This is a genomic window from Polynucleobacter sp. UK-Gri1-W3 (assembly GCF_018881595.1).
In the GTDB taxonomy this organism is placed as follows: domain Bacteria; phylum Pseudomonadota; class Gammaproteobacteria; order Burkholderiales; family Burkholderiaceae; genus Polynucleobacter.
The window spans coordinates 1-57,671 of record NZ_JACVQA010000010.1 but is presented as its reverse complement, the minus strand read 5'-3'; the positions used below and the strand labels follow the sequence as shown (position 1 = coordinate 57,671).

The 57,671-nt window shown below is 46.0% G+C and carries 55 protein-coding genes, 1 tRNA gene, 1 other RNA gene, 1 pseudogene and 1 riboswitch (1 of these 59 running past the window's edge); of the genes and pseudogenes, 24 read left to right on the top strand and 34 right to left on the bottom strand.

Translation table 11 applies throughout. The features are described from left to right. Positions 1-889, bottom strand: the 5' portion of a protein-coding gene (locus ICN36_RS11155) for a class 1 fructose-bisphosphatase (RefSeq protein ID WP_255531314.1). It extends 110 nt beyond the left edge of the window; 889 of the gene's 999 nt are visible here — the first part of the coding sequence; the start codon lies at positions 887-889; its stop codon lies beyond the left edge, outside the window. Between the two features lie 168 nt (positions 890-1,057). On the opposite strand from ICN36_RS11155, the gene ICN36_RS11150 reads away from it, so the two are divergent. Both ICN36_RS11150 and ICN36_RS11145 read left to right on the top strand, forming a co-directional pair. Continuing rightward, a complete protein-coding gene (locus tag ICN36_RS11150; protein ID WP_216153117.1) occupies positions 1,058-1,267 on the top strand; it encodes a type II toxin-antitoxin system VapB family antitoxin in 210 nt (69 codons plus the stop codon). Then, the gene (locus ICN36_RS11145; RefSeq protein WP_216228433.1) at positions 1,264-1,647 is read left to right on the top strand and encodes a type II toxin-antitoxin system VapC family toxin; all 384 of its coding nucleotides are present in this window, start codon (positions 1,264-1,266) and stop codon (positions 1,645-1,647) included. Before ICN36_RS11150 ends, ICN36_RS11145 begins: the two co-directional genes overlap by 4 nt. A gap of 4 nt (positions 1,648-1,651) precedes the next feature. Here the strand turns inward: ICN36_RS11145 and pepN are convergent, their stop codons facing one another. From pepN to ICN36_RS11120, 5 genes are all read right to left on the bottom strand, one after another. Further along, positions 1,652-4,261 carry an aminopeptidase N gene (pepN, locus tag ICN36_RS11140; RefSeq protein ID WP_216228432.1) on the bottom strand — a complete coding sequence of 870 codons (2,610 nt, stop codon included), beginning with the start codon at positions 4,259-4,261 and terminating at the stop codon, positions 1,652-1,654. A gap of 45 nt (positions 4,262-4,306) precedes the next feature. Continuing rightward, positions 4,307-4,882 carry a TMEM165/GDT1 family protein gene (locus ICN36_RS11135; RefSeq protein ID WP_216228431.1) on the bottom strand — a complete coding sequence of 192 codons (576 nt, stop codon included), beginning with the start codon at positions 4,880-4,882 and terminating at the stop codon, positions 4,307-4,309. Positions 4,883-4,995: 113 nt separating this feature from the next. After that, complete coding sequence (gene ald, locus ICN36_RS11130; protein WP_216228430.1) at positions 4,996-6,114, bottom strand: alanine dehydrogenase; 1,119 nt, start codon at positions 6,112-6,114, stop codon at positions 4,996-4,998. 12 nt (positions 6,115-6,126) lie between these two features. Beyond that, a complete protein-coding gene (locus tag ICN36_RS11125) occupies positions 6,127-7,509 on the bottom strand; it encodes an amino acid permease (protein ID WP_216228429.1) in 1,383 nt (460 codons plus the stop codon). A gap of 244 nt (positions 7,510-7,753) precedes the next feature. Beyond that, positions 7,754-8,503, bottom strand: a complete 750-nt coding sequence (locus tag ICN36_RS11120) for a ThiF family adenylyltransferase (RefSeq protein ID WP_216228428.1) — start codon at positions 8,501-8,503, stop codon at positions 7,754-7,756. A 22-nt stretch (positions 8,504-8,525) separates the two neighbouring features. Here ICN36_RS11120 and pdxH point away from each other — a divergent pair, with 22 nt between their 5' ends. Continuing rightward, the gene (pdxH, locus tag ICN36_RS11115; protein ID WP_216228427.1) at positions 8,526-9,161 is read left to right on the top strand and encodes a pyridoxamine 5'-phosphate oxidase; all 636 of its coding nucleotides are present in this window, start codon (positions 8,526-8,528) and stop codon (positions 9,159-9,161) included. A gap of 15 nt (positions 9,162-9,176) precedes the next feature. On the opposite strand, the gene msrA is transcribed toward pdxH, so the two are convergent. Continuing rightward, positions 9,177-9,749: a peptide-methionine (S)-S-oxide reductase MsrA gene (msrA, locus tag ICN36_RS11110; RefSeq protein ID WP_216228426.1), complete on the bottom strand. Its 573-nt coding sequence runs from the start codon at positions 9,747-9,749 to the stop codon at positions 9,177-9,179. 49 nt (positions 9,750-9,798) lie between these two features. On the opposite strand from msrA, the gene ICN36_RS11105 reads away from it, so the two are divergent. Further along, positions 9,799-11,196, top strand: coding sequence for a coniferyl aldehyde dehydrogenase (locus ICN36_RS11105; RefSeq protein ID WP_216228425.1), 1,398 nt, complete (start codon positions 9,799-9,801; stop codon positions 11,194-11,196). A 7-nt stretch (positions 11,197-11,203) separates the two neighbouring features. Here ICN36_RS11105 and leuE read toward each other — a convergent pair whose 3' ends face one another. Beyond that, positions 11,204-11,881 (bottom strand): leucine efflux protein LeuE, encoded by a 678-nt coding sequence (gene leuE / locus ICN36_RS11100; protein WP_216228424.1) that lies wholly within the window; start codon positions 11,879-11,881, stop codon positions 11,204-11,206. A gap of 251 nt (positions 11,882-12,132) precedes the next feature. On the opposite strand from leuE, the gene ICN36_RS11095 reads away from it, so the two are divergent. Next, positions 12,133-13,674: a DEAD/DEAH box helicase gene (locus ICN36_RS11095; RefSeq protein ID WP_216228423.1), complete on the top strand. Its 1,542-nt coding sequence runs from the start codon at positions 12,133-12,135 to the stop codon at positions 13,672-13,674. A 2-nt stretch (positions 13,675-13,676) separates the two neighbouring features. After that, a complete protein-coding gene (locus tag ICN36_RS11090; RefSeq protein ID WP_216228422.1) occupies positions 13,677-14,255 on the top strand; it encodes a chorismate lyase in 579 nt (192 codons plus the stop codon). 3 nt (positions 14,256-14,258) lie between these two features. Here ICN36_RS11090 and ICN36_RS11085 read toward each other — a convergent pair whose 3' ends face one another. Together ICN36_RS11085 and hemC are read right to left on the bottom strand one after the other, a co-directional pair. Next, the gene (locus tag ICN36_RS11085; RefSeq protein WP_216228421.1) at positions 14,259-15,083 is read right to left on the bottom strand and encodes a uroporphyrinogen-III synthase; all 825 of its coding nucleotides are present in this window, start codon (positions 15,081-15,083) and stop codon (positions 14,259-14,261) included. A 35-nt stretch (positions 15,084-15,118) separates the two neighbouring features. Beyond that, positions 15,119-16,084, bottom strand: a complete 966-nt coding sequence (gene hemC / locus ICN36_RS11080) for a hydroxymethylbilane synthase (protein ID WP_216228420.1) — start codon at positions 16,082-16,084, stop codon at positions 15,119-15,121. A 43-nt stretch (positions 16,085-16,127) separates the two neighbouring features. Between hemC and argH the strand changes: the two genes are divergently transcribed. The 4 genes from argH to ICN36_RS11060 are packed head-to-tail and all read left to right on the top strand — an operon-like array spanning position 16,128 to position 20,908. Next, the gene (gene argH / locus ICN36_RS11075) at positions 16,128-17,546 is read left to right on the top strand and encodes an argininosuccinate lyase (protein WP_216228419.1); all 1,419 of its coding nucleotides are present in this window, start codon (positions 16,128-16,130) and stop codon (positions 17,544-17,546) included. 5 nt (positions 17,547-17,551) lie between these two features. Further along, entirely contained in the window at positions 17,552-18,103 is a 552-nt protein-coding gene (locus ICN36_RS11070) for a TRAP transporter small permease subunit (RefSeq protein ID WP_216228418.1), read from the top strand. Continuing rightward, positions 18,100-19,629, top strand: coding sequence for a TRAP transporter large permease subunit (locus tag ICN36_RS11065; RefSeq protein WP_216228417.1), 1,530 nt, complete (start codon positions 18,100-18,102; stop codon positions 19,627-19,629). Before ICN36_RS11070 ends, ICN36_RS11065 begins: the two co-directional genes overlap by 4 nt. 40 nt (positions 19,630-19,669) lie before the next feature. Continuing rightward, a complete protein-coding gene (locus tag ICN36_RS11060; RefSeq protein ID WP_216228416.1) occupies positions 19,670-20,908 on the top strand; it encodes a hypothetical protein in 1,239 nt (412 codons plus the stop codon). Positions 20,909-20,992: 84 nt separating this feature from the next. Here the strand turns inward: ICN36_RS11060 and ICN36_RS11055 are convergent, their stop codons facing one another. The 6 genes from ICN36_RS11055 to ICN36_RS11030 form a co-directional block, all read right to left on the bottom strand. Then, positions 20,993-21,256, bottom strand: coding sequence for a Txe/YoeB family addiction module toxin (locus ICN36_RS11055; protein WP_216228415.1), 264 nt, complete (start codon positions 21,254-21,256; stop codon positions 20,993-20,995). Further along, on the bottom strand, positions 21,246-21,503 hold the full coding sequence (locus tag ICN36_RS11050; protein ID WP_216228414.1) for a type II toxin-antitoxin system Phd/YefM family antitoxin: 258 nt from the start codon (positions 21,501-21,503) through the stop codon (positions 21,246-21,248). The genes ICN36_RS11055 and ICN36_RS11050 overlap by 11 nt, the downstream gene beginning before the upstream one ends. A gap of 110 nt (positions 21,504-21,613) precedes the next feature. Further along, positions 21,614-23,881 (bottom strand): arginine/lysine/ornithine decarboxylase, encoded by a 2,268-nt coding sequence (locus ICN36_RS11045; RefSeq protein ID WP_216228413.1) that lies wholly within the window; start codon positions 23,879-23,881, stop codon positions 21,614-21,616. After that, entirely contained in the window at positions 23,878-24,792 is a 915-nt protein-coding gene (locus ICN36_RS11040; protein WP_216228412.1) for an ion channel, read from the bottom strand. The genes ICN36_RS11045 and ICN36_RS11040 overlap by 4 nt, the downstream gene beginning before the upstream one ends. Before the next feature lie 12 nt (positions 24,793-24,804). Beyond that, positions 24,805-25,371 (bottom strand): dCTP deaminase, encoded by a 567-nt coding sequence (gene dcd, locus ICN36_RS11035; RefSeq protein ID WP_071464932.1) that lies wholly within the window; start codon positions 25,369-25,371, stop codon positions 24,805-24,807. Positions 25,372-25,411: 40 nt separating this feature from the next. Then, positions 25,412-26,254 (bottom strand): formate dehydrogenase accessory sulfurtransferase FdhD, encoded by an 843-nt coding sequence (locus ICN36_RS11030; protein ID WP_216228411.1) that lies wholly within the window; start codon positions 26,252-26,254, stop codon positions 25,412-25,414. Positions 26,255-26,427: 173 nt separating this feature from the next. Between ICN36_RS11030 and metG the strand changes: the two genes are divergently transcribed. From metG to panC, 4 genes are all read left to right on the top strand, one after another. Beyond that, on the top strand, positions 26,428-28,098 hold the full coding sequence (gene metG / locus ICN36_RS11025; protein WP_216228410.1) for a methionine--tRNA ligase: 1,671 nt from the start codon (positions 26,428-26,430) through the stop codon (positions 28,096-28,098). A gap of 103 nt (positions 28,099-28,201) precedes the next feature. Next, positions 28,202-28,390 carry a DUF3460 family protein gene (locus tag ICN36_RS11020; protein WP_072583777.1) on the top strand — a complete coding sequence of 63 codons (189 nt, stop codon included), beginning with the start codon at positions 28,202-28,204 and terminating at the stop codon, positions 28,388-28,390. Beyond that, positions 28,383-29,246, top strand: coding sequence for a ScpA family protein (locus ICN36_RS11015; RefSeq protein ID WP_216228409.1), 864 nt, complete (start codon positions 28,383-28,385; stop codon positions 29,244-29,246). Before ICN36_RS11020 ends, ICN36_RS11015 begins: the two co-directional genes overlap by 8 nt. Then, positions 29,243-30,094 (top strand): pantoate--beta-alanine ligase, encoded by an 852-nt coding sequence (gene panC / locus ICN36_RS11010; protein ID WP_216228408.1) that lies wholly within the window; start codon positions 29,243-29,245, stop codon positions 30,092-30,094. Before ICN36_RS11015 ends, panC begins: the two co-directional genes overlap by 4 nt. On the opposite strand, the gene ICN36_RS11005 is transcribed toward panC, so the two are convergent. From ICN36_RS11005 to ICN36_RS10970, 8 genes are all read right to left on the bottom strand, one after another. Continuing rightward, positions 30,091-30,624: a YeeE/YedE thiosulfate transporter family protein gene (locus ICN36_RS11005; protein ID WP_216228407.1), complete on the bottom strand. Its 534-nt coding sequence runs from the start codon at positions 30,622-30,624 to the stop codon at positions 30,091-30,093. The two genes, panC and ICN36_RS11005, sit on opposite strands and share 4 nt — an antisense overlap. 1 nt (position 30,625) lies before the next feature. Next, positions 30,626-31,126 carry a YeeE/YedE thiosulfate transporter family protein gene (locus ICN36_RS11000; protein ID WP_216228406.1) on the bottom strand — a complete coding sequence of 167 codons (501 nt, stop codon included), beginning with the start codon at positions 31,124-31,126 and terminating at the stop codon, positions 30,626-30,628. An 8-nt stretch (positions 31,127-31,134) separates the two neighbouring features. Then, positions 31,135-32,067, bottom strand: coding sequence for a methionyl-tRNA formyltransferase (locus tag ICN36_RS10995; RefSeq protein WP_216228405.1), 933 nt, complete (start codon positions 32,065-32,067; stop codon positions 31,135-31,137). A 1-nt stretch (position 32,068) separates the two neighbouring features. Further along, positions 32,069-33,316 (bottom strand): formyl-CoA transferase, encoded by a 1,248-nt coding sequence (gene frc, locus ICN36_RS10990; protein ID WP_216228404.1) that lies wholly within the window; start codon positions 33,314-33,316, stop codon positions 32,069-32,071. 138 nt (positions 33,317-33,454) lie between these two features. After that, a complete protein-coding gene (locus tag ICN36_RS10985; protein ID WP_216228403.1) occupies positions 33,455-33,883 on the bottom strand; it encodes a PAS domain S-box protein in 429 nt (142 codons plus the stop codon). An 82-nt stretch (positions 33,884-33,965) separates the two neighbouring features. Beyond that, positions 33,966-35,216: a formyl-CoA transferase gene (frc, locus tag ICN36_RS10980; RefSeq protein ID WP_216228402.1), complete on the bottom strand. Its 1,251-nt coding sequence runs from the start codon at positions 35,214-35,216 to the stop codon at positions 33,966-33,968. Positions 35,217-35,294: 78 nt separating this feature from the next. Then, entirely contained in the window at positions 35,295-37,004 is a 1,710-nt protein-coding gene (gene oxc / locus ICN36_RS10975; protein WP_216228401.1) for an oxalyl-CoA decarboxylase, read from the bottom strand. 204 nt (positions 37,005-37,208) lie between these two features. Then, positions 37,209-37,826, bottom strand: a complete 618-nt coding sequence (locus tag ICN36_RS10970; protein ID WP_216228400.1) for a Crp/Fnr family transcriptional regulator — start codon at positions 37,824-37,826, stop codon at positions 37,209-37,211. 82 nt (positions 37,827-37,908) lie between these two features. Then, positions 37,909-38,124, top strand: a riboswitch (cobalamin riboswitch). A gap of 143 nt (positions 38,125-38,267) precedes the next feature. Here ICN36_RS10970 and ICN36_RS10965 point away from each other — a divergent pair. From ICN36_RS10965 to ICN36_RS10945, 5 genes and pseudogenes are all read left to right on the top strand, one after another. Further along, positions 38,268-40,235: a TonB-dependent receptor domain-containing protein gene (locus ICN36_RS10965; protein ID WP_216228399.1), complete on the top strand. Its 1,968-nt coding sequence runs from the start codon at positions 38,268-38,270 to the stop codon at positions 40,233-40,235. Positions 40,236-40,262: 27 nt separating this feature from the next. Next, entirely contained in the window at positions 40,263-40,550 is a 288-nt protein-coding gene (locus ICN36_RS10960; protein WP_216228398.1) for a hypothetical protein, read from the top strand. After that, positions 40,525-40,746: pseudogene (locus ICN36_RS12160) on the top strand (cell division protein ZapA); the annotation flags it as partial. The gene ICN36_RS10960 and the pseudogene ICN36_RS12160, both read left to right, overlap by 26 nt. A 99-nt stretch (positions 40,747-40,845) precedes the next feature. Further along, positions 40,846-41,064: non-coding RNA, 6S RNA (gene ssrS, locus ICN36_RS10950), on the top strand. Then, a complete protein-coding gene (locus tag ICN36_RS10945) occupies positions 41,065-41,883 on the top strand; it encodes a sulfite exporter TauE/SafE family protein (protein ID WP_216228397.1) in 819 nt (272 codons plus the stop codon). It abuts the RNA gene before it with no gap. Here the strand turns inward: ICN36_RS10945 and ICN36_RS10940 are convergent, their stop codons facing one another. The 9 genes from ICN36_RS10940 to ICN36_RS10900 form a co-directional block, all read right to left on the bottom strand. After that, on the bottom strand, positions 41,884-43,407 hold the full coding sequence (locus ICN36_RS10940; RefSeq protein ID WP_216228396.1) for a malonyl-CoA synthase: 1,524 nt from the start codon (positions 43,405-43,407) through the stop codon (positions 41,884-41,886). 40 nt (positions 43,408-43,447) lie between these two features. Next, a complete protein-coding gene (locus ICN36_RS10935; protein ID WP_216228395.1) occupies positions 43,448-44,806 on the bottom strand; it encodes a TRAP transporter large permease in 1,359 nt (452 codons plus the stop codon). A gap of 2 nt (positions 44,807-44,808) precedes the next feature. Beyond that, a complete protein-coding gene (locus ICN36_RS10930; protein WP_216228394.1) occupies positions 44,809-45,315 on the bottom strand; it encodes a TRAP transporter small permease in 507 nt (168 codons plus the stop codon). Positions 45,316-45,318: 3 nt separating this feature from the next. Then, the gene (gene dctP / locus ICN36_RS10925; RefSeq protein WP_216228393.1) at positions 45,319-46,386 is read right to left on the bottom strand and encodes a TRAP transporter substrate-binding protein DctP; all 1,068 of its coding nucleotides are present in this window, start codon (positions 46,384-46,386) and stop codon (positions 45,319-45,321) included. A gap of 131 nt (positions 46,387-46,517) precedes the next feature. Beyond that, the gene (locus tag ICN36_RS10920) at positions 46,518-47,822 is read right to left on the bottom strand and encodes a malonyl-CoA decarboxylase domain-containing protein (protein ID WP_216228392.1); all 1,305 of its coding nucleotides are present in this window, start codon (positions 47,820-47,822) and stop codon (positions 46,518-46,520) included. 136 nt (positions 47,823-47,958) lie between these two features. Further along, positions 47,959-48,867 carry a LysR substrate-binding domain-containing protein gene (locus ICN36_RS10915; RefSeq protein ID WP_216228391.1) on the bottom strand — a complete coding sequence of 303 codons (909 nt, stop codon included), beginning with the start codon at positions 48,865-48,867 and terminating at the stop codon, positions 47,959-47,961. A 7-nt stretch (positions 48,868-48,874) separates the two neighbouring features. Further along, positions 48,875-49,663 (bottom strand): prolipoprotein diacylglyceryl transferase, encoded by a 789-nt coding sequence (lgt, locus tag ICN36_RS10910; RefSeq protein ID WP_216228390.1) that lies wholly within the window; start codon positions 49,661-49,663, stop codon positions 48,875-48,877. A 5-nt stretch (positions 49,664-49,668) separates the two neighbouring features. Beyond that, positions 49,669-50,133 carry a DNA polymerase III subunit chi gene (locus ICN36_RS10905; RefSeq protein WP_216228389.1) on the bottom strand — a complete coding sequence of 155 codons (465 nt, stop codon included), beginning with the start codon at positions 50,131-50,133 and terminating at the stop codon, positions 49,669-49,671. 27 nt (positions 50,134-50,160) lie between these two features. Next, positions 50,161-51,771: a leucyl aminopeptidase gene (locus ICN36_RS10900; RefSeq protein WP_216228388.1), complete on the bottom strand. Its 1,611-nt coding sequence runs from the start codon at positions 51,769-51,771 to the stop codon at positions 50,161-50,163. A 158-nt stretch (positions 51,772-51,929) separates the two neighbouring features. Here ICN36_RS10900 and lptF point away from each other — a divergent pair, with 158 nt between their 5' ends. The 3 genes from lptF (at position 51,930) to ICN36_RS10885 (ending at position 55,200) form a co-directional block, all read left to right on the top strand. Then, the gene (gene lptF, locus ICN36_RS10895) at positions 51,930-53,045 is read left to right on the top strand and encodes an LPS export ABC transporter permease LptF (RefSeq protein WP_216228387.1); all 1,116 of its coding nucleotides are present in this window, start codon (positions 51,930-51,932) and stop codon (positions 53,043-53,045) included. Further along, positions 53,042-54,196 (top strand): LPS export ABC transporter permease LptG, encoded by a 1,155-nt coding sequence (gene lptG, locus ICN36_RS10890; RefSeq protein WP_216228386.1) that lies wholly within the window; start codon positions 53,042-53,044, stop codon positions 54,194-54,196. Before lptF ends, lptG begins: the two co-directional genes overlap by 4 nt. 62 nt (positions 54,197-54,258) lie before the next feature. Further along, positions 54,259-55,200, top strand: coding sequence for a CysB family HTH-type transcriptional regulator (locus ICN36_RS10885; RefSeq protein WP_216228385.1), 942 nt, complete (start codon positions 54,259-54,261; stop codon positions 55,198-55,200). A 50-nt stretch (positions 55,201-55,250) separates the two neighbouring features. Here the strand turns inward: ICN36_RS10885 and ICN36_RS10880 are convergent. Beyond that, positions 55,251-55,335, bottom strand: a tRNA-Leu gene (locus ICN36_RS10880). 152 nt (positions 55,336-55,487) lie between these two features. Here ICN36_RS10880 and ICN36_RS10875 point away from each other — a divergent pair. After that, complete coding sequence (locus tag ICN36_RS10875; protein WP_216189741.1) at positions 55,488-56,207, top strand: YebC/PmpR family DNA-binding transcriptional regulator; 720 nt, start codon at positions 55,488-55,490, stop codon at positions 56,205-56,207. Between the two features lie 31 nt (positions 56,208-56,238). Beyond that, a complete protein-coding gene (purD, locus tag ICN36_RS10870; RefSeq protein ID WP_216228384.1) occupies positions 56,239-57,516 on the top strand; it encodes a phosphoribosylamine--glycine ligase in 1,278 nt (425 codons plus the stop codon). Positions 57,517-57,671: the final 155 nt, after the last annotated feature.

Here is a 57,671-nt window from a genome sequence, read left to right as displayed (position 1 = left end):
TGGTAGATGCGCCGCCTGCCTGCTCCACTAAGAAGCTCATAGGGTTAGCCTCATACATTAGACGTAACTTGCCCGGCTTATGTGGCTCACGCTGATCCCATGGGTACATAAATACTCCGCCACGAGATAAAACACGGTGCACATCTGCCACCATTGAGGCAATCCAGCGCATATTGAAATCTTTGTCGCGCGTACCGCTTGTACCCGCCAAGCATTCATCCACATAGCGACGCACTGGTTCAGCCCAGTGACGCATATTGGACATATTGATTGCAAACTCTTTAGTTGAGTGGGAAATCTTTACCTCATCCTTGATGAGTAAAAATTCGCCAGTCACTTTATTCAAGGTGAACATCACAACGCCATCACCTAAAGTTAGAGCCATAGTAGTTTGTGGACCATAGACCACATAACCTGCTGCAACTTGATGACGTCCGGATAACAAGAAATCAGAAGTTTGCAAAGGTGTATTTGGATCCTGTTTCTTTAAAACAGAAAAAATTGTTCCAATCGAAACGTTCACATCAATATTGGATGAGCCATCGAGTGGATCAAACAACAGTAGGTAATCACCTGTACTTTGAACGGGAACTGGGAGCTCCATTTCTTCTGAAGCTAAACCAGCGAGTGATTTACAACCCTTTACGCCATCGATCAGCAAATCGTTTGCAATGATGTCGAGCTTTTGCTGAACTTCACCCTGTACGTTGCCAGTGCCTGCGGAACCCAATAAGCCAATCAAGGCGCCCTGCGCTACTTCATGACTGAGAGTTGAACAGGTATTAACTACCGCAGTGAGTAATTCTTGCAAACCAGCAGGAATGACGGTACCCGCCGGCTTAGCGGAAGTCAAATATTGCTTGAAATTGATATGAGTACTTGAGGACAAAGGTATTACTCCAAAGCTATATTGAAATTAAGGTCTATTTTGCCTTGTTCCGAATGTCAAACTGAAAATCTGGTCATTTCTCAAATAAAGGGCTCTTTTGGCAGCCGACCCTCTTATATTGATGTTATTTTAGATGTTATAATGCATCATAATTGATGAGGAGTAATTATGAGAACCACTGTGACGATTGATGATGACCTTTATCAGAGAGGGCTGGATCTTGCTGACCCCGGGATGGATAAAGCCGATCTTTTTAGGGAGGCCATTAATGTATTCATACGAGTTCAAGTAGCTAAGAGATTAGCAGCATTAGGCGGCAAATCCCCTCAGATGAAGGCTATTCCTCGCCGCAAACCAAAGGATGGTCAGCAATCATGACCATGGTTTTAGCTGACACATCAGTTTGGGTGGCTCACTTTAGAAAGTCAAATGCATCTTTCAAAGCTTTATTACTAAATGACCAAATACTATGTCACCCCTTAATCCAAATAGAACTAGCCTGCGGAACACCGCCATCGCCACGCTCTAAAACCTTGGAATACATTAAAAAATTACGGCAAGCGGCTATAGCCACCCCTTATGAAATATTGGAGTTTATTGAAAAACATCAACTCCAAGAATCTGGATGTGGAGCGATTGATGTTTCACTTCTTGCATCGACTCTACTTTCAGAAAATGCTCAGCTTTGGACTTTGGATAAGAGTCTAGAAAAACTTGCAATTCGATTAGGCATTTCGTATAGCAATAAGCTCCACTAACTTCTTAATTACCCAAAGCCTTTCCAATCACCTCTTTCACATCGGCAGAGAGTGTTGGGCATGCAGAAACACGCTCTAGAGCAGCTTTCATGCGATCTTGGTAGGGTTGGGCGAATAGACGCCAGCGGTCTAAAGCTCTTGCGAGGCGGGCAGCTACCTGAGGGTTAATTGGATCTAGCGCCAGCACGCTATCAGCCCAAAATTCATAACCACTGCCATCGGCCTGATGAAAGCTAGCTGGGTTATTGGCGCAGAAAGCATGAATAACGCTACGCACTCGGTTTGGATTATTTAGCTTAAATGCGGGATGCTCACGAAGCTTCTTCACTTCAGTAAGTGTGGAATCAAGACCATCAACTGGAGGTCGGCTTGATTGCAAACCAAACCACTTATCTATCACTAGAGCGTCATTTGCAAATCGATTATAAAAATCAATTAAGCAGTCCTTAGCTTGCTTCGAGCCATGTACAACCAATGCTGATAAAGCTGCATAGCGGTCTGTCATATTGTCAGCAATTTGATATTGATTGGTGGCCATTGGTGCCCATACTGCTGGTGCAGCCTCAAGCAACATACTTAAGGCTAGATTTTTGAGAGCACGCTTACCTGCATCTACCCCATCGGACTTAAATGGTCCAGGCGTTTGCATTTGTTGATACAAAGCCGCCCATTCAAGCTGAAGCTGCTTAGCCAGCTCTCTACGAAAAGCACGTCTCGCAGCAAATATCTTCTGAGGATCAACGCTCGTGCATTGCTCATACAAGTAGGACTCTGCTGGCAGGGTTAAGGCCAGATCTTTAAACGCTGGGTCTAAGTTGGGATCCAACAAAATATTACGATAGGCCTCAATCAATTGGGCATCAGGCAGGCGGTTATTCAGAATCATCTGCATGGCTAACTTTTGTCCGGCCTCCCAGCGATTAAATGCATCATCATCACTTGAGAACAAGGTTAGTAGATCAGCCTCAGACTGCTCAAAATCTAAATTAATTGGTGCTGAAAAGTTTCTATTAATTGAGAGAACCGGACGCTCTTCTATATTGTCAAAGGTCCAGGTTTGAGTCTCTTGAGTCAACTCCAACAAATGCTCTACTTGGTCATTCGCTTTCGTCAGCAAACGCATTTTGAGTGGGATATGGAATGGCTTCTTTTCTGCCTGACCAGGGCTTGGCGCGCAACTTTGAGTCAACGTCAGTTGAAACTGTTTTTTAGCTGCATCGTAATGCTCCTGTACCTTCACCCTTGGGGTACCTGCCTGGCTATACCAATTTTTAAACTGAGTGAGGTCCTTGCCATTGGCATCTGCCATAGCCATCAAGAAATCATCACAGGTAACCGCTTGCCCATCATGGCGCTTGAAATACAGATCCATGCCCTTACGGAAACCATCTTTGCCCAATAAGGTTTGGTACATCCTCACAACTTCAGAGCCCTTCTCATACACGGTAACCGTATAGAAGTTATTAATCTCTTGGTACTCGTCAGGACGGATTGGATGAGCCATCGGACCCGCATCTTCCGGGAACTGCAGTTGACGCAGTAAGCGGACATCTTCAATACGTTTTACCGCCCTTCCCGATTCACTACCCATTTGATCGGCAGAGAACTCTTGGTCCCTAAATACGGTTAAGCCTTCTTTGAGTGATAACTGAAACCAGTCCTGACAAGTCACACGGTTACCGGTCCAGTTATGGAAGTACTCATGTGCAACAACACTTTCAATATTGGCAAAGTCAGCATCGGTAGCAGTTTCAGGTTGAGCAAGGACAAACTTAGTATTGAAAATATTCAAACCCTTGTTCTCCATCGCGCCCATATTGAAATCACTGACTGCCACAATCATGAAGCGCTCTAAATCCAACTCTAGCCCAAAACGCTTCTCATCCCAATGAATAGAAGCTATTAAAGAATCCATTGCATGGCGAGTCTTCTTTAGATCATGGGGCTCAACCCAGATCTGCAGTAGCTTCTTGGCACCACTGCTAGTGGTAATGGTCTCTTCAATGCACTCCAACTTACCTGCCACCAAGGCAAACAAGTACGATGGTTTTGGAAATGGATCTTCCCAAGTAGCGCTATGCCAACCATTTGGAAGCTTTTCTGTACCGAGTAAATTGCCGTTAGAAAGCAACACAGGGCATTCAGATTCACGTGCACGCAATGTCACGCGATAGCGCGCCATTACATCAGGACGATCCAAGAAGTAGGTAATTTTTCTAAAGCCTTCAGCCTCACACTGAGTGAAGAAGTTTCCATTTGAGACATACAGACCCATCAAAGTCGTATTTTTCTCAGGAACGCAAACGCAAATAATTTCCACAACAAACTTATCTTTGCCTTCGTTTGGCAAAGAATGAATCGTAAGTGTTTCCGGAGTGAGCTCAAAATGACGATGGGCTTCGCCATTAATGCGCAAGCTCACAAACTCGAGCTCATAGCCAACCAAAACCAATGGAGCCCCTGGCTCAAAACTTTTGCCTGGCAAAACCTCAATACGACTCTTCACAATTGTTCGCGCTGGATCTAAAGCAATATCGAGCTCGACTTGATCGAAGGTATAAATAGGCGGAAGGTACTCGAGCCGACGGAAGCTCTGTGGGAGATCAGTTTTCATGAGCCTATTTTAAGTCTAGGCTGAAAGACTGGGTAACCTTCTAAATCAAGCCCATATCAAGGTGGCTAGACCTATGGCAATAAAGGTGACAGCCGCCACAGCGTGAACCCACTTAATAGGCATGCGTTTCGTGAACTTCTGGCCAATCCAGACTGCAGGGGCATTTGCCAACATCATCCCCAATGTGGTGCCTATAGTTACGGAGACCACATCCTCATAACGAGCCCCTAAGGCGATAGTTGCAATTTGCGTCTTATCGCCCATCTCGGCCAAAAAGAATAAGCCCACTGTCAGCAAAAATACCTGCAGGGCTTTGTCGGCTACCTTTGATCCAGCGGCATCATCAATATGATCGGGCACTAATAGCCACAAACCAATTCCCAAGAAACTCAATCCCAAAATCCAGCGCATGACGTCAGGCGAAACCAAGGTAGTAAGCCAATGTCCAAAGAAGGCAGCGCATGCATGATTTGCAATGGTGGCAATAAAGATGCCTGCAATGATGGCTAATGCCTGCTTGGGGTAACGAGCAGCTAGCATCAAAGAAAGTAATTGGGTTTTATCTCCCATCTCCGCTAAAGCAACTACTCCGGCAGAGAGGGTTAAGGCTGAAAAATCCATGTTTTGGGGGGTCCAGTAATCTAGTAAAGCCGCAATCTCTTGCGTATAAGGGATAGTTTAAATCCCAATACCCCCCAATACTCACCAGACCCATCCATTTTGTAAATATATTGCTATGCCACCAATAACTCCTCTGCAGAGGCAAAGTTGAGTCCTTGCGCTTTCCCAACTGGTTCAGAGGTCAGCACTCCTTTATGGACACTTAGGCCATTACGCAAGTGATGATCAATCGATAGCGCCTTCATCACCCCACGGTTTGCTAAGGCCTCCACAAATGGATAAGTGGCGTTGGTTAGCGCAAAGGTAGATGTTCTCGCTACTGCTCCTGGCATATTGGCAACACAGTAATGAATTACGCCATCCACCACATAGGTTGGGTCTGCATGGGTAGTGGGCTTCGAAGTTTCAAAACATCCGCCCTGATCAATGGCGACATCTACCACCACCGATCCTTGTTTCATTTTTTTGATCATGTCATGCGATACCAATTTAGGGGCTGCAGCACCGGGGAGAAGTACTGCTCCAATCACAACATCTGCCTCACATATCTCTTGCTCAATCAGTAAGGTATCCGAATAAAAAGTTCTCACACGATTGCCATAGAACATGTCGATTTGACGCAAGCGCTCAACATCACGATCAAAGATGCAAACATCAGCGCCCATTCCTACTGCCATTTGCAGGGCATTGCGACCCACTACACCGGCTCCCAAAATAACAATTTTTGCTGGCGAGACTCCAGGAACTCCAGCCATCAGAACGCCCATACCGCCATTCGTCTTTTCTAAATGTGATGCGGCAGCCTGAATTGACATCCGACCGGCGACTTCACTCATGGGTGCCAATAGCGGCAGGGCACCATTGAGAGCGGTGACAGTTTCATAGGCAATGCAAGTCGCCCCCGATTGCAATAAGGCCTTTGTCTGCGCAGGATCTGGAGCTAAATGCAAATAGGTAAAGAGAATTTGATCCTCGCGCAACATCGCACACTCCTGCGCCTGAGGCTCTTTGACCTTCACAATCATCTCCGCCTTTTGAAACACTTCTGCTGCACTATTAATTAGGCTAGCGCCAGCAAGGCGATATGCTTCATCACTTAAACCAATCTGTTCGCCTGCGCCTCGCTGAATCAGAACAGAGTGTCCTTGCCTACAAAGTCCACTGACATTGCCCGGTGTTAATCCTACTCGAAACTCATTATTTTTTACTTCTTGAGGTATGCCAATAATCATTGCTATCTCCTATTATTTAAAATCACACTTGATTGCTGTTTTGCGATGTAAACCCATGACATAAAACATCACGAGATACACCCCCAATAAACACGGGCCCACTATTAAGGCGATCCGTGCATCCTCATGAAAGCCCATCAGCACCACTACAAAACCAATAAATGCCAGAGCAAACCACGACGAATAGGGCCACCAAGGAGCGCGATACCCCAACTGAGCTACTTGGGATTTAGAAAGCGAGTGACGGAATTTGATCTGTGTAATCAAGATGGCAATCCAAACCATCAAACCGATAAAGGTCACTGCAGCCATGATGTATTGAAAGGCCTTATCAGGTACAAAGTAGTTCAGTACTACACCTGACATACAGACCCCGACCGTAGCCACTACAGCCCGATGGGGAACGCCATACTTAGAAAGTTTTGAAAAGGATTTTGGGGCATATCCGTTTGATGATAGGGAGTACAACAAACGACCACCACTAAAGATGCCTGCATTACAAGAAGAGAGGGCCGCTGTGATCACCACAAAGTTAATCAAGCCCGCTGCCTCCCGCAAACCCAATCGCTCGAACATCACCACGAAGGGACTGCCCTGCTGCCCCACTTGATTCCAAGGGAAGATTGCCAGGATGACTAGGATCGCACCCATATAGAAGATCAAAATACGCCAAGCCAAAGAATCAATGGCCATCGGAATCGTTTTGTAGGGGTTCTCTGCTTCACCTGCAGAAAGGCCGATCATTTCTATACCCACATAAGCAAATAAGACCATTTGCAGTGACAGCAACATCCCGCTAATGCCATTTGGAAAAAATCCACCGTGTTGCCATAAATTACTCAGGCCAATCGGCTGCCAATCATTGGTAAAGCCAAACAAAATGACTGAGCCTCCGAGTGCAATCATCGCGACAATAGCAACTACCTTGATCAGAGCAAACCAAAACTCAAACTCACCAAATACCTTTACCGCAATAAGATTGATTAAACCCATCATCACAATAGAAGAAAGTGCCCAGATCCATTGCGGTGTCTCAGGAAACCAAATTCCCATATAAATACCGACAGCGGTAACTTCTGCAATACCAACTACGATCCAGTAGGTCCAATAACCCCAACCCACCATATAGCCCGCCAGGGGACCCACATAGGTATTGGCATATGCCGCAAAAGAACCCGCCACAGGTTCATGCACCGCCATCTCACCAAGGGTGCGCAAGACGATGAAGGCAACAATGCCTGCCAGCAAATAACCCAGCAGAATGGATGGGCCTGCTATTTGAATTGCGCTTGCCGACCCTAAAAATAATCCAACGCCGATCGTTGAGCCTAAGGCCATCAAACGAATATGCCGTACTTTGAGGTGACGTTTTAAGCCAGAGTGTTCAGTCTGCAAGGGAGACCTCCTTTCGATTTGTCATTGGCAACTTGCCAACGGAGCAAAGTCTAGGGAGGACTGGTGATGAGCACTAGGGGAGAAAAATTACTAAAGTGATTAAATGAATAAATCTATGCAGACAAATATTGAAATGTCTTTGAAATCAACGCAGAGTTTGAAATAAATTATTTCTGATTGCAAAAGAATCAGTAATTTCCTACAGGGAATCCCCTTAAGGATTTACAGTATTTTTAAGAAAAATTTACTGCGTGGAGATGAGATTGAGGACTTCTGCAGCAGCAGCCAGTCCACAGGCAGCAGTGACCATCACAGTGGAACCGTATCCCGAGCAGGCTAAACCCCCACTGGAAGCTCCAGCCCGCGGCTCATGTGAATAGACTGCACGAATGCCAATTTTCTTCTTGAGGTTTCTGGAGAAGCCATGATCCTGTCTAAGTCCTTGGCGGACCTTGGCCAACAAGGCATCTTGTTCGGTACGGGATAGATCATCACAACGTACTGATGTTGGATCTGACTTTCCACCAGCGGCACCACACATGACTAAAGAACGATTATTTTTAACAGCCCATACAGATAAGGCAATCTTAGTTTGCACTGAATCTGTAGCATCTAAAACCAGAGCATTTTCAGGAATGAGTTGATCTAGGTTTTCCGGCTCCAAGAATTCGTCGCAAGAAGTCAACTTGATCTCCGGATTAATCTGCAGAATGCGCTCCCTCATCGCTTCGACTTTTGCTTTTCCATACTGCCCTTCTAAGGCATGCACTTGTCGATTGGTATTACTTTCAGCAATATGATCAAAATCAATGAGCACAAGATGTCCAATTCCAGTGCGAGCTAGAGCTTCAGCCGCCCAAGATCCAACCCCACCTAAACCAGCGACGACAACTGTTGCATTTAGAAAGCGTTCGCGCAGCTCTGGCCCATAGAGTCGCGAGACTCCCCCGAAACGTCGATTTTCCAAGCTTTCTTCTACCTTGTCTTCTGCCATAGCTTTTCTTTATACTGAATGAATGGACTCCATTGCACAACTTCGCAAAAACTATACCTTTGGTCAGCTCTCCGAGACCGAGGTTCCTCATGATCCTCTACAACTTTTTAGGCTTTGGTTTGATCAAGCTGTAAAGGCAGAGTGCCCGGAACCCAACTCTATGAGTCTAGCAACTGCGGATCAGGCCGGAAATCCATCAGCCCGTATTGTCTTACTAAAAGGCGCAGACCAAAACGGCTTCACCTTTTTCACTAATTACGAGAGTCAAAAGGGTCGAGATTTGGCGATTCGCCCACAAGCTGCCTTACTCTTTCATTGGCATGAGTTAGAACGTCAGGTACGCATTCAAGGGCTCGTTGAACGGGTAAGCGCCGCTGAGAGTGATGAGTACTTTCATTCTCGTCCAGCAGCCTCCAGAATCGGTGCTTGGGCCTCCCCCCAGAGCGCTGCCATTCCAAATCGTGAATTTTTGGAAGAGGCTGAAAAGCGCTTTAAAGAAGAATTTGGTGATTCACCTCCCCGCCCTGAGCATTGGGGTGGCTATCGCTTACGCCCTACTGAAATTGAATTCTGGCAAGGCCGCCCCTCTAGACTGCATGACCGCATGCATTACAAACTAGAGGGAACTAGCTGGCAGGTTAATCGCCTAGCCCCTTAACACTTTTGAAATGCCTCAGGAATATTGGGGCGCTATCAACGATTTAAATTTCGCTCTAAATTTAGCAAGCTTAGGCGCAACTACTGCCATGCAATACCCTTGATTGGGGTGCTGCTGGAAATAATTCTGGTGATAGTCTTCCGCTGGATAAATAATTGGCGCAGCATCGATCTGTGTCACGACGGGATTAGAGTAGATTTTAGAATCCTCAAGCTCTTGCACTACTTCATGGGCAATCTGAGCTTGCTTTTCGTTATGAGTAAAAATCACCGAGCGATATTGCGTCCCATGATCATTGCCTTGATAGTTCAAGGTGGTTGGATCATGAATCACGAAAAAGATTTCTAGCAAGTCTCGAAATGAAACCACTTGCGGATCAAACATGACATCCACAATCTCTGCGTGGCCAGACACGCCAGTGCAGACCGCCTCATAGGTTGGATTGGGTCTTGCGCCCCCGGCATAGCCAGAAACTACAGACCGAACCCCAGAAATTTGCTGGTAAACGGCTTCAAGACACCAAAAACAGCCCCCACCCAAGGTGGTGCGCTCTAAAACGGGTTCATTTTTTTCTAAATTTGTATCCATGGCTTTATCCTAATGCCTTATTCAAATGCCTGCCAACTATTAATCCACTATGAACCGCTTCACTATCCAGCTCGATGAAATGAAAGCAGCCTACGCTGCTGAACCAAATCCTACACTCGAAGTGAGGTTAGATCGAATTGCTCGCATTGAAAAAATGATTGAAGCAAATGAAGAAAAAATCTCTAAAGCCCTCATGGCGGACTTTGGTGTGCGCCACCCAGTGGAGACGCGGCTTGCGGAATGCCAGATGATTTATCAGGCATGCAAGCACACGCGTAAGCACCTCAAAGAGTGGATGAAGCCGGAGCAAAGAGATGTGCCGTTTCATATGGGCGCCTCACAAGCTTGGGTTGAAAGCCAGTCTCTTGGAGTAATCGGTATTCTGAGCCCCTGGAACTACCCCGTTCAGTTGACCCTCATTCCAGCCATTGCTGCATTTGCTGCTGGTAATCGTGTTTGGCTAAAACCATCTGAACGAAGCTCGCGCACTTCAGGCTTTATCGCCAGCCTAATACAAGAATATTTTCATCCAAGCGAATTCTGTGTCACTACCGGTGGCCCAGAGGTCGCCGAGCAATTTGCCGCCCTGCCCTTTGATCATCTTTTCTTTACTGGCTCAGGCGCTATCGGTAAAAAAGTGATGCGTGCCGCAGCAGAAAATCTCACGCCAGTCACCTTAGAATTAGGCGGCACTACCCCTGTGATTATTGATCAGAGCGCAAAGCTCAAAGATGCTGCCGCCTCGATTGTTTATGGCAAGTTACTCAATAGTGGGCAAACCTGTATCGCTCCAGACTATGTATTGCTTAATCAAAGCATTCAGGAGGAATTCATCCAGGAATTGCAAGCTGCAGCGCAAATTCAATTTAGCAACCCGGAAGAGCTAACCGGACCAATTGATGAAAGACAGCTAGAGTACTGGCAACACTTAGTGAGTGATGCGCTAGACCGCGGTGCAAAAGTGATTCCTTTACTTAACAACCCTGGTGCTGGCGCAAGGCCATTCGAGCCAATTGCATTGATCAATGTTCCACAAGAGGCTCGCGTTCTTCATGAAGAAATCTTTGGGCCTATTTTGCCAATCGTCACCGTTGCAGATACTTCCGCTGCGATTGCATATGTAAATAACAAACCTAGCCCCCTGGCTCTTTATTGGTTTGGTAAAGATAAGAAGAATATGAAGCGGGTCTTAGATGAAACTCGTTCTGGTGGTGTCACTGTTAACGACACACTCTTACATATCACCATTGAAGACTTGCCTTTTGGGGGTGTTGGTCCTAGCGGTATGGGAAGCTATCACGGCAAAGCTGGCTTTGATACTTTTAGCCATCAAAAATCTATTCTAGAGGTACGCGGCTTCTTTGGCTTAAACCTGTTTAAAGGAACCAAAACAGCGCGCCCTCCTTATGGAAAAATGACTGAGTGGCTGCTACGGTATTTGAAGTAAGGATGTCTTACGCAAGCAGTAGACGAAATGCAAAACCAATAAACAAGATTCCAGCAAACATCCATAAGGCTGATGCAAGACGGGGTTGATGCTGAAAGAATTTTAAGAAAATTTGTCCTACGAAAATCAGACTGGCCAAATAAGCCATGCTCATCATCTGCAGAACAATTGCGAGATAGAAAAAGGTATGTGTAGGACTTTCAAAATCCGGACGAATAAACTGCGAAAAAAAGGCAATAAAGAAAAAAATAGCCTTGGGGTTTGTTAACGATAAGGTTAGTGCAGCAAATAGCGGATGTAATTGCATCAAACGCATTTGAATCTCAGGGGGTTTTGCACCCTGCTTCATCAACCAACGCTGTTGCCCGTTTCGCAGCAGCCCAAAACCCATCCAAGCCAAGTAAACAGCGCCTAAGGTGCGCACAAAACTGAAGACCATCGGCGATGACATCAGGAGCGATGCAGCACCCAAAGCCACAGCAATCATGAGTAATGAATCTCCAACAAATACACCAAGCGCTCCCCATGCGCCGAAGCGCCAACCCTTTTCAAGAGCAATGGTTAGAACATAAAGCGAGTTTGGGCCGGGTAATAAAATAACAAATAAGGTCCCCAGTAGATAACTTGAGAAATCTACGATTCCAGCATTAGCTGGCGATAAAAGACCAAATGAAAGCCATTCCATCCCGTTATCATAATTAAGTCGGGAAAACCCTTGTAATCGAGTGCTTAAAATGCCATAATAGGAGGCTTTTTAAAGCAATTTGATTCATCGCCCCCCAGCTCTATTTCAGCGTACCGTTTAGAAGTCATAAACACCGAAGGTAAAAAACGCGCTGCCGCTTGTCTGATGGTCGATGCCCTTGACCATCGCACCCTATAAAAAACCATGGGTGCAACATACGGAGACATCCCTTAAAGGGGATGTGTAATAGCATGACTTTTTCTAAAGAAACTAAACACGAGTCGAAAGACTCAAATAGCGCTGGAACTGAATTCCAGAATTTTGCCTTAGCGGCATCACTCCTCAAAAACGTTGCTGAACTGGGTTATACCCAAGCTACTGCCGTGCAAGCTCAGGTTATTCCTGCAGCCCTAGCTGGTGGTGACTTATTGGTCAGCAGCCAAACCGGTAGCGGTAAAACCGCAGCCTTTTTATTGCCTTTGATTAATCAACTCATCGAAGACAACCCGAACAACTCACCTGTACCAGGTCGCGCACAACCTAAAGTGTTAGTGCTCTGCCCTACTCGTGAATTGGCTCAGCAGGTTGCCGCCGATGCAGTGAACTTAGTTCGCGGCATGAAAGGTATCCGTATCGCAACTGTTATGGGTGGCATGCCATACGGCAAGCAGATCCAGGCATTGAAAGGTGCATTGTTAGTTGTTGCAACTCCAGGTCGTTTGCTCGACTTGTGCGATAGCAAAGCAATTCGCTTGGACGATGTAAAACAACTCGTTATCGACGAAGCCGATCGCATGCTCGACATGGGATTTGCTGATGATCTCGAGGCAATTGATAAGCGTTGTGCAGGCCGTAACCAAACTTTGATGTTCTCTGCAACTTTTGCGCCAAAGATTATGTCTTTAGCAAACGAGTTGACTACAAATGCCAAGCGCGTTGAACTTGCTCATGCAGGTGAAAAGCACGCCAACATTGAACAGAAGTTACATTGGGCTGACAGCATGTCACACAAGCATAAATTGCTTGAGCATATTTTGGCTGATGCCGATTTGGATCAAGCAGTTGTGTTTGCAAGTACTCAAGTTGAAAGCGAAAAAATCGCCGATACATTACGTGCAAATGGCTACGAAGCTACTGCTCTACACGGTGCAATGCCTCAAGCTGTGCGTATGCGTCGTCTCGAGTCATTACGTAAAGGTCATACCAAGATTTTGGTTGCAACTGACGTAGCGGCTCGTGGTATTGATGTGCCACGTATTAGTCACGTGATTAACTTTGGCTTGCCAATGAAACCAGAAGACTATACACATCGCATCGGTCGTACAGGTCGTGCAGGTCGCAATGGTGTTGCTATCACCTTGGTTGAACATCGTGATCGCGCCAAGATCCGTAATATCGAACGCTTTACACAGCAAGATATCGTTGCTTCAGTCATCGCTGGTCTTGAGCCACAAGCCAAGCCAAGCTTTGGTGGTGGCGGTGGTCGCCCTGGTGGTGGTCGCTCTGGTGGTGGTGGCGGTCGTTCCGGTGGTGGCTTTGGTGGAAATCGCTCTGGCGGTGGCGGCGGTGGTCGTTATGGCTCAGGCGCTCGTTCAGAGTCTCGCTTTGGCGGTGGCGGTAATGCTGGTGGCGATCGTTCAGGCGATTCACGTCCTGCACGTTCTGCTGACTCACGCCCTGCACGTTCGGCTGATTCACGTCCGGCACGCTCTGGAGATTCACGTCCTGCAGGTGGCCCACGTTTTGCAAAACCAAAGGCCGGCGGTCAACGTCGTAGCTTTAGCGGTAGCTAAAAATGATTCACCGAAATCGTCTCCGTTCTGCATGGAATCGAGTCGGTTCCGGTGAAATCCATCGGGCGCCACGCGAGTGGCAACCTTGGCTTAGCGATACCGGGTCTCTCACCCAAAAAATTGAGAAAGCAATTGGGCAAAAGCTAGAAGTTCAGGTTTTGCGTGACTGCCCTCATTCACTCAATAGCGACGAAAGTCGCTATTTTCATTTCAAGATCAGACGTTGCAGAGTACGCGAAGTACTGCTCTGCTCAAATGGCATTCCCTTGGTCATGGCGCGCAGCGTTATTCCAACCTTTAGTTCTAGCGGCAGTAACCATCAAATTTTGCGTTTAGGTACAAAACCTTTGGGCGCTGTCTTATTTAGTAAAACACGTAAACACTTTAAGGCAAAGCCGCCGCGCGATATTGCTCGCCTTGATAAAGCTAGTGAGCTCTGGAAAAGATGTTCTAAACACTCTGCCGCCTTGAGCTCACCCTTGTGGGCACGACGCACCCTCTATCGATTAAAGAGTCATCCTATTTTGGTCAATGAGATCTTCTTACCTACTCTGCTGGGCGCTACCAAGACCCAAGAATAAGCTCTAAAGTGTTAACCAGGCTAAGGTTGATTTAACCAAAGCCTCGTCACCGGGTTCGCTGGTAAAGACTTCACCAAACCCAATCATCTCCGCCGCATCGGCAATATTGTGATGCGGGCATAGGGCGCTTGCTGGATTAAGACTTTGCGTGAATTGATCCTTCATGACTTCGCCAAGATAACGAACCGCTTCGGATGAAGTAAGCAGCCAAAGTGATTTACTCAGATCCATTTCTCTCACAAGTTGCCAAGCAGGATCATCAATATCCAATGGTATGCGACTGTAAGTAGAAATCGCCTCTACAGAAGCCCCAGCCTTGATTAAAGTGTCAGCCAACCAATCACGACCACCCTCACCTTTAAAGATGATTACTTTTTTATTCTGCCAATTCCACTGTAAAGATTGGAGCTCTTTCCACAAACCTTCTGAATCCCAGTTTTCATTGGCCTTAGGAATAATGATGGGCGTCGGACTCTCTTCTAATCCGATGCCATGATTTTTTAATGCCAGATGGCTACTGCCACCCATCACACCAATCGGAATAATCGTCTTAGAAAAGTCTTGCCAATCGCGCTCTAATAAACGCATGACGCTCTCAATCGCATTTGGACTAACAAAGATGGCAAGATCAGCACCGCCTAGAACGGTGGCGATATGGTCAGCTAAATTCGCATCGGACTTTGGGGCAATGGTCAACAAAGGCAAGGATAGTATCTCTGGAAGGCTGCGCTTTCCTACTCCACTTGTCTCGATTGCACGAGTAAGCACCTCAATCAGCTGACGGGCCTGACCACTAGGCCTGGTGACAATAATGGTTTTGGTGCTCATACTTAATCGTCGCTCTGAGTTTTCGTTACTTTTTTCTATTTCGGGAGCTTTGGAATTAAATCTGCTGCACCTTGTGAGAGCAAATCTTGTGCAACCACAAGACCTAACGCCTCTGCGTCTTCAATAGATTTCACTTGGGCACTTCCATTCGCCAAGCAAATTGCTTTTCCATCAACACTTGCCACAAAAGAACGAATGCTCATTTGGCTCTGATCCCATACAGCATGGGCAGCTAAAGGCACTTCACAAGAGCCTCCTAGTTGACGAGACACCATACGCTCAGCAGAAACTGCAAATAAGGTTGGCAAATCATTTAAAGGATCAAGCCACTGCTTAATATTGGGATGTTTGCTTAAGGTCTCAATACCTAAAGCGCCTTGACCTGCAGCCGGCGTGTAAGGATCATAGGGCAAGAATGCGCGAATACGTGATTCTAGGCCTAAACGCTTTAAGCCGGCAGCCGCCAAAATGATTGCTTGGTACTCACCGCGATCCAACTTACCCATGCGGGTATCTAAATTACCGCGCAATGGCTGAATTACTAAATGGGGAAATTTTGCACGCAGAACTGACTCACGTCGCAAGCTCGATGTACCTACAATCGCGCCCTCAGGAAGATCTTCAAGAGTGGTGTAATCATTAGAAACAAAGGCATCGCGTGCATCCTCTCTCGCCATGACACAGGCCAGGTCAAAACCCTCAGGCATGACCATCGGAACATCTTTCAGGGAATGCACCGCTAAATCGGCTCGTCCATCCTCAAGCGCTGTTTCTAGCTCTTTTACAAAAAGACCTTTGCCGCCCACTTTAGAGAGGGCTCTATCCAAAATCTGGTCACCGCGGGTAGTCATTCCCAAAATCTGGACATCGCAGTCAGGATAGAGCTTTTTAAGGCAATCTCGGACATGCTCAGCCTGCCACATGGCTAGGCGACTTTCACGGGAAGCGATTACGAGGCGCTTTGGGGCTGCCGAAGAGGAGGAATTCAGAGTTTGGGACATAACATTTAAAATAATCAAAGACCTACACCAATATACTGTGTTTATGAGCTCATCAAATAATTCCTTAGCCAACAAAGCCCAAGCTTGGTCGGCCCGTTTTGCCGAACCCGTCGACGAACTTGTTCAGCGTTATACCGCTTCCATTGGCTTTGATCAACGCTTTGCGATGGTCGACATTGCCGGTTCCCTAGCGCACGCTGAAATGCTAGCCACTCAAAAGATTATTGGTTCACAAGATTTGGCTGATATTCAAAGAGGTATGGCTCAAATTAAGAGTGAAATCGAGTCTGGTCAATTTAATTGGCAACTTGCTCTCGAGGATGTCCATCTGAACATTGAAGCCCGCCTAACTGAATTAGTTGGTGATGCTGGCAAACGTTTGCATACTGGTCGCTCCCGTAATGACCAAGTAGCGACTGATTTGCGACTGTGGTTGCGCGGCAGTGTTGATGATATTGCGGCCACCCTCAAATCCTTACGCGTAGCGCTTTTAGATTTAGCAGAGAAACATGCATCCACCATCATGCCAGGTCATACGCACCTGCAAGTAGCGCAACCGATTACTTTTGGTCACCACTTGATGGCTTACTATGAAATGTTTAGCCGTGATGCAAGTCGTTTGACAGATTTACGCGCTCGCTTTAATCGCCTGCCTTTAGGCGCAGCAGCATTAGCCGGAACTACCTACCCTATTGACCGTGAGCAAGTCGCTAAGATCCTTGGCTTTGATGGCATCTGCAATAACTCACTCGATGCAGTTTCTGACCGTGACTTTGCCATTGAGTTCTGCGCCTTCTCATCCATTTTGATGATGCACATTTCACGCTTATCCGAAGAGCTCATCCTATGGCTAAGCCCCCGCTTTGGCTTTATTGATCTGCCCGATCGCTTCTGCACTGGTAGTTCGATCATGCCGCAAAAGAAAAATCCTGATGTACCAGAATTAGCACGCGGTAAAACTGGTCGCGTTTATGGTGATTTGATATCTTTGTTAACACTCATGAAGGGTCAGCCCCTCGCGTACAACAAAGATAATCAAGAAGATAAAGAACCTTTGTTTGATGCCGTAGATACTGTGCAAGATACTTTGCGTATTTTTGCAGATATGGTCCCACATATTGAAGTAAAGGCTGAAGTCATGAAGAAGGCGGCTGAAGAGGGTTTTGCAACAGCAACTGACTTAGCCGACTACCTTGTTAAAAAAGGTTTAGCCTTCCGCGATGCACATGAGGCTGTAGCGCATGCCGTTAAAGCCTGCGTTGGCAGAAACTGCATGTTGACTGACTTAAGTCTCTCTGAACTACGTTTTGCATGCGGCTTAGATAATCGCCCTGAACTCATTAGTGATGATGTCTTTGTATTGCTCACTGTTGACGGCTCAGTTCAATCACGCCAGCATGCTGGTGGAACAGCTCCTGCCCAAGTGCTCGCCGCTATCAAGCGGGGTCGTGCAGACCTCTAAAGCAAATGGGGTTTTGGTCCAAACTCTCTGCAGGCATTGATTACGTAAATCAGTTTTTGGGCAAGGCGGCCAGCATCATGATTTTGCTGTCCTGCGTGGTATCTGCTGTAAATGCCCTGCTGCGCTATGGCTTAGATATAAGCAACAACTGGCCACTAGAACTTCAGTGGTATCTCTTTGCTGCAGCCGTCATGCTCGGTGCCTCCTACACACTCAAACGTAATGAGCATGTTCGGGTGGACTTAATTTATTCCCAGCTTTCTGCTCGTGGACGTCTATGGGTCGATCTTTTTGGTTTGATCTTCTTTTTAATGCCGGCCTGCCTCTTATTTGCGTGGCTCTCTTGGACCACACTCTTTTATCCATCATGGCTAGTGATGGAGCACTCTTTAAATTCTGGTGGCCTAGCGCGCTACCCTATTAAGTTTGTGGTTCCATTTGGCTTTTTCATGCTGAGCCTCCAGGGTCTTTCGGAAATCATTAAACGTATTGGCGCCTTAAAAGGGAGCGTGACTTTGCCTACCGAAGACCTCCATTACGAAAAGCCCATGCAATGATTCCATTGGAGTGGATGCCGCCCTTGATGTTTGCTGGACTGATCGTCTTTATGTTGATTGGCTTCCCGGTTGCATTCTCTTTAATGGCAGCGGGCTTATTTTTCTCTGCGATTGCTATTGGCGAAGGATACTTTGGGGTTGCCTTTTTACAAGCAATTCCCCAGCGCATCTTTGGCAGCGTCCTTGCGAATGATCTATTACTGGCCATCCCCTTCTTCACCTTCATGGGGGCCATCCTGGAGCGTTGCGGGCTTGCGGAAGAAATGCTTGATTCCATGGGGCAACTCTTTGGTCGCGTTCGTGGAGGCCTTGGTTACTCCGTCATCATCGTGGGATTTATTTTGGGCGCTATTACCGGCACTGTAGCTGCTCAGGTAATCGCCATGGCGATGATTTCCTTGCCGGTGATGATGCGTTACGGCTACAACATGCGCTATGCCACGGGGGTTTTAGCGGCTTCAGGAACGATTACGCAGCTGGTGCCACCTTCTTTAGTTCTCATTGTGCTTGCAGACCAACTAAAGACTCAAAGCGGCAGTGCTGATGTGGGCAGTATGTATTTGGGCGCATGGGGCCCATCACTTTTACAGATTGCCCTCTTTGCCCTCTATACATTCTTCCTAAGTCGCATCCGGCCTGACTATTTGCCACCAGTGCCAGAGAGTGAACTCACCCTTAAGGGCTGGGCGCTTTGGAAGAAGTGTCTGATGGGAATTATTCCATCAGCGGTACTGATCTTTTTAGTGCTCGGCACCATCATGACTGGCATTGCCACACCTACAGAATCCGGAGCTATGGGTGCGATGGGTGCTTTGTTGCTTGCTTGGCTGCGTCGCTCCAGCACTCCGAATCTCAAAGGACTCATACAAGAGGCCTATCAGAACACTATGCGGATTACTGCCATGGTGGTTTTCATCCTCATTGGATCAACTTGCTTTTCTGTTGTATTCCAAGGGGTAGATGGCGGCTTTTGGGTTGAAGAGCTTTTCTCTAATCTTCCTGGTGGTTGGGTTGGCTTTCTGATCATTGTGAATTTATTTGTTTTCTTCCTGGCATTCTTCTTGGACTTTTTTGAAATCGCTTTCATTGTTGTGCCGATGCTTGCGCCGGTGGCAGTAAAACTTCTATCGCCGGTGCTTCTCGATTCTATGAATGGCAATCCTCAAGCAGCAGCTAGCGCTGCTCTAGTGTGGTTTGGCGTGATGCTGTGCGTCAATATGCAAACTTCGTTTATGCATCCACCATTTGGTTTTGCCCTCTTCTACCTTAGAGGCGTTGCCCCCAAAGAAGTGAAGAGTAGCGACATCTACTGGGGTGCTCTGCCTTGGGTCGGCCTGCAGTTGGTGATGGTTGTACTGGTGATGGCGTTCCCCGCACTGGTGACAACACTCCTAGATAAGCCTGCTGCTGCTGTTCAGAGCCAGGACTTTAACTTCACCGGCGAAGAAAGCAAGCCAGACACTCCCACAACCAAAGTTGACGAGGATGCACCAGTCACCTTTCAACTGGATAAGCCAACCAAGTAGCACTCTCCTTCAATTAAAAGAGGGGATTTTCCCCAAATTAGTGCGCAGAGCACTTTCTGCCATTGCCTTATCGGCAGCCCTTAGTGGTTGCGGCTCAACTGGAGCGCCTGACTTTAGTCAGATGTCGGCCAAATACGCCAATATCTTGGAGCAATACCAGATCAATATGATTTTTCAGAATATTTTGCGATCTTCTGAAAATCGTCCTGTTAGCTTTTTAGATATGCCAACCATCAATGGTTCGGGTTCTATTACGACAACCTCTTACGCCAGTGCATTTTTTACAGGTGGCATTCTGCCCTACAACGCTAGTTACCTCCCAATTAATGGAGGATTAAGTAGCGTCACGCCTGGAGTTTCGCTATCAGTTGGCAATACATTTAACTTCACCCAGTCTTCCTTAGATAACGCAGTATTTTGGAAGGGTTACTTAAATGAACTCCCAATAGAGATGGTGAAATATTTTGAACACAATCACATCCCAAGAGAAGTTCTCCTAAGTCTAGTAGTTGATGAAATAGTAATTACCAAGCCAAACGGTGATGTAGTCACCCTCATCAATAACCCTCTCCGACCAGACCATGCGGAATTCCAAAAACATCTCTACAAGCTTATTTCATATGGGCTTGGGGCCTTCATGGTTGATACATCGCTAAAGATAGGTCCCCCTTTAAGTGTTGCCAATCTCAAATCCACCTTTGGCGATAATTCATTTGAGGTAATGAAAAGCTCTGGCATTGTTCTCCAGCGAGTAGGGAAAAATTCCCCACTCATATTTCAGCCGATACAAGTTTCGAAACAATACAAGCTTTGCATCAACACCAATAAATATGAGAATTTTATTCGCCAAGAATATGGTGATGAAATATTTTGCGAAGTAACACTTGCCCAGGAAACTAAGCAGCCAAGCGCTGATAAAAAATCTCAGCCTAAACTCACTATTCGCATTCGATCTACAAATAATATCTTTGAATATCTAGGTCAAGTAGTAAAAGCTCAACTAGGTGAAAAGTCTTATATGGTTACTTTGCCACCCTCAGAAACCACTTTTAGCAACAAAACAAATGGCTCGAATGAATATGCATTGTTTGTAGTCTACAAAAATCAATCCACCCCGAGACCCTTTTCTAGCATAGAGGGTTTGGATGGCAATCTTTATAGCATCCCGAGCGAAAATAATGGCTACTCACCATTAGCCATTAAATTACTCGCGCAGTTTATGTCCTTGCAGAAAATTCCCGGAAGTATTCCAGCGTCACCTTCAGTGCTGCTGAAGTAAGAGACTATGCAGTAGCAAGAAATAAGGCCCCTAAGGGGCCTTATTTCTTTAGAAGCGCTGCTCCTCTTTATTGAGGAACCCACTTTAATCGTAGTGATAACGGCAGGCAATGATGACTAGCCGATCTTTTTCAATTGCATACACAAGACGATGCACATCATCGATTCTTCTAGACCAAAATCCTGAGAGAGACTCTCTCAGCTCTTCCGGCTTACCAATGCCTTTTTTGGGATTTCTTAAAGTATCTTTAATTAAAACGTTAATGCGTTTTAAGGTTTTTTTATCTTGCCCCTGCCAGTAAAGATAGTCAGACCATGCTGCATTTGTCCACACTAGCCTACTTAGCATCCACTAGAGCCTTTGCTTTAGTCTGCCCCTTGCGATATTGCGCCAATGATTTCTCCAAGTGCTTTACGTTAGCCGGAGATTTTAATAAATGGAATGTTTCCATCATGCTGTTATAGGTATTCAAGGACATGACTACGGCATCCTCGGCGTCCCTGCGTGAGATCACAGCAACATCACAGTCAGCCACTACTTGATCAATGACTTGCTTAAACTGATTTCTAGCATCTGAAAAATTAATGACTCTCATGATGTCCTTAGACTTGTTCAATATATTGTACAAGTATACAGAATGTCCATTCATGGCGCAAGCAAAAAGCCCCGCAAAAGCGGGGCTTTAAGATGGAAATCTGAAATAGGTCAGAGGGTTATATCGCGCTCTTGCCTTACGCAATCGACGTAATACTCACTCTTGCCATCGATGCTGGTTTTAACCAGTCCATGGATATCCGTCTCAAATCCCGGGAATTTCTCATTAAAGTCTCTAGCGAAGTAGAGGTAGTCAATGATGCGTTTATTAAAGCGCTCACCAGGAATCAGCAAGGGAATGCCTGGAGGATATGGAGTAACCAACATAGCTGTTACACGCCCTTCCAACTGGTCTAGCGGCACACGATCTACTTCTTTATGCGCCATCTTGGCCCAAGCTTCAGAAGGCATCATGGCTGGAACCATATCTGAGGTATACATCTCAGTAGTCATACGCGCTACATCACGACTCTTATAGAATTCATGAATTTGCTGGCAAATATCTTTTAAGCCAACACGTTCGTAGCGTGGGTGCTTGGCAACAAACTCAGGCAACACCTTCCACAATGGCGCATTTTTATCGAAGTGATCTTTGAACTGCTGCAATTCTGTTACGAGCGTATTCCAACGGCCTTTGGTAATACCGATCGTGAACATGATGAAGAAGGAATAAAGGCCGCACTTCTCAACAATCACTCCGTGCTCGGCAAGATACTTGGTCACAATACTGGCTGGAATACCCATGGAACCGAAGTTGCCTTCAATATCCAATCCAGGCGTAACCACTGTCGCCTTAATAGGATCAAGCATATTGAAGTCTTTGGCCAATTTGCCAAAGTCATGCCAAGCTGCAGATGGCTCCAAGACCCAATCTGAACGCTCACCAATACCTTCTTCGGCCAAATGATCTGGACCCCAAACCTTAAACCACCAGTCAGCGCCAAACTTATCATCCACTTCGCGCATTGCGCGCCGGAAGTCCATTGCTTCAGCAATAGACTCTTCAACCAAAGTTGTACCGCCAGGAGACTCCATCATGGCTGCAGAAACGTCACATGAGGCAATAATCGCGTACTGTGGACTGGTTGAGGTGTGCATCAAATAGGCTTCATTGAAGCAATCCCGGTCAAGCTTAGTATCTTCGGCATCCTGCACTAGCACTTGTGATGCCTGGGATAAACCAGCGAGCAACTTATGGGTTGACTGGGTGGCAAACATCAAACTCTTCTTAGTGCGCTTACGATCCGAGCCAATAGCGTGCATATCTTTATAGAAAGGGTGGAAGGCAGCATGTGGCAACCAAGCTTCATCAAAATGCAATGAATCCACTTTTCCATCCAGCATCTCTTTAATCATTTCAACGTTGTAGACGATGCCGTCATAAGTACTTTGTGTGAGCGTCATGACACGAGGCACTACGTTCTTATCCTTGATGAACGGATTAGCATCAATTTTCTTCTTGATGTTTTTCCACTCAAACTCTTCCTTTGGAATTGGACCAATAATGCCCAAGTGATTACGAGTAGGCATCAAGAAAATTGGGATCGCGCCCATCATCGTGATCGAATGAATCACAGACTTATGACAGTTACGGTCAACCAAAACTACATCGCCTGGGGCAACAGTGGAATGCCAAACAATCTTGTTAGATGTAGAGGTGCCATTAGTTACAAAGAACAAATGGTCAGCATTAAAGATGCGGGCAGCATTGCGCTCGCTCTGCAACACAGGACCCGTATGGTCTAAGAGCTGACCCAATTCCTCAACAGCATTACAGACGTCAGCACGGAGCATATTCTCACCAAAGAATTGGTGGAACATACGGCCCACTGGACTCTTTAAGAAAGCAACGCCGCCAGAGTGCCCAGGGCAATGCCATGAGTAGGAACCTTCAGAAGCGTAATTGGTTAAGGCGCGGAAGAATGGGGGCGCCAGTGAATCTAAATACACCTTGGCTTCACGAATAATATGACGTGCTACAAATTCCGGGGTGTCTTCATTCATATGAATGAAACCGTGCAACTCGCGCAAGATGTCATTTGGCATATGACGAGAAGTACGAGTCTCGCCATACAAAAAGATTGGAATATATTCGTTACGCTTACGCACTTCAGTGATAAAGGCGCGTAAGTTATTTAGAGCCGGAAGATCACTATCTTCAGAGTCAGCGTCAAACTCTTCATCGTCAATCGAGACGATGAATGAGGATGCACGAGAAGCCTGCTGCGCAAACGAAGTCAAGTCACCATAGCTGGTTAAGCCAATAACTTCCATACCCTCATTCTCGATCGCCTCGGCGAGGTCACGAATTCCCGAACCCGAAATATTTTCGGAGCGGAAGTCTTCATCAATAATGATGATTGGAAAACGAAATTTCATAAAAACTCCCCTGCTAATTTATCCGAGACATTCGGAACCCACTTCTCAAAGTTGGCTAAATCTATTATCCGGCCACCATCTGGCGAAACCGTGACTATATCGACAAAAGTCGCATTTTGCTGCACATCTCTTGGTAAGTAAACATGGCGAGCGTAGACTTGATTTGCCAGGCTCTCGTGATACCCCGTAAAGGTAATTAAAAGGTGCCAATTCCCATTTAATTCCGCTTTACCCAAGAAATCTTTTAGAGGGCTTGCCTCATCCACGCTATGCATCGCTGTCCAGGTCATAGAAAAGACCGGACTCTCGGAACGATGGAGTTGCAACTCAACAGATCGACGATAGCGCTCACCCTCACTTGTCATACTTTCTGCAATCAGCCATAGTCGTAGCTGCGCCTCCACAATATGAGAGCTGCGATCATTGGCCACTCGGAACTTCAATGTTTTGATGCCGTTATGATTACCAACCACAGCTACTTTAGAGAAACGTATACCTGCAGTAGGCCGGGTAAAGCGCGCAAAAGCCAAACCAGTAGTCAAGGCTGAATAGACGATTCCAAAGAACGCCTCAAACGTCACAATCGCATTAGGCCAACTACCAACAGGAGTCATTCGACCATAACCGATAGTTGCCATCGTTTGAACACTAAAGAAAAAGACATCTAACAAAGAGCCTGGTCGTGCATTAGTAATGGAGCCATCCCCACATGCGATATACGCAAAAGCAAATAAAAGGTTTGTCCCAAGATACACAAAGACAACTAGCAACATAAAGCCAGTCCAGGTGGTACCTAGCAGCCAATGGTAGAAATTATTCTCTGGTCGCGCCATTTCTGAGCGCGAGAGTGTGGCGCGGTATTCCTCTAAATTAATCCGTGTTGGACGACGATTAAAAAGAAATTTACGCACTACCGTAATGGCTTAGGTCTTAGGCAGGGTAACGCCCCGCTGACCTTGATACTTACCACCGCGATCTTTATAAGATGTACCGCAAACTTCATCACTCTCAAAGAAGAGTACTTGAGCACAACCTTCACCCGCATAAATTTTGGCAGGCAATGGTGTTGTGTTTGAAAACTCTAAGGTGACATACCCTTCCCACTCAGGCTCGAATGGAGTGACGTTCACAATAATTCCGCAGCGTGCGTAGGTGCTCTTACCAACGCAAACCGTTAATACACTACGCGGAATCTTGAAGTACTCAACCGTTCTTGCTAATGCAAAAGAGTTTGGTGGAATGATGCAAACATCACCCTTGAAATCAACGAACGATTGCTCATCGAAATTCTTCGGGTCAACGATAGTGCTGTTGATGTTGGTAAAGATCTTGAATTCGTCCGCACAACGAATGTCATAGCCATAGCTTGAAGTGCCATAACTTACGATTTTATTTCCGGCGGCGTCTTGGCGAACTTGCCCAGGTTCAAATGGGCTGATCATGCCTTGCTCGCCCATGCGGCGGATCCAGTGGTCTGATTTAATAGTCATGGCCGAATTGTAAAACCTTCGCCCTCACCTGCCCACGAATTTATTGGGGATTTTGACTAAAAACGACCCTCTCTGGGGCGTTGTAGATCTCAAAGTGTTTTCCAGAGCAACGGGAAAGGATGGTCAGATTGGTTTTACGTGCCAGTTCAAGACCCATCAAGGTCACCCCTGAGCGGGTTAAGAGGAAAGGAATGCCCATCTGAGCACCCTTGATCACCATCTCCGAGGTTAGGCGCCCAGTAGTAAAGAAAATAAGATCCTTGCCAGGCTTATCAACCAGCCACATCAAGCCAGAAATCGAGTCGACCGCATTATGACGACCCACGTCCTCAATGAAGTGCAGCAGACGTACTCCATCCTCACCATCCCGTTCATATACTGCGCAGGCATGAACTGAGCCGGACTTCTTGTAGATCGTGTCATGTATCCGGATAGAGTCAACTAAAGCAACTATTGCCTCTTGGGACAAAGTTGGACCTTCGGGCAACTTAATCTCGTCCATTTCTTCAATCAAGCCCCCAAACATCGTTCCTTGACCGCAGCCAGTAGTTACCACCCGCTTGCTCGTCAGGGCGTCAATATCGACTGTACTGCGACGGGTTTTCACCGCAGCTGAATCCGTCTCCCAGTCCACCTGAATGCTCTCAATATCATCAGGTGACTCCACAAGGCGCTGATTGCGCAAATAACCCAAGACCAGCGCTTCCGGGGCGCTCCCCAAGGTCATGAGCGTGACAACTTCACGCTTATCTAGGTAAATTGTTAAAGGGCGCTCGCCAGGAATATGGGTCTTTTTAAGACGTCCCATTTCATCCATAACCTCAACTTCATGCACCAAGGGCACGGAGGCATGGGACATCTGAATGGTCGGTTTTACTGCCATAAAATACTCTCTAAGGTCGGGCTGAACTGAAGTTTATCGGGGTTTATGGGCACTTCACGGTGCTTTACTTTAACCGCAGACTAAAATCATTGCATTAGCCAGCATAATTGAGCGCTGTACCCTATTTAACTGTTTACCCTTCTCATTAACCTTCTTATTTAAGTCCGCATTACATGAGCAGTTCCCAACGCCGCCTTCTTGTTACCTCCGCCCTGCCGTATGCCAATGGTCAGATCCATATCGGCCATTTGGTGGAATATGTACAGACCGATATTTGGGTTCGCTTTCAAAGAATGCGTGGTCATGAAGTGCATTACGTTGGCGCTGATGACGCGCACGGCACCCCCATTATGTTGCGCGCTGAAAAAGAAGGTCTTACGCCAAAAGAGCTCATCGCCAACGTCTGGAAAGAGCATAAGCGTGACTTTGATAACTTTCTGATTTCATTTGATAACTACTACACCACAGATAGCCCTGAGAATGAGAGGCTTGCACAAAGTATTTACCTTAAGCTACGCGATGCTGGTTTAATTGAGAAGCGTGCAATTGAGCAAGCCTACGATCCCGTTAAAGAGATGTTCTTACCGGACCGCTTTATCAAAGGCGAATGCCCTAAGTGCGGCGCTAAGGATCAATACGGTGATAACTGTGAAAAATGTGGTGCGACGTATTCACCTACTGATTTAAAAAACCCCTTCTCAGTAGTGAGCGGTGCAACACCCATCAAAAAGATCTCAGACCACTACTTCTTTAAGTTATCCGATCCCCGTTGCGAAGAATTCTTACGTGACTGGACACAGGTAAAAACACCATTGCAGCCCGAAGCTCGCAACAAGATGAAAGAATGGGTTGGCCAGCCAGGCGAAAGCAAGTTAGGCGATTGGGATATCTCCCGCGATGCCCCGTATTTCGGCTTTGAGATCCCCGATGCACCGGGAAAGTACTTCTATGTATGGCTTGATGCCCCAATTGGTTACTACGCTAGTTTTCTCAATTATTGCCAGACTAAAGGCCTTAATTTTGATGAGTGGGTCAAACCAGATACCACTACTGAGCAGTACCATTTCATTGGTAAAGATATTCTCTACTTCCACACTTTATTCTGGCCAGCCACTTTGAAGTTTGCTGGCTATCGCACACCAACCAACGTATTTGCACATGGTTTTTTGACTGTTGATGGTGAGAAGATGAGTAAGTCACGTGGTACTTTAATTTCTGCAAACAGCGTCATTGAGTGTGGATTTAATCCAGAGTGGTTCCGTTACTATTTTGCAACTAAGCTTAATGACAGCATGGAAGATTTGGATTTAAATCTTCAAGACTTTGTTGCACGCGTAAACAGCGATCTACTCGGCAAGTACATCAATATTGCAAGCCGCAGCGCTGGCTTCTTGGTAAAACGATTTGGTGGCGTTGTTTCTGATGAGGCGATGAACGATCCACTCCTCAAAGAAATTGCAGCAAGTAGTGAAAAAATTGCAGAACTCTATGAGGGACGCGAATTCGCAAAAGCACTGCGCACCGTGATGGAGCTTGCGGATAAAGTAAATGGCTTTGTAGATGAGAACAAACCATGGGAAATTGCTAAAGATCCAGAACGTGAGGCTGACTTACAGCGTGTCTGCAGCGTTACGCTGGAAGCATTCCGGATGCTAAGTCTTTATCTCAAGCCGGTTATTCCTCAGGTAGCTGCTGGCGTAGAGGAATTCTTCTGCCTGCCACCCCTTTCCTGGGCAGACATTAATACCCCTCTTTCCAGCAAAAACCCCATCAAGGCCTTCAAGCACCTAATGACCCGTGTGGAAGCCCCTCAAATTGAGGCTTTGCTGGCTGCAAACTTGTAAAAAGCCCCTTAAAAAGCACCTATAATGGCAGTTGTAGTCCCTAGATAACTTTTCGAATTAATTTTATAAGTTATTGAATTTATTGAGTATTTTAGGAAATGCCATGGCAAGATATCAATCGGAAATCACCCAGTTCTTAACTGAACTCAAAACCGAGCATCCACAGCTCGAAGCTGAACAGCAAGCTGGTCGCGCCCTGCTTTGGGACAAAGAGCCATTGAGCGTTGAAGACCAGCGCCGTGCAAAAGCTGCAAAACTCAAGCAACGCGCTTACGTGTATTCGAATGACTGAGCCAAGCACTCAGCCAATATCCGATTTACTAGATAGCACTCCATCAGTTACTGATGGAATGTCGGCTGCTTTCGCCAAGCTCTATGGCGAACCGCTTTTCAAGCTCCCTACTGATCTATATATTCCACCAGACGCACTAGAAGTTTTTCTAGAAGCGTTTGAAGGTCCTCTAGATTTATTGCTGTACCTCATCCGCAAACAGAACTTCAATGTTCTTGATATTCCAATGGCGCAGGTTACACAGCAGTACCTAAGCTACATTGATCAAATTCGTCACCACAATCTTGAGCTGGCTGCCGAGTATTTACTCATGGCCGCAATGTTGATTGAAATTAAGTCACGCATGCTCCTGCCAATGAAGAAGGCAGATAGCGAAGAGGAAGTAGAAGATCCACGCGCAGAATTAGTACGTCGCCTCTTAGAGTACGAGCGTATGAAGCTTGCAGCGCAAGAACTCGATCAAATTCCACAACAAGGTCGCGACTTTCAGGTCGCGCATGGCTATGTAGACACTACCATTGCGATTGCTTGGCCAGATGTCAATGTAGAAGACTTGCAAATGGCCTGGCGCGATGTTTTGCACCGCGCCAAGCTCACTCAGCATCACACTATCACTCGCGAAGAATTATCGGTGCGCGACTTCATGACACGCATCTTACGCCGCTTACAAAGCACTAAATTTGTAGAGTTCGGAGAACTGTTTGAGGATGCAATTAAGTCTGGCAAAGGCATTCCAGTAGTCATTGTGAACTTTATTGCCATGCTCGAACTCTCACGTGAAGCCTTAGTAGAAATTACTCAAGCAGAGCCGTACGCACCGATTTATGTGCGTCTCGCCTACACACCTGTTGCATGAAAATCATCAGTGACATTCAAGAATTACGTGACCACCTAAGAGGTCAAAATCGCGCTTCATTTGTCCCGACAATGGGCAATCTTCACGAAGGCCACCTTTCGCTCATGCGCCTAGCAAGACAACATGGCGACCCTGTAGTAGCCAGTATTTTTGTTAACCGCTTGCAGTTTGGGCCTAACGAAGATTTTGATAGCTACCCCCGCACTATGCAGGCGGATATTGATAAGCTTGAAAAAGAAGGTGTCTACATCTTGTTTGCACCTACCGAGCGGGATCTATATCCACAGCCACAAGAATATCGAGTCGATCCACCTCAACAGTTGGGCGATATCCTTGAGGGCGAGTTCCGTCCTGGCTTCTTTAAGGGTGTTTGCACAGTTGTACTCAAACTTTTTTCTTGCGTACAGCCTAAGGTTGCAGTGTTTGGCAAGAAGGATTACCAACAGTTGATGATTATTCGTCAGATGGCCAAGCAATTTGCCTTGCCAGTCGAGATCATCCCCGGTGAGACTATTCGTGCAGAAGATGGACTGGCCCTCTCCTCTCGCAATGGCTACCTCTCAGCCGAGGAGCGAGCTGAAGCACCCGAGCTAATGAAGGCACTCAAAGAGGTACGCGAGCGCGTCATACAGCTGAAAGATCGTAATAACCAATCCATCTCCGAGATTGAAAAGGCTGCGGTTGCTTCCTTAGCGAAACGCGGATGGCAACCCGATTACATTGCCATTCGTCAGCAAAGCGATTTAGCACCAGCAAGCAATGAGCAATTGCACGCTGGAGAGCCGCTAGTCATTTTGACTGCAGCCAAACTTGGTAAAACGCGCCTAATTGATAACTTAGAGATTTAATCCTCAATCAGCAGCACTTGATTATTCGAGCTTTGCAGAGCTACTGCAGCAATAAATAAACCTACTGAGAATGCCAACACTAGAACCGTGTTGAAAACTGCATTACCTGTATAAAAATTGATGGCGCCATAATCTGGCCCCAAAAATGGCAATGCGAATGGGTAGATCAAGGTATAACAATAGCCCGCCGCCAATCCACCAGCAAACCCAAATAGAGCATCAATACTACCGTAGCCAATTGCCATCTCCAAAGTGCCGGGACAGTATCCCAGCATACCTACGCCAACACCGAATAGTAGGCCACCAACCAAAATGCCTGTTAAATAAAATGGCTTTACATTGATAACGGCATCTCCCAAGCTATATTCAATGAAAAACGCTAGGCTCGAAACAGATAAAGCAAAAAGAAGAATTTGCACCGCCTCAAAATTTTTCAAAACACCAACCGATAAAATTTGGTCAGAACAAAACAGGTTTGATTTATAGGCCAAGAAAGAAAAGATTAATCCTGCAATAAGAGCTTGCAACATATCAGCCCTTTTTATAGAAATATTTTGTGAAAATGAAATACGACAGCGCTACGCAAATAGCAAAAACAAAGCTGCTTACAGCCATCTCCATATTTTCGGACAAAATATGTCCGCTTGCGCATCCGTCTGCAATGCGGGCGCCCAAAATGAGAACAAAACCACCTAAAAATGAATAGGCCAATCTTTTAATGCTGGATTTACCTTGGCACCTTGCCCATAGTTCTGGGACGCTACGAAGCTTAAATTTCTTTGTCCAGATCGCAATACACAAAGAACCGATGAATCCCCCAAGCACAAACCACATCTCCCAAGAGCCTGGTACATCAATCAATTTAAAGTAGGTTGAGCTCTGTAAATCAAATACCAAACCTGAAATATATGGATAAGAAGTTGATGCGCCAATGGGTCTATTGGAAATATCAATATTCGTAATGGCGACATTTAGCAATCCGATGGCGGCACCTATCCATAGAGCGCGCTTAGTAGAGCTATTTAACTTCATTGTTAAACCTAAAGCGTAAAGAACTGCCCTGCTTCTAGATTCAATTCTTTAGCCAACTCAGCACCAGTAACTTTGCCTGCTGCACCTTTAGCCTTGAGAACTTCAATCTGTCCGCCATGGCAAGTAACGAAGAAAGAATCTAAGGTAATTTGAGTGACTTCACCAGGCTTACCTTTAACAGCACTAAAGGTAGCAGCCACATGCTTGTGGCAATCATAGATCTGCACTTTTTGTTCACCAAATTTTGTCCAAGCGCCTGGCGCAGGATTGCACGCACGAATCAAGTTATAAATTTGGCTAATGTGAGTCGCCCAATGAATCTGTGCAGCATTCACATCAAACCAACCTTCATAGTTTGCCTGGGATTCATCTTGAACAATTTCTTGATGCTTGCCGGCGACCACTAAGTCAGCAGCCTCTAACAGTGCTTTTACTCCGACTGGGAATAAATGATCGAAGTAGATTTTCCCTAGAGTGTCGTTAGGTCCAATGGTCACTTCTTTTTGCAAAATTACTTCACCCTCATCCAAACCATCGGACGGACGGAAGATGGTTAAACCCGTTTTCTCTTCACCTAATGCAATAGCCCAGTTAATAGCGCTGGGGCCGCGATATTTAGGCAATAAAGATGGGTGATATTGAATGGTGCCGTGCTTTGGAATCTTGCAGAGCTCTTGCGGCACGAACTGAATAACATACGCCATCACACAGATGTCAGCATTGCTATCAATCATGGCTTGGGCCGCTTCAGGACCCTTTAAAGAGGCAAACTGCAAAGGGGTTAAGCCCCTTGCTAGCGCTGCCTCTTTTAATACTTCGGGTTTGCTGGATTTGGGATTATCGGGTGGGCAGAAAACAGCGACTACTTCATCGCCGCGATCTAAAAAAGCTTCTAAAGCTGCTTTACCAAAATCTGCACTTCCAATCAAAGCAACCCGCATCTTAGATCACCTTATCGTGACGTAATGCAATTAACTCATCAGTTGAGTAGCCCAACTCACTAAGGATCTCATCAGTATGTTCACCTAATAATGGTGAACGAGTGACATCCGTAGGACTATCAGACATCTTGATTGGATTACCAACAGTGAGGTACTTACCACGAATTGGATGATCTACCTCAACAACAGTGCCTGTAGCACGCAATGCAGGCTCTTCAGCAATTTCTTTCATGGACAAGATTGGACCACATGGGATGTCATATTTATTTAGAACATCCATGACTTCAAACTTCGTCATAGTCATAGTCCACTTTTCGATCTCGCCAAAAATTTCCATGAGGTGGGGTAAGCGCGCCATTGGTGATGCAAATCGCACATCCGTAATCCAATCTTCACGACCAATCACTTTACAAATCGCTTCCCATACTGGAGCTTGAACGATGACATACATGTAAGCATTTGGATCAGTTTCCCAACCCTTGCACTTGACGATCCATCCAGGCTGACCACCGCCAGAAGCATTACCAGCACGGGGTACAGCGTCACCAAACTCGCCATTCGGGAACTGTGGATACTCTTGCATTAAACCAACACGCTCCAAGCGCTGTTGATCACGCAATTTCACACGGCACAAGTTCAATACCGCATCTTGCATGGCTGCCAATACTTTCTGACCACGGCCAGAGTGAGTGCGTTGATACAGTGCTGTGACGATACCTAATGCCAAATGCAAACCTGTTCCACTATCGCCGATTTGTGCACCAGTTACCATTGGAGGACCATCATCAAAACCTGTAGTTGATGCAGAACCGCCCGCGCATTGCGCCACGTTCTCATACACTTTGCAATCTTCGTATGGACCAGGACCAAAACCTTTGACAGAAGCCATGATCATCATGGGATTAAGTTCTTGAATACGTTCCCAAGAAAATCCCATACGATCCAGTGCACCGGGTGCAAAGTTCTCGACTAAAACGTCACACTCTTTAATGAGGCGCTCGAGAATTTCTTTACCCTTTTGGGTTTTAGTATTCACAGTGATGGAACGCTTGTTATGGTTGAGCATTGTGAAATACAAACTGTCTGCGTCAGGAATGTCGCGCAGCTGACCGCGAGTTGCATCGCCCTCACCTGATTTTTCTACCTTGATCACATCTGCACCGAACCAAGCCAACAACTGCGTACAAGTCGGCCCAGATTGAACGTGCGTAAAGTCGAGGACTTTGACCCCCTCTAGTGCTTTTGCCATGATTTAGTCCTAATAAGAATGAAATTTTGAATTAAGGCAATTTTACCAGTGGGAAATAAGGAAAATTAAGGTATGCCCATTTTTTGGGCATGAATCCCGTTCAAACCTTTATTTACTCTTGTTGAGGTCTATATACGGCTATCCCTGGGGATTTTCAAGATCAGCAAGGCGCTTTTTAAGAGCCCTCTCTTCTGCAAAACGCTCGCTCTCATCACGAATGGTGGCAACTACCCCGTTAGCCTTCCCAGAGGCATCAAAAAGCATCCCAACAGTAAAGGCAATCGAAAGCATGCTGCCATCTTTGTGCTTGGCGGGCACTTTCAACAATGAGGCGCCATAACGTGTTGTGCCAGTCTCCATTGAATGGCTATAACCCTCGGTATGTCTCTGGCGTTGACGCTCAGGAACAATCAGATCCAAAGTTTTCCCTAGAGCCTCTTGCTCCGAATATCCAAAGATGCGTGTGGCGGCAGGATTCCACAAGACGATCTTTTCATGAGCATCAGCAACAATAATCGCATCGCCTACGCGCTCCACTAACTGGTGTAAATCAACATTGGTGTTCATATGATCAGTCCATAGAGTTTTTGAGAAATAAAAAAGGCGCTCACTAGGAGCGCCTTCAAATTAATGCCAGTGTTACTTGTTATTAAACTGCTTTAGCTGTGTGCAACTTAGCGATGTCATCAGCGCTATAGCCAAGGTCAGCCAATACTTCGTCAGTGTGCTCACCTAATACTGGTGATGGACCAACTTCGATTTCCAAATCAGAGAACTTGATTGGGCTACCGATAGTCAAATACTTACCGCGTACTTTATGGTCCACTTCAACAATAGAACCGCTCTTACGCAGGTCTGGTGAAGCAGCCAATTCTTTCATGGAGAGAACTGGAGCACATGGGATATCGAACTTGCGGAGAATGTCCACAGCTTCGTACTTGGTCTTGTCTTTGAGCCAGTCTTCGATGGTTGCGAAGATGTCGAAAATCTTGTCTTGACGAGCTTCAGCAGTCATGTACGCTGGATCAGTTGCCCACTCTGGCTTACCAATCGCACGAGTAATTGGCTCCCAAGCGTGACCTTGAATAGTGAAGTAGATGTATGCGTTTGGATCTGTTTCCCAACCCTTACACTTCAACACCCAACCTGGCTGACCGCCACCACCAGCGTTACCGCCACGTGGAACTACGTCAGTGAATGAACCGTGTGGGTACTGTGGATACTCTTCCAAGTAACCAATTTTGTCCAAACGCTGTTGGTCGCGCAACTTCACACGGCACAAGTTCAATACTGCATCCTGCATTGAGCAAGATACTTTTTGGCCTTTGCCAGTTTTTTGACGCTGCATCAACGCTGTCAAGATACCGATTGCCAAGTGCATACCAGTATTGGAATCACCCAAAGCAGCAGCAGAAACAGTAGGAGGACCATCCCAGAAACCAGTTGTTGAAGCGGCACCACCAGCACACTGAGCAACGTTCTCATATACCTTTAAGTCTTCGTATGAGTGGCCATCGCTAAAGCCTTTTACGGAAGCCATGATCATTTTTGGGTTCAATTCTTGGATACGCTTCCAAGAGAATCCCATACGATCCAAAGCGCCTGGGCCAAAGTTCTCAACCATGACATCGGAAGTTTTGATCATCTTCTCTAAAACTTCTTTACCTTCTTGAGTCTTAGTATCCAAAGTCAAAGAACGCTTATTGCCGTTGAGCATAGTGAAGTACAAAGCATCTGCGCCTGGAATATCGCGCAATTGGCTACGAGTTACGTCGCCAGAACCTGGACGCTCTACTTTGATAACGTCAGCGCCGTACCAAGCCAACAACTGAGTACATGCAGGGCCTGCTTGTACGTGTGTGAAGTCAATAATGCGAATACCTTCTAATGGTTTAGTCATGTGTGTTTCTCCTTAAGTCTTTCTTGTTTACTTCTGAATGTAGTCTAAAAATATTAACGTTTTATTACTCAGTATTTCTTACTTTTTGGCAGCTGCTGTGGATGGGTTTAAGTTTGTTAAACGTCCACTCTCAGTACCTGCAGTTTCATCAATAACAGCATTGATGAGGGCTGGTTTACCGGCAGCAATCGCTTCTGTTAACGCTGCTTCTAATTCTGCTGGGGTTGTTACGTAGTAACCAACACCACCAAACGCTTCAATCATTTTGTCGTAACGAGCATCTTTGACGAACACGGTCGGTGCAACATCAGCACCACCAGTTGGGTTAACGTCAGTACCGCGGTAAACGCCGTTGTTATTGAATACAACAGTCGTGATTGGCAAGTTGTAACGGCAAACCGTTTCCAATTCCATGCCACTGAAACCAAATGCGCTATCGCCTTCTACGGCAACTGTTGGCAGGCCGCTAGTTACGGAAGCACCAATCGCATAACCCATGCCGATACCCATAATGCCCCATGTACCAGAGTCAAAACGCTTACGTGGCTTGTACATATCAACGATTGCACGGCAATAGTCGAGTGTGTTTGCGCCTTCGTTAACCAAGTTCACATCTGGATTCTTCTTAATCACATCACGAATCACACGCAATGCGCCATGGAAGTTCATTGGGTTAGCTTCTTTGGCCAATGTTTCGGCCATCTTCGCCATATTCTTATCTTTTTTCTCGTTGATTGCTGCAATCCACTCAGCACTTGGCTTAGGAACAGCAGAGATACCCTTCAACAGCTCGCTAACGCAAGAACCGATATCGCCAATCAATGGAGCAGCAATTTGTACGTTGCTATCTACTTCGTTTGCTTGAATATCGATTTGGATAAATTTCTTAGGCTCTTTACCCCAAGTTTTACCCTTACCGTGTGCAAGCAGCCAATTCAAACGCGCACCAACTAACAACACTGCATCGGCCTCAGCCAATACAAATGAACGTGCTGCAGAAGCAGACTGCGGATGATTGTCTGGCAACAAACCTTTAGCCATAGACATTGGCAAATAAGGAATGCCTGATTTTTCAACCAAATCACGAATCTCTTTATCAGCTTGAGCATAAGCAGCGCCCTTACCCAAGAGAATCAATGGACGCTTAGCACCCTTGAGCACATCTAATGCACGAGCAACTGCATCAGCTGCTGGGATTTGACGTGGAACTGGATCGATTACCTTGAAAATAGATTTCTTGGCTTCGTCAGCTGGCATAGTTTGTGCAAGCAACTGAGCTGGCAAGTCTAAATACACACCACCTGGACGACCAGAAACTGCAGCGCGGATCGCACGAGCAAAACCGATGCCGATATCTTCGATGTGATTAATACGATAAGCAGCTTTGCAATATGGCTTAGCTGCATTGAGCTGATCCATCTCTTCGTAATCACCCTGTTGCAAGTCAACGATTTCACGCTCGCTTGAACCAGAGATCAAAATCATTGGGAAACAGTTCACAGTAGCGTTTGCTAATGCTGTTAAACCGTTCAAGAAGCCTGGAGCAGAAACTGTCATGCAAATACCTGGCTTTTGCGTCATGTAACCAGCAATAGCGGCAGCATTACCTGCGTGCTGTTCGTGACGGAAGCCGATAAAACGCAAACCCTCTGCTTGCGCTAAACGACATAAGTCAGTAATTGGAATACCAACGAGACCGAAAATCGTATCGAGATCGTTTGCTTTCAAAGCGTCAATGACGAGATGGAAGCCATCGGTTAATTGTGTGTTTTGATTATCTGTTGTCATAGAAATTTATATAAAAATTGCGGGTCTGCTCTTGTAGAGCTAATGCAATTTAGCTTTCGCTAACGTCTCCAATGTAGTTATAAGTCGCATAATGGGTTTTATATCCCACTTAGGCTGATCTGATAATAGGCCTGGGGCGGAGGTTCATCATTGACTTCGGTCAATTTCCCCCCTAAATCCTGTAATTACCGAGGGTTTTGAAGCCTAGACAAAGAGTTCTTTATGCTTAGTTTTGAGGCGACTCAAAGTCTCAGGAGAGAGATTGAGATAGGCGGCCAGCTCTTTTTTGGGGAGCAGCTCAAACAAATCCTCATATTTGCGCAAGAAACGCTCTACTCGGCCTGGTGCATCGAGCATATGCAAGGTTATGGTGTGAGCCATGATTTCACTCATAAGGCGCATGACCTCAAACTCAAAACTTTCCTTTAAGGGCTTATGTTCCTCAAGGAACTCTGCCCACTTCTTCAGGGGCATCCGAGCTACACGAGCCTTTGTGACACAGGCAATACTGTAAGGGGCGGCCGTTTTCAGGCGCCATGCAGCGTAGCTAGTTTCAATATCTTTTTCGATGGCAAAACGCAAAATCATCTCTTTTGCATCCGCACTAGAAACAATCCGCTTGAGAATGCCATCAAGAACAAAATACTGCTCCATCTGATGGTCGCCTTGGTGGAGCAAAATTTCGGATTTTTTGAGGTCAGCAATTTCTAAATGGCGCTCTAAATCAGCCATTGCTGCGGGATCCAAGCTTTTTAAGACCGAGTTTTGACTCAACTGCAGGCGAATCAGGTTTTTTTCGGGGTGCTTATCTAATGCGGTCATGAATCCTTGCTCCTAGGCCGTCCATTGTAGGCTTTTTTACCTCTAAAAGCCCTGATCCCCAACTTTGAATGATAGAGATCCGCTAGAATGGCAGTGTCGTGGTGCTTTATTGCAGTGCAATAAAGTTAAACGGGAAACACTAAACGTGTGCTGCCCCCGCAACGGTAGGTAAATACGTCTTTTTTAGCTATTTAAGACGTGAGGAATCTGATAAAGCCACTGTGCGCATCAATCGCATGGGAAGGCCAGATTTTGATATTTACTAGCCCGGATACCGGCCAAGACAGGTGGAATTTTGCGGACGGGGACCTTCGCGCGCCGATGAATGCGTTTGGTCCTGCGATCTGACGCCACATTGACGCCTGAACTCCTGCACGGGAAATTCTGTTCGACCCAGCTAACGGGGAAGTTAGCTAGGCAATCGATAACAGAAAGTGAATCATGAAGCAGCTTTTCAGTAGATCAAAGGTCGCCCTCATATTGGGCACGTTTATCAGCATCAATGCCTTTGCACAAAACAACTCAGCAGTAGTTTTAGCAAGTACAAACAATTCCGTTAACCCCATCATCGTCACGGCAACACGGATACCCACAAAAGCCAGTGATGTATTGGCTGACAATGTTTATATCGGACCAGAGGAAATTGAACAGGCCGGACAGACTAGCTTAGTGGAATTACTCCAACGCCAAAAAGGGGTAACTATCTCTAGTTATGGAACGGGGGGATCTAATGCCAGCGTTTTCTTACGAGGCACTACTAACAATCAGACACTGGTATTGATCGATGGTGTTCGCATTGATGATGCGATCAACGGTGGCGTTAACTGGTCAGTAATTCCACTCACCATCATCGACCATATTGAAATCGTATTTGGGCCTCAAAGCAGTCTTTATGGTTCAGATGCTATTGGTGGTGTAGTGCAAATCTTTACCAAAAAAGGAGATGGCCCTGCCAAGATAGGCGCCTCTTTTGGGTATGGTAGCTACGGCACGAGTATTAGTGAAGTCAGTATTAGCGGATCCACGCAAGGCGATCAAAAAATTCGTTATTCGCTCGCAGCAAGTCAAACTCTTTCGATAGGCTTTAATACGATTGCCCCAAATAACAAGGATGGCCTAATAGCATCAGGTAGAACGGGTTACGTTCAAGACAGCATTACTGGCAGGCTTTCACAGGAGTGGAGTAAGGGACAAGAACTTGGATTGCAATTTCTCAATAGCCGTCTCAATAATCAGCTGCCACAGTATGACCCGCAAGAGACTTTATATCAACAAATCCAAAATCAAGTTTCTCAATTGGGAACCTACTCCCTCTACTCCAAAAATCAGGTTATGGAAAACTGGCGCAGCCTCTTGCAAGTTTCAGCGCAAACAGGAACTGCATTAACGCATGCTCCGAACACACCAGATAACCCTGCATATGACAGCACTCTGAATCAAAGACAAAATACTTACACTTGGCAAAATGATTTCGCCATTGGCTCCGATATTTTGCAAGTATTGGCAGAACGTAAAACTCAAAAGGTATCGAGCTATCAGCTTGACTACAACAACGGCGACTTCAATAACCTGACAGCGCCCTATCCATTTCTGGGCTTTAGTCAAACCCGTAACACCAATTCAGGTGCCATCGCCTATCAACTCAAAAGGGATGCACACATTGCTAACTTCTCATTGCGCAATGACAGTATCACTGGATATGGACCGCAAACTACAGGCGCAGCTGCTTACGGCTATTTCTTCACCAAAGAATGGCGCGCAAATATTAATTACGGTACTGGGTTTAGGGCTCCAACATTTAATGACCTCTACTACCCCGGATACGGAAATACAGCAATCCTGCCTGAGAAAAGCAAAAATACAGAAGCAGGGCTGCATTTTGAAAAACCAGGTCTCGATGGACATATCGTGATCTTTAGTAACTCCATCTCAAACTTGATTCAAGTAAGTAATTCCGATACATGCCCAGTAGGAACTGGTATTTTTGGCTGCGCATCCAATGTGGCTAGCGCCAAAATTACCGGGGGAACTTTAAGCGGGTCTGCTCAAATTGCTTCGCTAAACCTAAAAGGCTCTGTCACACAGCAAAACCCAGTTAACGAAAGCACTAATAGCACCCTGATTAAACAAGCCAAGCAGTATGGCAATCTAGCAGCTGAATACCTTTACCTTAAGTTAACTGGCGGCGTTGGGGCGACTTTTTCCGGTCGAAGAGATGATTTTCAGGGTGCAAACACTGGCATGGGCGGCTATACCATCTTTAATCTCTACGCTAACTACGATTTAGAAAAAGACCTCAGCGTATTCGCCCGCTGGAACAATGCCTTAAATAAGACCTATCAACTAAGCTATGGCTATAACACCCCTGGCTCAAACGTATTTGTTGGTCTTCGTTACGCCATGAAATAAGCCCTTTTTTCGGACTACAATGCCAGTATGAATGAGTACCAACCTCTTTCCTCCGGCAACCCAGCCTTCAATATGGATGCGCTATGCGCATCCATTAATCGCGTGGCTGAAAAAATTCAGGCAATCTCTGAAGCAGTAGAAAAACTGAATCAAAATAATATGCAACTTGAGGGCAAGATTGATGATGCTCACAAACGTGTTCAACGTATTTTGAGTCGCTTGCCAGATCAAAGTGATGGTCGCCAACTAAATCTACTTGGCGAAGTCGTTCCACCAAATAATTCAGAGGATGACAATGAGCCAACAACGCATTGAGGTAAGTCTTGCCGGTCAAAAGATTACTCTGGCAACTAGTGCCGAGCATGAGCCCCTTCTCCGTGCGGCGTGTGTCTTGGTGGATGAACAAATTCAAATGGCTATTAATGGCGGTAACCGCAGTATTGAACGTGCCAGCATGATGGCGGCACTCAAAATTGCTGGCGATCTTATTACTTTACAAAAAAATCAATCGCAACAAAGCACCTCCTCCAACGTGAGCTCGGATGAAGTTACTCGCCTACAAGGTGAAATTCGCGCTCTTGAAGATCAAGTAGATGCTTTGATGCAAACCCTTTCCCTGCCTGGTTCGCCAAGGCCAATAGTTCCTTGAACCGATGCGCAAGCATCAGGAACGATCTTTACCTTGCGGGCGTGAGCGTTTTGCAAGTTCACAGTGCCAACTTAGACTTGGTTACTCCCTGAACCTCTTAATGCACCCGAAGCAGAGTAGCCGTTCCACCTTGAACCTTAGGGTTCAGGATGACGGCCTAGCGGCTAAGGCGGGGAATTCATGTTACTAAACGATATCTTGATGTTGATGTTGTGCGGCGCCATCTCTGGCTACTTGGCTGGACTACTAGGCATTGGTGGCGGCATGATTCTGGTGCCCTTCATGATCTTGGTTTTTAATCATCTGGGATTTAACCAAGAAGTCATCGTACATATGGCAATTGCCACCGGAATGGCCACCATTTTATTTACGACAACTTCTGCTATTTGGGCACATCACAAACATAGCTCAATTGATTGGAGGCTGGTTGCATCCTTAAGTCCCGGAATGGTTTTTGGCGGACTGGTTGGTGGAAGTGAATTATTTGAGGCATTAAAAACTTCCTGGCTATCACTCTTCTTTGCGGTCTTCATTGTTTACTCCTCAATCCAAATGCTCCTGAATAAGAAGCCTAAGGCAGGCAGAGACTTGCCTGGGACGCTTGGATTATTTTCGTTTGGCACCTTTGCTGGAGCTCTTGCAAGCTTAGTAGGCGCAGGCGGAGCATTTATTACTGTGCCATTCATGCTCTGGTGTAACGTTAAGCCCCACACAGCAATGGCTACTTCATCAGGCTTAGGCTTTCCCATTGCAGCAGCAGCTACGATTGGCTATATGTATGGAAGCTGGGGCAACCCCAATCTTCCAGCAGGCTCCCTGGGCTTTGTTTATTTACCAGCGGTTGCGTGCATTGTGACGGTCAGTATTTTTACTGCACCTTTAGGTGCAAAGATGGCCAGAAAACTCGATATTGCTCAACTCAAACGGGTTTTTGGCATCATGCTCTTTTTCCTTGCAGCCTTCATGTTTAATGAAAGCCGCAAGGCATTTGGTTTTTAATTAAGCGGTGTACTGCTGACGCAAAATATTCTTTTGCACCTTACCCATAGCGTTACGAGGTAAATCAGCAACAATCTCTACGCGCTTCGGAATTTTAAAGTTTGCAATTTGGGTTTTCAAAGTAGCAATCATTGATTCTGCATTGAGTTTTGCTCCAGCCTTAGGCACAACTACTGCCATCACTGCTTCGCCAAAATCAGGATGCGGAATACCAATCACGGCACTCTCATCAACGCCAGCCATATCATCGATAAAGCTTTCGATCTCTTTCGGATAAACGTTGTAGCCACCAGAAATAATTAAATCCTTACTGCGGCCAACGATGCATAAATATTCCTTAGGGGCCTTACCACCATTGGCATCGCCGCCCCAACGACCAACGTCACCCGTTTTAAACCAGCCGTCTTTGGTAAATTCTTCGGCGGTCTTTTCAGGCATGCGCCAGTAGCCTGCAAATATATTCGGGCCTTTAACCTGAATACTGCCAATTTCATTTACCTTGCAGGGTTTATTATCTTCATCAACTACACGCACCTTAACGCCAGGCAATGGTAGACCTACTGAACCACCTACGCGCTTGCCTTTGTAAGGATTAGAAACCAACATTACCGTCTCACTCATGCCATAACGCTCAAGAATCGGTTGGCCAATCACTTCTTTGAAAGTGTTAAATGTTTCTGTCAGCAAAGGAGCTGAGCCGGAAACAAATAGACGCATATTGCTTGCTACTTTTTTAGTAAATCCTTTGTCAGCCAATAGACGTACATAGAATGTCGGCACACCCATCATCACAGTAGACTGTGGCATGTGCTTAATCAGCTGACCAGTATCTAATCGCGGCAACCAAATCATCTTGCTACCATTAATCAATGCGCCATGCGCCGCCACAAACAATCCATGCACGTGGAAGATAGGCAAAGCGTGCAGCAATACATCACCTTTTTTCCAGCCCCAGAACTTTTGCAACACTTGAGCATTGCTGCCAAGATTCTTATGAGTCAACATTGCGCCCTTGCTGCGTCCTGTTGTACCAGAGGTGTACAGAATTGCTGCAAGATCATCGTCTTTTGCTGGAACGGTCTTAAATTTATCACTCAGGTTTGCAGCGCGGTCTAATAAAGTGCCTGTCCGGTTCTCATCCAAGGTAAGGACATGCTTAGTGCCGGCCTTAGAAGCTACTTTGGATACCCAGGAAAGATTCTTGCTGCTGCAAACAACCACTGCTGGCTCAGCATTCTCTAGGAAGTACTGGATTTCGGCTGACTGATAAGCGGTATTCAGCGGCAAATACACATAGCCTGCACGAATCGTAGCCAAATAAAGGAAAAGAGCCTCAGGTGATTTTTCAACCTGCACAGCAACCCTCGCCCCTTTTGGAAGCTTAAGGCTAGCCAGTAAATTAGCAAGCTTTGCAGTTGCCCCCTCAAGATCACCCCAAGAGTAATAAAGACCGTCGTGCGTCTCGAGAGCGCATGCTTTTTTATCTTTTGGAAAACCTTTTTCCAAGAGTGAATATAAATTCATGAAATTTCCTATAAGACTAAAATTTTTATCAATACTGCAATCAATGCACCTTGGCCACACCCATTACCAAATCAGATAAGCCTGTAGCAATCTCTGGCACAAAACAGAGCAATACAACAGAGAGAATCATGATGATCACAAATGGGAATACGCCCCAGATGATTTCATTTAAAGAAATATCCGGTGCGATGTTTTTGATTACGAAGATATTGAGACCTACCGGTGGATGTATCAAACCCGTCTCCATCACAATGGTCATTACCACTCCAAACCAAACCAAATCGAATCCAGCCGCTCTTAATGGTGGCAAGAAAATCGGCGCAGTCATCAAAATAATGGAGACTGGCGGCAAGAAGAAGCCCAAGATCACCACTAAAACCAAAATAGCCGCCAATAATCCCCAACGTCCAAAGCCGAGGTCAACAATCGCTTGAGCAGCTGACTGACTCAGGTGCAAATGACTCATTACATTGGAAAACAATAAAGACATTCCAATAATGAACATCAGCATTGTGGATTCTTTAATGGTGGCATTGAGCAAAGGAGATAAATCCTTGATACGCCACATTTTGTAAATACCAGCAATCAATGCGAAGGCCAAAATAGCGCCAAGGCCTGCAGTTTCAGAAGGTGTTGCATAGCCGCCGTAAAGCGCAATCATGACACCAATCAATAGAACCAAGAAAGGCAATACCCGAGGCAGAGAACTCATCTTCTGCTGCATGGTGTATGTGTGGCGTTCTAATATCGGGTGACTAGGAGCGCCAACTTCAACAGCCGCTAGTGCTAGGTTGTACTCTTTGCGGAACCGATACACGGTATAGATTGAAAAGAACAATACCAACATCAGACCAGGGCCAATACCAGCAAGGAATAAACGTCCTAATGATTGTTCTGCAGCAACCGAGTACAAAATCATCGTAATAGAAGGTGGCAACAAAATACCAAGCGTTCCACCGGCAGCGATAATGCCTGCTGCTAATCCAGGTGAATAACCACGCTTACGCATCTCTGGAATACCTGCGCTACCAATTGCAGAGCAAGTTGCAGGACTAGATCCCGCCATTGCAGCAAACAGTGCACAAGCTAAAACGTTAGCAACGCCTAAGCCGCCTGGAACCTTACCAAGCCAAACGTGCAGAGCTTCGTACAAATCTTGACCGGCGCGTGAACGTCCGATCGCTGCCCCTTTTAAGATAAATAACGGGATCGAGAGCAAGGTGATGCTCGCCATTTCTTCATAGACGTTCTGAGTCACTGTATCCAATGAGGATGCAGGCATAAAGAACACCATAAATATAACTGCTACTGAGCCCAACGCAAAAGAGATGGGCATCCCTGAAAACATAACCAGCAACGTGACCGCTGCAAACAATAATCCGAGTACTGTGATTGACATGCTTATTCCCCTTCGCCTGGATTAACAACATCTCCAAACGCTTGGAGCAAAATCTGGAACGCCAACAAGGTCATGCCGATAGACATCATGATGTATGGAATCCACAACGGTGGAGCCCATGAAGATGAAGTCACTTGACCATCCACCCACGCTTCATGAAACAAAGTCCATGACTTCCATGCAAAAAATGCACAAAAAGCACAAGAGGCAAGATCAATAATCAATACTCTGAGACGATTAATTGCTTTAGGCAACATAGTGGACACTGCTGAAATGCCTACATGCCCACGGATTTGCTGGACATAAGCACCACACAAAAATGTGGCGCCTACTAAGCAAAATACTGCAGCCTCATCTTGCCAATCAGTCGTTGCTCCGAAAAATGCTCTTGAAGCAACGCTGTAGCTCAAGATGACTGAAGCAGCTACCAATGCCAATGATCCAAACAGCACCATCAGCTTATTGATCCCAGACATTAAGCGGTCTGTCGCTTGTAAAAGTTGAGTCATGATTTAGGTTACTTTTTCTGCTGCTCTTAACAATGCCGCGCAGCTCTCATTCTTCTCTGCGTAGTCTTTCCAAGCACTATCACGAGCAATCGCTTTCCACTTGTCCACAATCGCTGCATCAACGTCGGTGACTTTGCTACCGGCTCTTGCGTATGCTAAGGCTGCGGTTTTGTCATCATCTCTTGCGGCTTCGAATCCAAACTTCTCCATCTCAGCGCCTGCTGCCATCAGAGCGTCACGTTGATCTTTTGGTAAAGAATCAAAGATTTGTTTAGACATCATCAGTGGCTCAAGCATGAACCAATAGGATTTTTGACGTGCACTAGTAAATGCCTTTGCCAACTCTTCCAGCTTGAATGACATAAAGCTTGTAGAAGATGTGTAAGCAGCATCCATAGCACCCGTTTGCATTGCTGCGTAGATTTCGTTAGAAGGCAATGAGATTACTGAGGCACCAGCCGCCTTGAGCATGAGGTCAAATTCACGACTACCGCCACGAATCTTCATCCCTTTAACATCCTCAGGCAGAACAATTGGCTTGCTTCTGCTTGCCACACCACCGGCTTGCCAAACCCAACTTAAGAGAACAATTCCTTTGTCTTCTAAAGTTTTGGTGAGCATTTTGCCCACTTCCGCAGTCTTCCATTTAGCAGCCTGCTCATAACTTGTTACCAAAGCTGGCATTAAACCAATATTGACCTCTGGCACTTCGCCGCCTGCATATGGCAATGGGAATAATGAGATATCCAAAGCGCCTTTACGCATTGCACTGAATTGCGCATTGGTTTTCATCAATGATGAACCTGGGTATACTTGGAACTTCAAAGCCCCTTTAGTGCGTTTTTCAACAGATTCAGCAAATTTACGGCAGAGGCGATCACGGAAATCACCTGACTGAATAGTTCCACCAGGAAACTGATGTGAGATGTTCAAGGTTTTAGTTGCACCTTGAGCGTTTGATACAGGGCTATAGCCGACGACGCCAGCTAAAGGCAACGCTGCAGATCCCGCCAATAATTGGCGACGCAAGGCATTTGGCTTATTAGATTCAGATTTCAATTTATTGCTCATATTGCTCTCCTAGTATTGTTTTATAGACTGCATAATACGGTCAGATCTTAGTGTCTGCTTCCTTGCCACATACTCTAAAGCGAATAATCTATGAATTCTGCTTTTAGAGCCTTTCCTCTAAAAATATATTTCTAGGCCTGCATTAATCGACCAACTGCACGTGAATAATCAATTTCCCCATGGGTAAAGCGCTCATGATTCTCCTCAACAGAGGAAAGATCGTACAAATAATTAACCATGAGAGATGCTGACTGTCTCAAGCCCTTGCGAGAAAGATCTCCGGCCCAGTTAATTTGATGAAGTTTAGCGCCGTTGCCCAAGTGAAACTTGGCAACTGGATTTCCGTTACGACCAGCAGAACCTAAGCCCAAGTAAATACTTGCGAGACATAACAAGGCGGCTTTTTCTTTTTCAGTAGCATTATCTGGATGCCAGCCAGCACTTAAGCGTTCAGACCAGGAGCGATTAGCCAGACCAAGAGCTTCCAAGGATTGCTCGCGAGCCGTGCGAACTGCCGGCTTTAGCTGGGTGCCCGTCTTTTCACCGCCAATATCTGCACCAGCAGCGACCCAGTCAATGAACCCTGGGATTGGCGAAAGGGTTACAAATGTTTTAAGACTTGGGAACTCCGCATGCAATTGTTCTGCAACGCGTTTAATGAGGAAGTTACCCATCGAAACACCACGTAAACCTGGCTCGCAGTTACTAATGGAATAAAAAGCGGCCACTTTATATTGCGAAGTTTGATGAACCGTCTCCGCCTTCTTATCCACTAAGGGGGTAATCACAGCTGGAATCTCTGGCAAAAGTGCCACTTCAACGAAAATCAAAGGCTCATTTGGAAGCTGCGGATGAAAAAACGCAAAGCATCTACGATCAGGCTGCAAGCGGCGGCGTAGGTCATCCCAGCCATCAATTGCATGCACAGCTTCATGCTGAATCAGCTTCTCTAACACCTCCGCAGGTGACTTCCAATCCACCCGATGCATCTTCAGAAAACCTGGGTTAAACCAAGACGACAAGAGGTGACGCAAGTCAAAATCAACCGCAGTTAACTCAGGCTGCTTTTCAAGCAATTGCAAAAGATCGCGGCGCATACCTACCAGCGCAGCAGTTCCATTCGTTGCGCGATTGAGTCGACGAAACAATTCTTGTCTCGGTGGCTCAGTCACGCGCTGTAATTTAATGTAGTTGCGAGCGCTTGCTTCTGCTGAAAAATTTTGCGCGGCGGCCATGACTGAAGCGGCATCAGGATTGAGCTTTTCAAATAGAAAATTAAAAAATTTAGAATGCTGATCTTTGGAGAGCTTGCGATAGTTGTGGAACACATCGTTAGCCATGCTGACGGCATTTGATTCGCCGCGCTCGGAAATGAGTCGATTAACCGCGCCGGTAACGCGGGAAAAGTAACGGGCTTTTGCTAGCTTTTCAAGCATGTGTATCTCTCAAAGAATTCAACCCAAAGAGTGGGGTTGAGTACTAATGTATAGCTGAGCCATACCTGAATCAATTAATGAAAGTATATATTCATTAGCTTTAAGCTAATGAATTAGCAAACGTGTTTGGACGAATTTAGGGATTATTGCGTTGCAACATGCGGGTTTCAGCCGCTAGAGCAAGGATATTGGGGTTTGATTCATTAGCCTGGAGGTACATTAAGGCAATATGTTGGGTTACCTGATATTTTGGCAATAACGGGGTAAATTCAATCGCATCGCCCATTAAAGCCTTCACTCTGCCAGGCAGCAAAGATCTTCCTAGATCCCCTGAGACCATATTCATAAGAGAAAAGATATCCCCCACCTTCATCACAACATTGGGTGCAAAGCCAGCTAACTGGAAAGCTTCATAAAACCCTGACGTGGTAGCAAAACCATCTTGAAGGGTCAAAAATTTCTCTTTCTGATATTCGGATAAATCAATATTGGCTTCGGTTGGCTTATTGTTTTTTGAGGAGGCTAGAAACAACTGGTCCTCAAAAAGAGGGACTACCTGGACACCCTCCGGAAGATCTCTTGTAGGAACTGCCATGACTACGGCATCTACATTTCCCTCGCTAAGCCTTTTCATCAAGTCCTCATTAGATCCCAGATATAAATCAATATCCAAATCAGGTCTACGAATTTTGGTACCCATGATGACTCTAGGAATGATATTAGCTGTCAGAGAGTACATTGCCCCCAGGCGAATTTGCCCGCTTTCAACACCTGCTTTGGCTCTGGTCTTTTTCAGGACACGGTCTACATCCGCTAATAAATCGGCACTTGCTTCAGCTAAGTAAATGGCCGCCGGCAAAGCTTTTAACTGACGTCCATCCTTTACAAATAGAGCGCAGCCTATTCCAGATTCCAGAGAATGCAACGCCTTATGAATGCTGACTGAACTTAAGTGCAACTCTTCTGCGGTTTTAGAAAGGCTACCGGTCCGAATAAACGAGCACAGTACTTCTAATTTTCGAAGTGTTAGCCCTTCATTCAGCATGAGCTAATTATCGACTCTTAGGTTTATATGCAGTCATGAGATAGAGACCAAACAACATCATTGGCACACACAACCACTGACCCATAGATAAGCCTAGGTCTAGAAGGCCCAAGAAGGAATCGGGCTCACGGGCATATTCAGCTAAGAAACGGCAAATGCCATAACCTAACAAGAAGAATCCAGATACCTGACCAATACGCCTTGGCTTACCTGCATAAATCCAAAGTGCAATACCGAGTAGGACACCCTCACCCATGAGTTGATAAATCTGTGATGGATGGCGTGGCACAGAATCTACTAAAGGAAAAATCATTGCCCATGGAAGATCAGTAGGTCTTCCCCATAACTCGCCATTAATAAAGTTCCCTAGTCGACCAAATGCCAATCCAAAGGGAACTAGTGGAGCAACCAAATCACTTACGACAAAAAAAGTGGTCTTATGCTTTTTAGCAAACCAGAAAAGTGCAACGAGCACACCTAACAAGCCACCATGAAAAGACATGCCGCCTTCCCAAATCTTGAAAATACTCAAAGGGTGAGATAGGTAAAAGCCTGGCATGTAAAAGAGGGTGTAGCCTAAGCGACCACCCAACACCACGCCAAGAACGCCTGCAAACAGGAGGTCCTCAAGATCTTTATAAGTCCAACCAAGCACTTGATAGCGTGGAGTACGAATACGCAATCGGCCTAGGAGCAAGAATTGCACAAAGGCCATGAGATACATCAAGCCATACCAATGAATTGCAAAAGAACCAATACGAATTGCTGCAGGGTCAAACTGTGGATGAATCAACATGGATATTAACTTTTGGATTGATCGAAGTTGTGCAACTCATGGCCCAGCTCACGATAGGCTTTGAAGCGTTCGCGACCTGCTAAGCGCTCAGCCTCATTAACTGTGACCACCTCAACAATCCTAGGGAAACGTGCCACTAGGGCTGGCACATCTGCAGGCATGCGCATACCCAGATGAATCATGACATCAGCATGGGGAATATTGTTTAGGGCGGAAGAAGCAAAATCATCGGTCAATACTATGGGTGTTTCCGCTGCAGCCTCATCATCAATAAAGCAGTGTGGCAAAAAATCGGTTTTACTAAATGACCAAAGTAGTTCATTTAATTTTTGTAGATCGGCCTTCTCACCTACCATCACAATGTTGCGCACTGACTCACCCTCGGGGGTAGCACTCCAAATTTTACGCGTGAGGCGACAAGCGTATTCCAGCTTGTCACTCACATTGCTATGAAAATCAATTCGTGCCATTCAGTATTTATCCGAGTTCTTAAGCGTTTACTTGCGCTCAAGCAAGAAGTTCACCAAGAGCGGCACAGGCCGACCGGTAGAGCCTTTAGCAGCACCGCTTTTCCAGGCGGTTCCAGCGATATCTAAGTGAGCCCATTTGTATTTCTCGGTAAAGCGAGACAAGAAACAAGCCGCGGTTACGCTACCAGCTGGACGACCACCAATATTGGCAACGTCTGCAAAGTTGGATTTGAGTTGCTCGTGATAAGCAGCATCTAAAGGCAAGCGCCACACCGTATCCAATGAAGCATGGCCTGCTTTAGTCAGTTCGCTCACTAGATTCTCATCTTCAGAAAACAAACCACTATGAACATGGCCTAAAGCAATAATGCAGGCGCCAGTTAAGGTGGCAATGTCGATGACTGCCGCTGGTTTAAAGCGCTCTACATAAGTAAGTGCATCACACAAAATTAAGCGACCTTCTGCATCAGTATTGAGCACCTCAATCGTTTGTCCAGACATGCTCTTGACAATATCACCAGGACGAGTGGCTTGACCTGATGGCATATTTTCACAAGTTGGAATAACACCAATCACGTTCTTCTTTAGTTTCATCAAGGCAACTGAATACATCGTGCCAATTACAGAAGCCGCACCACACATGTCGTACTTCATTTCATCCATAGCCTCGCCTGGCTTGAGAGAAATGCCGCCGGTATCGAAAGTAATGCCTTTACCAACCAAGACAATAGGCGCTTCGCCTGCTTTGCCACCTTGATGCCTCATCACTATAAATTGTGGCGGTGTATCCGATCCCTTGGCAACAGATAAGAATGAACCCATACCCAAAGCCTCGATTTGCTTACGTCCAAGCACTTCAACTTTGAGACTTGTTTTTTTACTTAAGTCCTGAGCGGCTTTACCAAGGTAAGTCGGCGTACAGATATTTGGAGGAAGATTACCAAGATCCTTTGCCAAGTTCATACCCTCAACCATGGATATGCCCTGCTCGACTGCTAGCTTCAACTCCTTAGAGCAAGCATCATTGCCAGCAAAGACTAAACTTTTAAAAGTGTCGGCCTTATCTTTAGCTTTAAATTTCATAGCAGGTTGGCGTACGCCAAAACGGTAAGCCTGATCGCCAGCATATTGAATGGTGAGGCGTACCTCTTCTGCAATAAAGTCCACTTTGTGGGCAAGTGCAAAGCTAGGCGTAAACCACAGCGCACTCTCAATGGATCCGCCGCTGAGTTCCTTTAGAGCAGACCGAGCAACTTTAGAATAAGTTGTCAGGCTACGTTCACTTGCAAGATGAACATCACCCAAACTCACTAGCAACAATCTTTTGGCTTTAACCCCATTGGTAGACCATGATTTCTCTGCGCGCAACATGCATACCGATGCCTGCTTAGAATCCAAATCTCCCACAACGTTGGCATGAGTAATTGAACCCCCGAGCAACAGATCAAGCTCCGGAAAAAATCCCGTTTTGACTTTTGCGCCCTTAGCACCTGAGAAGCCATCCAAATCCGCCTTGGAATAACCCAGAACCAAACAGTCGGTGCTATGGCCAAGCAAGGTTTTTAGGCTCGTTTTCTGGAGTTTTGGACTCTGAAGGTCTGCTTGAGGGAAAATCTTGGTGCTGAATTGAATTGTCATAATCTATTACAGTGTTTTGGTCGATTCAAAAGGAAGGTAATTGCTAATATGGGACTTTTATCCATTATCCTCCGACATGAGATTAATCTCCCTTATCGCTGACAATATAAGCCATTTGTAACCCCTAATAACCTCACCAATCCAGACCCTTATTTCTCATGATTTTTAAACAGGCTCTTCGCCGCGAACTCAGTTTTACGACTGGCGGGGTCTTTTTGGTCTTAGTCACCATTATGGTGACTACCTTGGTAATCCGAATCCTGGGTTTTGCGGCTAATGGGGCAGTGAATCCAGAAGATGCTCTTGTTTTGATTGCCTTAGCTACCTTGGGCTATCTTGCAGTTCTTTTGACGGTTTCACTATTTGTCGCCACCTTGATTGTTTTAGTGCGCTGGTACAAAGATTCAGAAATGATTGTTTGGTTTGCCAGTGGCTTAAGCATTACAAATCTCATTCGCCCCATTCTGCAATTTGCTATACCCCTCATCATCATCATTGCCCTGCTTGCTCTTTTTGTCTGGCCTTGGGCAAATCGCGAATCAACCTTAATTAGTCAGCGCTTTCAACAACGCGATGATGTATCCATGGTGAGTGCGGGTCAATTTAAAGAATCTGCAAAAGCGGAGCGCGTGTTTTTTATCGAAGAGCTTGATGTTGATAAAAGTGAAGTTAAGAATATCTTTGTGGCGGACTCTAAGAATGGTCGCTTGAGCATTGCAGTGTCCTCAACCGGCTTTATCCAAAACTCTGCAGGGGGCGAGAAATCTATCGTGCTCCATAACGGCAGACGCTATGAGGGGCAACCTACACAGCCTGATTTTAGGATTCTCGAATTTAACGAATACAGCACCAAGATCCGCAGCAAAGATGCGCTAGCCCCTGCGCCGCGTGATCGCGAGAAAACCATCACTGAACTCTTACATGATCCTAGCCCCGCATCCATCAACCCTAATCGTGCCGAGTTACTTTGGCGTATCGGCCTGCCATTGATGGCTTTAGGTCTGGTGCTAATTGCCATACCACTTGCTTATGTAAACCCTCGTCTTGGTAATTACACGGCAATGTTCTATGCAGTCTTAATTTACTTAATTTATAGCAACCTTCTTAACCTGACGCAAAATTTTGTCTCGCAAGGTAAGGTGGGAGTCTTTGTAGCGATTTGGCCAATACATTTGCTTGCGCTCTTGATTGCAGCAGCCTTAATTCGTAATCGTATTAATCCATCTTTGAAGTGGTGGCGCCGTCAGCTACCTGCCTCTATGGCCGCCAAATGAAATTGCTCTTTCCTTACATTTATGAACGCTATTTAGCCAAGCAGATCTATGCCGCTTTTGGTTTTATCTTATTTGCCTTAGTGGCTTTGTTTTTATTCTTTGATATCTTGAGTGAGCTCGGTTCCGTCCAAGGTGCTTACACACTTCCCCTAGCGCTATTGCATGTTCTTTTAAAAGCCCCAAGTCGTATCTCAGAAATTATTCCGATTGCAGGTTTAATTGGCAGCATCTATGTATTTGCCATGCTAGCCAGTCAATCTGAGTTCACGATTTTGCGCATCGCTGGTCTAGACGTTAAGCGTGGGCTCATAACCCTAACCAAGATTTCCCTACCTTTGATTGCACTCACTCTCATCATGAGCGAATGGATCGGACCCTATACTGAAGCCAAGTCTGATCAGATTCGTATGAAAGCTATGGGTTCGGCCTACTCACCCCAGTTTAGAACTGGTGTTTGGGTAAAAGATCGCCTGCGCGATGAAGACGGTAGCGGCCCAGTTCGTCCTGGCGTACGCTACGTCAACGTAGGCAAGGTCGATAAAGCCAATGAAATTAGCAATATCCGCATGTATGAGTTTGATGACAAATATCACCTCCTCTCTATTCGCAGTGCGGCGTCCGGACAGTTTGATGAAACTGGTATCTGGGTCTTAAATGATGTCATAGAAACTCGCTTTAAAGAAACGAAGCAGTCCGATCCACTGAATCCTGTTTTTTCTGCGCAAACTTTTACGCACCCGATAGTGACTTTGGAATCCGAAGTCACGCCGCAAATTTTGAGTGTGCTTTTAATCAGTCCCGAAAAAATGTCAATCGTCAGTTTGGGTCGCTTTATCTCGCATCTGCGCGAGAACAAACAGGATGCGCAGCGGCATTCAATCGCCTTCTGGAAAAAAGTGATTTATCCGTTTACTATTTTTGTGATGCTCGCACTAGCGCTACCCTTTGCTTACTTGAAGGTACGGGCTGGTAGCGTTGGCATTAAGGTGTTTGGTGGAATTATGTTGGGTATGAGCTTTCAGCTATTTAACTCACTCTTCTCCAATGTGGGACTCCTAGGCTCTTGGCCAGCGCTCCTCACGGCCCTAACCCCGCCGCTGCTGTACTTCCTTTTGGCAATCTTTGGATTGCGCTGGGTTTCAAAGGCTTAATAGCCAAAAATCATTTAGAATTTGATTCCTATATCTTTGTAGATATATAGATAGGAATCCACATGAACCTTCACCAATTCCGTTTTGTACGGGAAGCCGTTAGACAAAACTTCAATTTAACTACTGCTGCAAAGGCACTTTTTACCTCTCAGCCAGGCGTATCCAAAGCGATCATTGAGTTGGAAGATGAGTTGGGTGTGGAGATCTTTCGTCGACATGGGAAACGCATTCGCTCCCTCACCGAGCCAGGCAAACGTATTTTGAGTTCAATCGAGCGCATTCTCGATGAGGTTGAAACTCTAAAAAGAGTGGGTAAAGATTTTGCTAGCCAGGATCAAGGAAGCTTCGTGATTGCGACTACTCATACACAGGCACGCTATGCACTACCAAAAGTGCTTACTGAATTTACCAAGCGCTTTCCAAAAGTAAAGGTCAGCATTCAGCAAGGCAGTCCAGGTCAAATCGCTGAATTGCTCACGCATGACCGCGCTGATATTGCAATTGCAACCGAGGGAATTGCTAATACCCCTGGCGTACTGGCTCTACCTGGCTATCAATGGCAACATGTACTGATGGTACCGCTGAGCCATCCACTCTTGAACCAAGCAACGCTTACCCTTGAAGAGATTGCCAAGTATCCAATCATTACCTATGACAAAGCCTTTGCAGGTCGTAGCAAGATTGATGCTGCTTTTGCGCAAAGAAACATTGCGCCAGATATTATTTTGGAAGCAATTGACGCAGACGTCATCAAGACCTATGTGGAAACCGGAATGGGCATTGGAATTGTTGCAGGTCATGCCTACGATCCAGATCGAGATCGCAATCTCAAAGTGATTCCTGCAGGCCATTTATTCGGAAATAATGTGACGCATCTAGGCGTAAAACAAGGTGCCTATCTCAGGTCTTTTGTTTACACCTTCATTGAGCTCTTCTCACCTACGCTCACCAAGAAAATTGTTGAGCAGGCAATGAATAATGAGTCCGAGACTTACGAAATATAGTCCGACTAAGAATTGTCTTGGGAAACTACAAAGACAGAAAAGTCTTTGAGTGGTGCCTCGGGGCGGACTCGAACCGCCACGCCTTGCGGCACCGGATTTTGAGTCCGGCACGTCTACCAATTCCATCACCGAGGCAGGTGTTTGCAGTGGAAATTCTGCTTACTTTGCTACTTTGTTACTACTAAGACATATGAGTGTAACAAAAAATGGTCAGATACCCCCTACCTTGGGTCTAGAACCCCTTAAAATGAGGTCTTCTAGCCAAATTATTAAAAGGACTTACCCGTATGGCCGGCCATTCGAAATGGGCCAATATTCAGCACCGCAAAGGTCGTCAGGACGAAAAACGCGGCAAGATTTGGACCAAACTCATTAAAGAAATTACCGTAGCTGCCAAATTAGGTGGTGGTGATATTGCTACAAACCCACGTTTACGTCTGGCTATTGATAAGGCCAAAGACTCTAATATGCCGAACGATAACGTGCAAAGAGCGATTCAACGCGGCACTGGATCTCTTGAAGGCGTGAACTACGAAGAAATTCGTTATGAGGGTTATGGCATGAATGGCGCCGCCATTATTGTGGATTGCTTAACCGATAACCGCACACGTACCGTTGCAGAGGTTCGTCATGCTTTTAATAAGAATGGCGGCAATATGGGTACAGAAGGTTCTGTTGCCTTCTTATTCAAGCATTGTGGGCAGATGTTATTTGCACCAGGTACTAGCGAAGATCAGTTGATGGAAGTTGCATTAGACGCCGGCGCTGAAGATGTCATTACTCATGATGATGGATCTTTAGAAGTGCTCTCCCCTGTTCCCGATTTTTCTAAAGTGCAAGATGCGATTAGCAAGGCTGGTCTCAAGCCTGAATTAGCAACTGTTGCCATGCGCCCTGAGACAGAGATTGCCTTAGAAGGTGATCAAGCAGAAAGCATGCAGAAGTTATTAGATGCACTTGAGAACTTAGATGACGTTCAAGAAGTATTTACGAACGCTGCGCTTTAATTTTTTGATCAATTACTACAGATAGCTTGTTATGAAAATTCTACTCATCGGATCTGGCGGACGCGAACACGCGCTAGCCTGGAAGTTAGCCCAATCTCCCCAAGTGCAAACGGTTTATGTGGCTCCAGGTAATGGTGGTACGGCCACTGCTAAGCAAACCGCTGCAGGCATTGAGAACTTACCCATCACTGGCTTACAAGAGCTGGCTGACTTTGCTAAGCGCGAGAAGATTCATTTAACGGTTGTCGGTCCAGAGGCTCCACTTGCTGCTGGCATCGTCGATGTATTTCGCAACAATGGCTTACGCATCTTTGGACCAACTCAATTAGCAGCACAATTGGAATCTTCTAAGGACTTCTCTAAAGCCTTTATGAAGCGTCATGGTATTCCAACTGCAGATTACCAAACCTTCTCCAACGCACTCCAGGCGCATGCTTATATTGATGCTAAAGGTGCGCCGATTGTGATTAAGGCTGACGGCCTTGCTGCCGGTAAAGGTGTCGTAGTAGCAATGAGCCTTGAAGAGGCCCATGCTGCCGTTGACATGATGTTGGCGGATAACAAATTGGGTAATGCGGGTGCTCGTGTAGTGATAGAAGAATTCCTCACAGGTGAAGAAGCAAGCTTTATTGTTTTGGTAGATGGCAAGAATGTTCTTGCATTAGCAACTAGCCAAGATCACAAGCGCTTGTTAGACGGTGATCAAGGGCCAAACACTGGTGGCATGGGTGCTTACTCCCCTGCTCCAGTAGTTACTCCGGAAATTCATGTGCGCGCTTTACGTGAAGTGATCATGCCAACTGTTAAGGGCATGAAAGCAGATGGCATTCCTTATACCGGCTTTCTATATGCCGGTCTAATGATCACGCCTGACGGCAAGATCAAAACATTAGAATTTAATTGCCGCATGGGTGATCCAGAGACACAACCCATCATGGCCCGACTACGTAGCGATCTGGTCAATGCACTAGATCATGCGGTAGATGGCACACTTAATGAAGTGGAATTGGAATGGGATCGCCGCACAGCCCTTGGCGTTGTGCTGGCTGCTCATAATTATCCAGACACTCCTCGGGCTGGCGATGTCATTACCGGCATACCCGCTGATACTGAAGATCAAATTACTTTCCATGCTGGCACGAAACTGCAAGATGGCAAGGTGGTGACATCAGGCGGACGCGTGATGTGTGTAGTTGGTCTAGCAGATACCGTTCGTGGCGCCCAACAAAAAGCTTACGATGCGATCAATCACATCAAGTTTGATGGCATGCAATATCGCAAAGATATTGGCTACCGCGCAATTAAGTAACCCTATAAAGTTAGAACGCCTTGTCAGAACAACATACCCAAATTGATATCAATGCCTTAAAAGAATATTTTTTGGGCTTGCAAGATCGCATCACCACTGCCATGAGCGCTTTGGATGGCAAGGTCTTTGTTGCTGACGAATGGCATAAGCCGGAA

What these genes read in the sequence shown, in the direction of transcription:
- ICN36_RS11070 (WP_216228418.1), top strand. Translation starts at nt 17,552, where the DNA reads ATGGGGTTTTGGTCCAAACTCTCTGCAGGCATTGATTACGTAAATCAG.
- ICN36_RS11065 (WP_216228417.1), top strand. Translation starts at nt 18,100, where the DNA reads ATGATTCCATTGGAGTGGATGCCGCCCTTGATGTTTGCTGGACTGATC.
- ICN36_RS11090 (WP_216228422.1), top strand. Translation starts at nt 13,677, where the DNA reads ATGATTCACCGAAATCGTCTCCGTTCTGCATGGAATCGAGTCGGTTCC.
- ICN36_RS10885 (WP_216228385.1), top strand. Translation starts at nt 54,259, where the DNA reads ATGAACCTTCACCAATTCCGTTTTGTACGGGAAGCCGTTAGACAAAAC.
- argH (WP_216228419.1), top strand. Translation starts at nt 16,128, where the DNA reads ATGAGCTCATCAAATAATTCCTTAGCCAACAAAGCCCAAGCTTGGTCG.
- ICN36_RS10970 (WP_216228400.1), bottom strand. Translation starts at nt 37,826, where the DNA reads ATGACCGCATTAGATAAGCACCCCGAAAAAAACCTGATTCGCCTGCAG.
- leuE (WP_216228424.1), bottom strand. Translation starts at nt 11,881, where the DNA reads ATGGAATGGCTTTCATTTGGTCTTTTATCGCCAGCTAATGCTGGAATC.
- lptF (WP_216228387.1), top strand. Translation starts at nt 51,930, where the DNA reads ATGATTTTTAAACAGGCTCTTCGCCGCGAACTCAGTTTTACGACTGGC.
- pepN (WP_216228432.1), bottom strand. Translation starts at nt 4,261, where the DNA reads ATGAAAACTGATCTCCCACAGAGCTTCCGTCGGCTCGAGTACCTTCCG.
- ICN36_RS11000 (WP_216228406.1), bottom strand. Translation starts at nt 31,126, where the DNA reads ATGAAGTTAAATAGCTCTACTAAGCGCGCTCTATGGATAGGTGCCGCC.
- ICN36_RS11085 (WP_216228421.1), bottom strand. Translation starts at nt 15,083, where the DNA reads ATGAGCACCAAAACCATTATTGTCACCAGGCCTAGTGGTCAGGCCCGT.
- ICN36_RS10920 (WP_216228392.1), bottom strand. Translation starts at nt 47,822, where the DNA reads ATGCTTGAAAAGCTAGCAAAAGCCCGTTACTTTTCCCGCGTTACCGGC.
- ICN36_RS10935 (WP_216228395.1), bottom strand. Translation starts at nt 44,806, where the DNA reads ATGTCAATCACAGTACTCGGATTATTGTTTGCAGCGGTCACGTTGCTG.
- ICN36_RS11120 (WP_216228428.1), bottom strand. Translation starts at nt 8,503, where the DNA reads ATGGCAGAAGACAAGGTAGAAGAAAGCTTGGAAAATCGACGTTTCGGG.
- lptG (WP_216228386.1), top strand. Translation starts at nt 53,042, where the DNA reads ATGAAATTGCTCTTTCCTTACATTTATGAACGCTATTTAGCCAAGCAG.
- ICN36_RS10945 (WP_216228397.1), top strand. Translation starts at nt 41,065, where the DNA reads ATGTTACTAAACGATATCTTGATGTTGATGTTGTGCGGCGCCATCTCT.
- ICN36_RS11005 (WP_216228407.1), bottom strand. Translation starts at nt 30,624, where the DNA reads ATGTTGCAAGCTCTTATTGCAGGATTAATCTTTTCTTTCTTGGCCTAT.
- ICN36_RS11150 (WP_216153117.1), top strand. Translation starts at nt 1,058, where the DNA reads ATGAGAACCACTGTGACGATTGATGATGACCTTTATCAGAGAGGGCTG.
- dcd (WP_071464932.1), bottom strand. Translation starts at nt 25,371, where the DNA reads ATGACTATTAAATCAGACCACTGGATCCGCCGCATGGGCGAGCAAGGC.
- ICN36_RS10930 (WP_216228394.1), bottom strand. Translation starts at nt 45,315, where the DNA reads ATGACTCAACTTTTACAAGCGACAGACCGCTTAATGTCTGGGATCAAT.
- metG (WP_216228410.1), top strand. Translation starts at nt 26,428, where the DNA reads ATGAGCAGTTCCCAACGCCGCCTTCTTGTTACCTCCGCCCTGCCGTAT.
- ICN36_RS10875 (WP_216189741.1), top strand. Translation starts at nt 55,488, where the DNA reads ATGGCCGGCCATTCGAAATGGGCCAATATTCAGCACCGCAAAGGTCGT.
- hemC (WP_216228420.1), bottom strand. Translation starts at nt 16,084, where the DNA reads ATGTCCCAAACTCTGAATTCCTCCTCTTCGGCAGCCCCAAAGCGCCTC.
- dctP (WP_216228393.1), bottom strand. Translation starts at nt 46,386, where the DNA reads ATGAGCAATAAATTGAAATCTGAATCTAATAAGCCAAATGCCTTGCGT.
- oxc (WP_216228401.1), bottom strand. Translation starts at nt 37,004, where the DNA reads ATGACAACAGATAATCAAAACACACAATTAACCGATGGCTTCCATCTC.
- ICN36_RS11095 (WP_216228423.1), top strand. Translation starts at nt 12,133, where the DNA reads ATGACTTTTTCTAAAGAAACTAAACACGAGTCGAAAGACTCAAATAGC.
- ald (WP_216228430.1), bottom strand. Translation starts at nt 6,114, where the DNA reads ATGATTATTGGCATACCTCAAGAAGTAAAAAATAATGAGTTTCGAGTA.
- ICN36_RS11055 (WP_216228415.1), bottom strand. Translation starts at nt 21,256, where the DNA reads ATGCTAAGTAGGCTAGTGTGGACAAATGCAGCATGGTCTGACTATCTT.
- ICN36_RS10965 (WP_216228399.1), top strand. Translation starts at nt 38,268, where the DNA reads ATGAAGCAGCTTTTCAGTAGATCAAAGGTCGCCCTCATATTGGGCACG.
- pdxH (WP_216228427.1), top strand. Translation starts at nt 8,526, where the DNA reads ATGGACTCCATTGCACAACTTCGCAAAAACTATACCTTTGGTCAGCTC.
- ICN36_RS11045 (WP_216228413.1), bottom strand. Translation starts at nt 23,881, where the DNA reads ATGAAATTTCGTTTTCCAATCATCATTATTGATGAAGACTTCCGCTCC.
- ICN36_RS10995 (WP_216228405.1), bottom strand. Translation starts at nt 32,067, where the DNA reads ATGCGGGTTGCTTTGATTGGAAGTGCAGATTTTGGTAAAGCAGCTTTA.
- ICN36_RS11015 (WP_216228409.1), top strand. Translation starts at nt 28,383, where the DNA reads ATGACTGAGCCAAGCACTCAGCCAATATCCGATTTACTAGATAGCACT.
- ICN36_RS11105 (WP_216228425.1), top strand. Translation starts at nt 9,799, where the DNA reads ATGAACCGCTTCACTATCCAGCTCGATGAAATGAAAGCAGCCTACGCT.
- ICN36_RS11020 (WP_072583777.1), top strand. Translation starts at nt 28,202, where the DNA reads ATGGCAAGATATCAATCGGAAATCACCCAGTTCTTAACTGAACTCAAA.
- ICN36_RS10905 (WP_216228389.1), bottom strand. Translation starts at nt 50,133, where the DNA reads ATGGCACGAATTGATTTTCATAGCAATGTGAGTGACAAGCTGGAATAC.
- ICN36_RS11145 (WP_216228433.1), top strand. Translation starts at nt 1,264, where the DNA reads ATGACCATGGTTTTAGCTGACACATCAGTTTGGGTGGCTCACTTTAGA.
- ICN36_RS11050 (WP_216228414.1), bottom strand. Translation starts at nt 21,503, where the DNA reads ATGAGAGTCATTAATTTTTCAGATGCTAGAAATCAGTTTAAGCAAGTC.
- ICN36_RS10940 (WP_216228396.1), bottom strand. Translation starts at nt 43,407, where the DNA reads ATGAATTTATATTCACTCTTGGAAAAAGGTTTTCCAAAAGATAAAAAA.
- ICN36_RS10915 (WP_216228391.1), bottom strand. Translation starts at nt 48,867, where the DNA reads ATGCTGAATGAAGGGCTAACACTTCGAAAATTAGAAGTACTGTGCTCG.
- frc (WP_216228404.1), bottom strand. Translation starts at nt 33,316, where the DNA reads ATGGCAAAAGCACTAGAGGGGGTCAAAGTCCTCGACTTTACGCACGTT.
- ICN36_RS11135 (WP_216228431.1), bottom strand. Translation starts at nt 4,882, where the DNA reads ATGGATTTTTCAGCCTTAACCCTCTCTGCCGGAGTAGTTGCTTTAGCG.
- purD (WP_216228384.1), top strand. Translation starts at nt 56,239, where the DNA reads ATGAAAATTCTACTCATCGGATCTGGCGGACGCGAACACGCGCTAGCC.
- msrA (WP_216228426.1), bottom strand. Translation starts at nt 9,749, where the DNA reads ATGGATACAAATTTAGAAAAAAATGAACCCGTTTTAGAGCGCACCACC.
- ICN36_RS11030 (WP_216228411.1), bottom strand. Translation starts at nt 26,254, where the DNA reads ATGGCAGTAAAACCGACCATTCAGATGTCCCATGCCTCCGTGCCCTTG.
- ICN36_RS10900 (WP_216228388.1), bottom strand. Translation starts at nt 51,771, where the DNA reads ATGACAATTCAATTCAGCACCAAGATTTTCCCTCAAGCAGACCTTCAG.
- panC (WP_216228408.1), top strand. Translation starts at nt 29,243, where the DNA reads ATGAAAATCATCAGTGACATTCAAGAATTACGTGACCACCTAAGAGGT.
- ICN36_RS10960 (WP_216228398.1), top strand. Translation starts at nt 40,263, where the DNA reads ATGAATGAGTACCAACCTCTTTCCTCCGGCAACCCAGCCTTCAATATG.
- lgt (WP_216228390.1), bottom strand. Translation starts at nt 49,663, where the DNA reads ATGTTGATTCATCCACAGTTTGACCCTGCAGCAATTCGTATTGGTTCT.
- ICN36_RS10985 (WP_216228403.1), bottom strand. Translation starts at nt 33,883, where the DNA reads ATGAACACCAATGTTGATTTACACCAGTTAGTGGAGCGCGTAGGCGAT.
- frc (WP_216228402.1), bottom strand. Translation starts at nt 35,216, where the DNA reads ATGACTAAACCATTAGAAGGTATTCGCATTATTGACTTCACACACGTA.